This window comes from Actinosynnema sp. NPDC049800 (assembly GCF_040656635.1).
Lineage (GTDB): Bacteria > Actinomycetota > Actinomycetes > Mycobacteriales > Pseudonocardiaceae > Actinosynnema.
Window position 1 is genome coordinate 1 of the sequence record NZ_JBFAMT010000046.1, and the last position, 56196, is coordinate 56196.

Below are 56196 nucleotides of genomic sequence, written 5' to 3' on the forward strand. Positions count from 1 at the left end.
CCACCACGGCCGCCGCCACCACGGCCGCCGCCACCACGGCCGCCGCCACCACGGCCGCCGCCACCACGGCCGCCGCCACCACGGCCACCGCCACCACGGCCACCGCCCCACCACCACGGCGACGACACCACGGCGACGACACCGGGCCAACGACCCGACGAGCGCTTCCGGCGGCAGACGCGCCGCACTCGCCGCACTCGCCAGCGCCCGAACCGCCGACGCCGGAGCAGGCGGGGTGAGGAGTCCGGCCGTCCGGGGCGCGGGGGTGTGGGTTGGCGGCGCGGGGGGTTAGCGGCGTGGTGGGTCGGTGGGGATGGTGATTTGTGGCGGGCCCGTGGGGCGGCCGGGGTCGCCTGGGCGGCCCGGTTGGCCTTGGCCCGGGTCGGGGGATTCGCTGGTCGGCGGTGGGTCGCTCGCCTGCGGCGGGGGGACGTAGCCCGTGGACACCAGAAGGGTGATCACGGTGCCCTTCAGGGCGCTGCCGCGCGGTGTTTGGCTGACCACTTGGCCCTTCGGCTGGTCGGAGTTGCGGTTCTGCGCGGAGACCTTGTAGCCGGCCTGTTCGAGGATCCTGGTGGCGTCGTTGACGTTCCGGCCGACGACGTCGGGCACGCGGATCTCGCTGCCGCCCTTCAGGTAGCGCTCCTCGACGGCCGGCATGCCGCGCACCGGCAGTCCTTCGTGGACCTTCGTCATCGTGTCGAACCACGTCCGCGCGGGCACGGTGCCGCCGTAGATGTCACCCTTGCCGCACAAGCGAGGCGGGCCGCCGTTGACGCAGATCCCGCGCGGTTCCACGCCGTCGTTGAACGTCTGCACGGCACCGGCGAAGTCCGGCGTCGCGCCGATGAACGCGGCCGACTTGTAGTCCTCCGTCGTCCCCGTCTTGCCCAGCATCGGCCGGGTCCACTTGAACTGCCGCGCCGCGGCGGCGGCGGTTCCGCTGCCCTGGTCGTCCTTCGACATCCCCACGGCCAAGCCGTTCGCCAACGGCTCGGCCACGACCTGCTCGCACGGCGCCTCGTTGACCGGCACGGGCTGGCCGGAGCGGTCCACGATCTGGGCGATCGGGGACGGCGGGCACCACACGCCGCCGCTCATGATCGTCGCCGCCACGTTCGCCAGCTCCAACGTGCTCACCGGCGCCGGGCTCAACGTGAACGAAGCGTTGCCGCCGTTGGACTTGTAGAACTCGGTCTGCGAGACCCGCAGCTCCTTGCTCTTCGCCTTCGGGTCCGGCCGCACGCCCGCGATGTTCGTCGCCATCGTCTCGCGCATCCCCAACCGCGACGCCATGTCCACCACCGGGTCCATGCCCAGCTGCTCTTCCAGGATCACGAACCCCGTGTTCGGCGAGGTCTGCAACGCCGTCTGCAACGACATCTGCGGCGGGTACGTCGACGACGCGTTGCCCAGGCAGTACCACCGCGTGGCAGGCTCCGGGGCCGGCGGGCACTTGTCCCCACCACCCTTGAACACCCGCGACACGTACGAGTTCGGCGTGGCCATCGTGCTCTCGATGCCCATGCCCTTCTCCAACGCCGCCGCGGCCGTGAACACCTTGTAGACCGACCCGGCCCCGAACTTGTTCTCCACCCCGGACGGCAGGTCGAACTGCGTCTGGAACTGGTCGGCCTTCAACCCGTAATCACGGTTCGCCACCAGCGCCACGACCTCGTGCCGCTCCTTGCCCGGCCGCACGACCGCCACCGTGTTCGCGATGCCGTCGGTCGACTTCGCGACCTGGCCCTCCGCCGCGCGCTTCGCGTGATCGGTGATCGTGCGGTCCAAAGTGGTCCGGATCGTGTAGCCGCCGGTCTTCAGCTGCTCCTCGCTGAAACCGTTGCGCGCCAAGTAGTTCAACGCGTACGAGCAGAAGAACCCGTGCTCCGGCCCGGCCCCGACGCACCCGTTGGGCGGCGTCCGCACCGGCGTCGCCAGGCCGAGCGGCTCGGCCTTCGCGGCCTCGGCGGCGTCACGCGACAGCTTGTCGTTCTCGACCATCTTGTCGATCACCTGGTTGCGCCGCTCCAGCGCCTTCTCCGGGAACACCTCCGGGTTCAGCGCGGACGGGCTGTTGACCATGCCCGCGAGCATCGCCGCCTGCGGCACGGTCAACTTGTCCGCCGTCGTGTTGAAGTACGCCTGCGACGCCGCGGCGATGCCGTAGATCGTCGAGCCGAACGGCACCACGTTCAGGTACCGGGCGAGGATCTCCTCCTTGCCGAGCTGGCTCTCCAGCTGCAACGAGATGCGCCACTCGCGGGCCTTGCGCGCGACCGTCTGCTCCTGCGCCTTCTGCTGCTCGACCTGGTTGTTGCGCGCGACGACGTGCACGAGGTAGTTCTTCACGTACTGCTGCGTGAGCGTGGACGCACCCTGCGTGACCGAGCCGCTGAACTGGTTCGTCAGCCCGGCCCGGATCGTGCCCCGCCAGTCCACGCCCTGGTGCTCGTAGAACCGCCGGTCCTCGACCGAGACCAGCGCGGCCTTCATCGTCGGCGAGATCATGTCGGGCTCGACGAGCACGCGGTACTGGTCGTACAGGTACGCGATCGGCGCGCCGTCCTTGTCGGTGATCGTGGAGATCAACGGCGGGTCGGTGGTGACCAGGTCGGCGGAGATGCTGTCGACGGTGTCGCTGGCTCTGTTCGACACCATCCCCAGCGAGCCGACGACAGGGAACAACATGCCTGCCAGCAGCACCCCGGCCAGCAGACACAGTCCGAGCAGTTTCAGCACGCCGTTCCTGGCTCGCATGCAGGTCAGCGTACGCGGCACCTGAAGAGGTGATCGGATTCGCGCACAGTTGATTACGCAGGATGAGTACTCGTACTCAAGACAGGTAACAGGTGGGCAACCCAGGGTTGGAGGTGGAACCGGAAGGCTCTACAGTCCGTCACTGTCCAAGACAGCAGCCAACGGCATGACCACTCGATGGTGAGCCTACGGCATCCGCGGCAGGGGTGTGGCGGATTTAGAACGTCTGGGCACTGTGTGAACTGAGGTGGGGGATATGCAGCAGGTGCAGGGGGATTGGCGGATCAAGGCCTCGTGCCGTGACGAAGAGCCGGACCAGCTCTTCGTGCGCGGCGCGGAGCAGCGCAAGGCGAAGGTGGTGTGCCTGGGATGCCCGGTGCGCACCGAGTGCCTCGCCGAGGCCCTGGACAACCGGATCGAATTCGGCGTCTGGGGCGGCATGACCGAGCGTGAACGGCGGGCGTTGCTGCGGCGTCGCCCGGACGTCACCTCATGGCACGAGCTCCTCGACACCGCACGTCAGGAGCACCACGAGGAGTCCGCGGTCGGCTGACCGGCCGGGCTCCACTACTCGCCCGCCAACCGCCGACCGATCTCGTGCAGACCGTCCAGGTCGTGCACGTCGGTAGGCAGCGCGGGTACCCCGATCAGCGGAACACCGGGGTGCGCACGGGTGAACCGCGCGAGCAGTCGCTTCTCCCGATCGGCGACGGCCACGCGATCCGCGTGCACCCGCAACACCGCGGCAGCCAGCGGAGCGTCCCCAGTGCGCTCGAGCCGGTCCGCCGCCGCCAACGCGCCTGGTGCCGGCAAGGGGGCCAGCACCGGGTGCGTCCGGTTCGCGACCAGGCCGGTCAACGGCATCCGTTCCGCGCTCAACCGCTCCACGAAGTAGCTGGCCTCGCGCAACGCGTCCGGTTCGGCCGCCGCGACCACCAAGAATCCGGTTCCGGGTGATCGCAGCAGCTCATAGGTGGCCTTGGCGCGTTGCCGGAAGCCACCGAACATGCTGTCGAACGCCTGCACGAACGTCGAGGCGTCCTGCAGGAGTTGGCCGCCGACGATGGTGGACACGGCTTTGGTGAACAGGCCGAAGCCCGCGCCCACGATCTTGCGGATGCCGCGCCCGCCCGCCCGGGCGGGCGCCGACAGCATCCGGATCAGCTTGCCGTCCAGCACCGTCGACAACCGCTGCGGCGCGTCCAGGAAGTCCAGCGCCGACCGGCTCGGCGGCGTGTCCACGACGACCAGGTCCCACTCGTCGCGCTCGACCAGCTGGCCCAGCTTCTCCATCGCCATGTACTCCTGCGTGCCGGAGAACGACGTGGAAATCGTCTGGTAGAACGGGTTCGCCAGGATCTGCTCGGCCCGCTCACGACCGGCGTGCTGCCACACCATGTCGTCGAACGTGCGACGCATGTCCAGCATCATCGCGTGCAGCTCGCCCTTGACGCCCTCCACCTCGACGCGTCGCGGCTGGTTGTCCAGCTCGCCGAGGCCGAGCGACTGCGCCAGCCTGCGCGCCGGGTCGATGGTCAGCACGACGGCCCGCCTGCCGCGTTCGGCGGCACGGATGGCCAGCGCCGCCGCCGTGGTCGTCTTGCCGACGCCACCGGACCCGCAGCACACCAGCACCCGGGTCGCCGGGTCGTCCAGCAACGCGTCCACGTCGAGCCGGTTCACCGCACACCCCGCCCGACCAGCACCTCGGCCAGCTCGTAGAGCGCGGCCACGTCCACCCCGTCGGTCACCTCCGGCAGTTCCAGCGTCGGCAGGTCCGCCTCGGCCAGCTTCTCCTTCGCCCGTTCCTCCATGCGGACCCGCAACGCGTGCTCCACGGCCTGCTCGACCAGCCCGTCCAGCACGTCGGCGTCCACGTCGAGACCCGCCGCCTCCAGCCCGGTGCGCACCCGCCCGGCGTCGACCCGCCCCTCGGACGCCGACGCGACCGACCGCGCGGGCAGCCGCGGCGCGCTGACCCGGTTCACGAACACCGCGCCCGGCCGCAGGTCCGCGGCGTCCAGCTCGGCCACCGCGTCCAACGTCTCCCGCACCGGCATCTCCTCGAGCAGCGCGACCAGGTGCACCGCCGTGTCACCGGAGTGCAGCAGGTTGACCACGCCGTCGCTCTGGCCCTTGATCGGCCCCACCTTGGCGAGGTCGGCCATGGCCCTGGTGACGTCCAGGAACCGGACTACCCGACCGGTCGGCGGCGCGTCGAGCACGACGGCGTCGTACTCGTGCCGTCCGGTCTTGCCCGCGCGGCGCACGCACTCCTTGACCTTGCCGGTGAGCAGCACGTCCCGCAGGCCCGGGGCGAGCGTGGTGGCGAACTCGATCGCGCCCATCTTCTTCAACGTCCGGCCGGCGAAGCCGAGGTTGTAGAACATGTCGAGGTACTCGAGCAGCGCCGCCTCGGGGTCCACCGCGAGCGCACGCACCTCCCCGCCACCGGGCGCCGACGCGATCCGCTCCTCGGAGTACGGCAGCGGCGGGCGGTCGAACAGCTGCGCGATGCCCTGCCGGTTCTCCACCTCCACCAGCAGCACGCGCCGTCCGCCGGTGGCCAGCGCCAGCGCGAGCGCGGCGGCGACCGTGGTCTTGCCGGTCCCGCCCTTGCCCGTCACCACGTGCAGTCGCGCACGGGCGAGTTCGTCGGTCCAGCCGTTCACCAGATCAGCCTATGCGCGCCGCCCTGAGAACCGCTGGCCACGCCGCCTGTCACGGTTAGTCCCACATGGTGACGAACACCACCGCGATGGCGGTCGCCGCCACGACGCCCCACGCCAGGACCGACGGCAGCACGTACGCGATCAGCACCGCCACGACCGCGACGACCACCGCCCCGATCAGCAACGCCCGCATCACGTCGGGCCGCTTGGCGCCCTTGCGATCGCGCGCCTGCGCCATCCCGACCAGGATCATCACCAGCCCGCCCAGCAGGAACGCGCTGGTGGCGACGATCCGCCACGTTTCCACGTGATCAACGCTAGCGCCGCGTGATGGCCCAGTCACGTCACGCTTTGGGGCTCCGGCACCACCTCCTCCCCTTCCACCCACACCAGGCGCGCCCGCGCCGTCCTGTCGATCGCGAAGTACCAGAGCGCCCGCTCCGCGCTCGTGGTCGAGATCCGCAGGCCCGGACCGCCCTCCGGACCCGTCACCTCCGCCGTGCCGTCCCCGAAGTCCAGGCCCCACGCCGCGACCCACCCGTCCTCGGCGTCCTCCTGGACGATCGCGAACAGCCTCGGCGCCTCCGCGACCACGTCTTCGTCATCCATGGTTTGAGAGTACAGTTTGATTTGTTCAAGTCGGTCGAATCGAACGAGTGAAGTTCGGGCGATACGTTGTCACCGAGAGTGGTTAGGGTGATCGAATGGCTATTGGCTCGACGCGGGGCAAGCGCAGGCTCGGACGCCACATCCGGCCGATCCTGGAGCGGTCCGGCCTCAAGGTGGACGAGGTGGTCAAGGCCTCAAGGGTGTCCCGGCCGACGATCGTCCGGATGCTCTCCGGCGACGCCCTGGCGCGCTGGCCCACGCTGGCGATGGTCCTCGACGTCATCGGGGCGACGCCGGAGGAGAAGACACGCGCGCTCCAGCTCTGGGAGGTAGCCGACGTCGACCCGTACGCGATCGAGCACGCCCGCGACCTGCCCAGCGGCTACAAGCGGTTCCGGATGGACGAGCTGGAGGCGGTGCGGGAACGCTCGCTCGACCCGGCGTTGATCACGGGCCTGCTCCAGACGGCCGGCTACGCCGAGGCGGTCGCGCGGGCCACCTCCAGGCGGATCATCGGCGACAGTTGGGACGCGCACGCCGCCGCCGAGAGGTCTGAGCGGCAGGAGCTGTTGTCCCGCGAGAAGCCGTTGGAGTTCCACGCGCTGGTCGACGAAGCGGCGCTCCGGCGGTTGGTGGGCGGGGCCGAGGTGATGCGCGGGCAGTTGGACCACCTCGTCGCCGTGGCCGACCTGCCGAACGTGACCATCCAAGTCCTGCCGTACAGCCGTGGGGCGTACGAGGCGCAGGCCGGCGGGCTGCACCTGCTGGACTTCGCCGAGTCGGACGAGCCCATCACGGCCTATGTGGAGGCACTGACCGGCCTCGCGGCGGTGGAAGATGAAGATGCCGAGGTGCTGTCGGCTGTGTGGGACGACGCGGCACGCCTCGCGCTCACGGCCGAGGACTCCGTGGGCCTCATCAAGGAAGTGCGGGACACACTAGGAGATTCGTGACCGACCGAAGATGGCGGAAGAGCAGCCGGAGCGCCTCCGCTGCGCAGTGCGTCGAGTTGGCGATCGGTGAGCAGGTCGCCGGGGTGCGGGACACCAAGAACCGGGACGGCGGGACGTTGGAGTTCGGCGTGCGGGCCTTCTCCGCGTTCCTGGCCGATGTGAAGCGGTCTCGGGTCTGAGCACGGCGTGACACGAATGGGGGTACTCGGACGGGTGCCCCCATTCGACACCCCGCTAGGCTGCCGCTCATGCAGAAGTGGGAGTACGCGACGGTCCCGCTGTTGATCCACGCCACCAAGGCGATCCTGGACCAGTGGGGTGCCGACGGTTGGGAGCTGGTCACCGTGCTGCCGAACCCGAGCGGCGAGCAGCACGTCGCCTACCTGAAGCGGCCCAAGGCATGAGCTGGACGGCACGTCTGGCCGAGTTGGGTGTCGAACTGCCCGAGGTCGCGGCTCCGGTCGCCTCCTACGTGCCCGCCGCCCGCACCGGGCAGCTGGTCTTCACGTCCGGGCAGCTGCCGTTCGTCAAGGGCTCGCTCGCCGCCACCGGCAAGGTCGGCGGCGACATCAGCCCCGAAGAGGCCAAGGCGCACGCCCGCACCTGCGCGCTGAACGCGCTGGCCGCCGTCGACGCGCTGGTCGGCCTCGACAAGGTCGTGCGCGTCGTCAAACTGGTCGGGTTCGTCGCCTCCGCCGACGGCTTCACCGGCCAGCCCGCCGTGATCAACGGCGCCTCCGACCTGCTCGCCGAGGTGTTCGGCGAAGCCGGGCGGCACGCGCGGGCCGCGGTCGGCGTCGCCGAGTTGCCGCTGGGCGCGCCGGTCGAGGTGGAACTGATCGTCGAGATCGGGGAGTGAGATGTCGGACACGTGCCACGAGCTGTTGCTGAGGCTGGCCGGTCGGCTGCCGGACGACCTCCTCTGGAGGTTCCGGGACTGGGCCGCCACGGACGCCGTCGCGGTGCTCGCGAGAGCCCTTCCGCGCACGTTGCTGCACGACAGGATCGGTCTGACCGACTACGAGCAGCGCCTGCTGGCCGACGCCCTCGTGCCGCACGGGGCCGACCGGTCCACGATCAGTTCTGTCAAAGGGCTGGACGAACTGCCCGAATCCGGCTACACCTTCTCCCCGGAATCACCCGATCGGGTGTCGATGGGTGATTCCGCGACCGTGGTGCTCGGAGCGACCTTGCGGGGACGCCTCGGGGTCGGCGAAGTCCGGTCCTCGTGGCGGCTGGGCGAGGGCGGACCCAGGAGGGTGATCCTGGTCACCGCCTCGACCGGCGAAGCCCGGCTGACCGGTGAGCTCCAGCGGGTGCTGCGGGCGCTCGGCGAGCACGACCCCTGTGTTGAGGTCCTGCCCGCCGGACTGGACCTGCCGCCCTACCACAGGGCGGCGTTGGCGGCATCGGAGCTGGTGTGCGCCGGCGCTGACGCCGACGGGCACTTGGTGCCCGTATAGAGCTCGGCGCTCCCGCGCGGGCCGGAAGGAGAACAGGCGTGACGAACGACGGAGTGGGACTCCCCGTCCGTTTACACGACCTCCTGTTGGCGTTGGCCGGACGCGTCGACGACGACGCGTTGACCCAGGCTCGGGAGCTGCTGGCGGTCGCCGAGCTGGACAGAGCCGTGGAGCTCGTCGTCGGCTGCCTGCTGGCCGGCCGCATCCCGGTGTCGCCGGAGGAACGCCACGAGATCGGCTTGCTGCTGGGCGAGGTCCGGTCGGACCGGACGCTGGCGGACAGGCTGTTCGCGGTGGAGCGCGTGCCGGTGGTCAAGCACCGGTTCAGCGTGGAGTCCGACCCGGCCGAGGGCCTGGGCGACGTGCTGGGCAAGACCGTGTCGGTGCTGCCGGACGTGCGCGGCGTGCGTGCCACGTGGCGGTCCAGCCCGGCCGGCGCGACGCCCGGACCGCTGCCCCAGCGGGTCGTCCTGGTGGACATCGGCCCGGCGGGTTTCGCGCCCGCCACCGCCTACCGGGTGGACACCGTGCTGCGCAAGGCGGGCATCCGCGCGGCGGTCGAGGTGCTGTCCGTGGGCACGCAACTCGGCGAGTACCACGCGGCGGCCGTCACCACGGCGCGCGAGGTGTTCTTCCCGTCGGGGTCCACGAGCCCACAGCCACCACCGGACTCGGCCGCGTGGTTCGACGGTGAAGTCCGGGGCCAGGCACCGGTCGTCGAGCCGGAACCGGTGCCTGTCGAACCCCAGAACGGCTCCAAGTCACGTCGGGCGCGCGTCGAGTCCTACGAGGGCGTGCAGCCGTTCCCACCCAAGCCGGTGAAGCGGTTGCCGGTGCGCGAGCCGGTCGAGGACGTCCGCGTCGAGGAAGCGCGCGTCGAGGACGCCCACGTCGAGGACGCCCACGTCGAGGACGTTCGCGTCGACGATGTCCGCGTTGACGACGTTCGCCTTGACGACGAGGTGCACGTGGTCGACGTTCACCCGGACGAGGTGCTGGACGTGCGCGTCGAGGAGGCGCCCGTCGAGCCGCCGCCCGTGGTCGACGAACGGCCGCCGATGCCGATGTTCGCGTTCCCGGACGACCACCCGCTGTCGCGGGCCGAGGTCACCACGGAGCTCGGGCCGGACGACCTGGCCGCGTTGCAGGCCGCGTTGGCGGAGGGGCAGGCGCCCGCCGCCGTGCAGCTGCCGCCGACCGTGGACGCCAAGCTCAGCGACCGGGAACGGGCGTTGTTGCAGCAGCTGCACGAGGAGCTGGCGCAGCGGGAGCAGCAGTCGTGGCCCGGTGGCCCCGAGTTCGTCAACGGGACGCCGAAGCCGACGAACGGCAAGTACCCCGGCTAGAGGTTCCACAGCTCGGCCCTGTCGTCCCCGGTGAGGGGGCGGCAGGGCCGAGCTGCTTCACGCCTCGGCCTTCCTCCGCGCCAGGTCGATGATCCGCTGCAGGTGCAGGCCGCGGCGGACGTCCAGCGGGTGCTCGGTCGTGCCGCTGTCGATCATGGCCACGAAGTCGTCCAGCAGGTTCGTGAAGGCCTGTTGCGCGGTCGTGCCGCGGTCGGCCAGCACGCGGTGCCCGTGCTCGCCGTAGACGATCACCTCGGCGATGCTCGGGTTGAGCGGCAACGTCATGGTCATCGTGGCCACGCTGGTCGCGCCGCCCTCGTGCTGGAAGACGATCTGCCACAGGCCGTGCTCGGACCGGTTGGCCGCGATGACGTCGGTGATCGTGCCCAGGGTGGCGTCGAGCAGGTCGAACGCGTGCGGGCCGATGTCGTCCAGCGGGCCGCGCTCGTGCCGCCACGGCGAGTGCGAGAACGGGCCGCCGAGGAGCGCTCCGGTGAGCCAGCGCGCGCTGCCGCCCACCCAGCCGCCCTGCTGCTCGAGCTGGGCCAGCTGTTCCCGGGTCTCGGGGGCGTAGCGCTTGGTGAGGACGACCAGGGAGGCGACGCCGTTGGCCTTGACGGCGTCGGCGAGGCGTTCGGCGTCGGCGAGACTGGCCGCGATCGGCTTCTCCAGGACGAGGTGCTTGCCCTGCTCGGCCGCCTTGATCGCGATCTCGGCCTGGACGCCCGGCGGGACGGCGAACGCGACCGCGTCCACGTCGGCGATGAGCTCGTCGGGGGTCTTGGCGACGGCCGCGCCGTGCGCCAGGGCGAGTTCGGTGGCCGCCTCTTCACGGCGGGCCCAGATGGTGGTCAGGCGGGTGCCCGGGTGGTCGGCGATGCCCGGCGCGTGCACCATGGTCGCCCACGGGCCGGCACCGACGAGTCCTACGCGCAGCTGTTCGTCCACTTGGCCCATCCTGCCTTTCATCGGCCGCCGACGTAACTCGATTCCGGGACGAAGATCCGGCCGCCGTGGTCGAAGGTCAGCTCCACGCCGTCCGGGCGGCGTTCGACCTCGGGCGTGGTGTCCCAGCCGTTCGGGATCTCCACCACGTGGCCGTAGTCGGGTGTGCGGCCGAGCCACACCTCGTGGTGCGTGCCGCCGACCAGGCTGGAGCGCTCTTTGACGTAGACGTTCGGCGAGCCCTCGTTCGTGCTGGTCGTGGTGCTGCCGGGGAGGAAGAGGAGCACGGCGGCGGTCGCCGTCAGGGCCGTGCCGAGGATCGCGCCCGTGACGAACAGCAGGACGTTGAGGAGGCAGCCTTTGCGCGTGGTGTCCACACGCGGATGATCCTCGTAGGCTCGGGTCGTGCGCGAACTCCCCGATGAACTCGTGTTGCCGGCCTCCGCGGTGCCCCCGGACTTCAGCGGGCCCCCGGTGGAGCCCCGTGACGCGGCGACCGTGGTGCTGGTGCGTGACGGCGCGGCGGGGCTGGAGGCGTTCCTGCTGCGGCGGGTGGCCGGGATGGCGTTCGCGGGCGGGATGACCGTGTTCCCCGGTGGCGGGGTCGACCGGCGTGACGCGGACACCTCGGTGGGGTGGAGCGGGCCGCCGCCGTCGTGGTGGGCGTCGCGGTTCGGGTGTTCCGTCGAACTGGCCACGGCTTTGGTGTGCGCGGCGGTGCGGGAGACGTTCGAGGAGTCCGGGGTGTTGTTGGCCGGGCCTTCGTCGTCGTCGGTGGTGGCCGACACGGCTGCTTACGCCGCGGCGCGTGCGGCGTTGGTGGGGCGGGAGTTGTCGTTGGCGCAGTTCCTGGCCGCGGAGGGGTTGGTGCTGCGGGCGGATCTGCTGCGGCCGTGGGCGAACTGGTTGACGCCGGTGGAGGAGCCTCGGCGGTACGACACGTACTTCTTCGTGGCCGTGCTGCCGGAGGGGCAGAGTGCCGACGGGGTGACGACGGAGGCTTCGGACGCGGCTTGGCAGCGGCCCGCGGAGGCCCTGGCGGACTGGAAGGGCGGGCGGCGGGCGTTGATGCCGCCCACTTGGGTGACGTTGACGGAGTTGGACGAGTTGGGGTCGGTGGCGGCGGTGCTGGACGCGCCCCGGACGGTGTCGAAGGTGATTCCGAAGTTGGTGCGGGAGGGGTCGGTGTTCCGGGTGGTCGTGCCGTGAGCGGGTTGGCTTATGGGGTGTTGCGGCAGGTCACGCCCACGGCGGCGGTGTTGCTGGCGGAGAACCCCGGTGTGATGACGTTGGAGGGGACGAACACCTGGGTGTTGCGCGCGCCCGGGTCGGCGTCGTGCGTGGTGGTCGATCCCGGGCCGGCGGATGACGTGCATTTGGGGCGGATCGCGTTGGAAGCGCCGGTGGAGGTGGTGCTGCTGACGCACGGTCATCCCGATCATTCGGATGGGGCACGTTCGTTCGGGCGACTGGTGGATGCGCCGGTGAGGTCGGTGGACCCGGCGTTCCGGTTGGGTGGGGAGGGGTTGGCGGAGGGTGACGTGATCTCGGCGGCCGGGTTGTCGATCCGGGTGTTGCCCACGCCGGGGCACACGGCTGACTCGGTGTGCTTCCTGCTGGACGATGCCGTGTTGACCGGGGACACGGTGCTGGGTCGGGGGACGACCGTGGTCGCCCATCCGGATGGGCGACTTGGTGACTACCTGGAGTCGTTGCGGCTGCTGACCACTCTTCCGGTGGGCACGATCGGGTTGCCGGGCCACGGGCCGGAGTTGCCGGACGTGGTGGCTGCCGCCGGTGGGTACTTGGTGCACCGGGAGCAGCGGTTGGCGCAGGTTCGGGCGGCGGTGGCGGCGTTGGGCGGTGCTCCGACGGCGCGTGAGGTGGTGGAGGTGGTGTACGCGGAGGTGGATCGTTCGCTGTGGCCGGCGGCGGAGTGGTCGGTGCGGGCGCAGTTGGAGTACCTACGCGATGCCTGACGGGTTGTCGATCGCGTAGCGCCAGGCGCCGTCGGGGCCTCGGCGGGCGACGTCGGTCGCCGTGCCGGTGATGTCGCCGATGCGCCAGTCGACGATGAGCAGGGCCAGGTCGTTCCTCGTGATTACCTTTCGGGTGACGACGGTCATCTTTTCGGTGAGTGCGAGGTGTCCGTCGAGCTCGGCGGGCTGCGCCCCGGGCTCGTAAAGCCCGCTGGGGTCGCCGGCGTTGAAGGCTTGGGCGAACAGCGGGGGCAACTCTTCTGGGGTACGAGCGATCATGCGGGTGACGCTAGGAGGACGTCGCGTGACCAACCAAACGGTGAGCACCGGGCCTCGCTCCAACGCCACCACAACCACCACCCACCGTGCCGCCGCCGACCGTGCGCCCGCCACGTCTGCCGCCGCCGCTCCCGGCCTCGCCGACCCTGCCGCCGCCGACCGCGCGCCCGCCACGTCTGCCGCCGCCGCTCCCGGCCTCGCCGCCCCAGCGGCCGCCGCCACTCCCGGCCTCGCCGACCCGGCGGTCGCCGCCGCTCACCCGATCGCGGCCGTTGACGCCATCGCGAAACCCGCCGCCGCCGACCCCGCCGCCGCCGACCCCGCCGCCGCCGACCGTGCCATCGCCGCCAACCTCGCAGCGATCGCCCCTGCCGCCGACCGTGCCATCGCTGCCGCTTCGGCTGCAGAGGCCACCGCAACCGCGCCCGCAATCGCACCCGCGGCCGCTGACGCCATTGCCGACCGCGCCGCCATCGCCGAGGCCGCGGCCCGGACCAGGGCCAGCGCCTGGGAGGGCGAGCCGCACGGCGAGGTCGATCACCCGGTGCCCGACTGCCCGGTGGAGGTGACGTTGCGGGCGTTGCGCGGTCGGTGGACGACGTTGGTGGTGCGGGAGTTGTTCGCGGGTGAGCGGACGTTCGGTGACTTGGCCGCTGCCCTGCCGGCGTTGTCGGACAAGGTGCTCAGCGATCGGCTCGGGCAGCTCGTCGAGTGCGGCGTCGTGGTGCGGGTGCGGGAGCCGGGGTGGCCCAGCCGGGTGCGGTACTCGCTGACGTCTCGTGGGCACGCGTTGCGTGAGGTGCTGGACGCCATGTGGGCCTGGGGTGCTGCCGTGCGGTAGGCGGCTCGGCTGCGGGCTGCGGGCTGCGGGCTGCGGGGCTGTGGGGCTGTGGGGCTGTGGGGCTACTGGGTGGTCAGTGGGGCGGGGGTGGTTCGGCTGTGGGGCTGCCGGGTGGTGGGTGGGTTGGGGTGGTGGTGAGTCGGGGGTGGTCGAGGCGTTCCGCTGGTTTTCAACCGAGGTGCGGTAACGGTGTTTCCGTACATTTTTGGGCGATGTTCACTCGATGGAGTCCAGGGGTGGCTTAGGAGACGGTTCGGAGGGGGACGACCAGGTAGGTCAGTTCTACTCCGTCCGGTCCCGCTTGGCTCGTCAGGACGGTGGAGCGGAGGCCGTCCTGGATTCGGAGTTCGACTCGGCGGCCGCTGAAGGCGCGCAGGGCGTCTGCCAGGTACTTGGCCTGGAAGGTCTTGGTCACGCGGTTGCCGTCGATGGTGGCTTTGATCGACTCCTCGGACTCGCCGCTCTGCGGGTCGCTGCCGCGCACGCGCAGCTCCCCGTCGTCCACCTGGATGGTGACCGAACCGTGCGGCCCGGCGTACGGGACGGCGCGGCGCACCGCACCGGCCAGCACATCGGCCTCCACCAACACCGTGCTGTCGATGACCGCCTCCAACAGCTTCCGCACTCGATCGTCGGGGAACGGGGCCGCCAGCAGCGCCGTGCTCACGCTCCCGCCCGCCCACGACAAGGCGATGCGGTCCGCGTCGGCGTGCACCGCCACCTCCGCCTCGCGGTCCGGCTGCCGGGACGCCTCGGCCAGCACCACCGCCGGCGCCAGCACGTCCAGCTCACCCGTCGGCGCCCACGGTAGCGAAGCGAACGCCATGCGATAGCGGTCCGTCGCGATCAGCTCCAGCCGCCCTCCCGGCGCGCTGTGCATCCGCACCCCGGTGAACATCGGCAGGGCGTCGTCCTTCGACGCGGCCGACGACACCGGGGTCAGGGCGGCGGTCAGGGTGAGGGCCGGGATGACGCCCACGGCGGGCGGCAGCGGGGGGATGCCCGGGTGGGACGCGAGGTCCAGCAGTGGCAGGGCGAAGCGGGCCGTCGAGGTGCGCACGGCCAGGCGCGATCCCTCGACGACGAGTCTGACCTGCGGGTCTTCCAGGCTGCGGAGGGTCTCGGCGAGCGGACGGGCCGGGACGACCACGGCGGCGCCATCGGTGTGCACGGTCGCGGCACGGGTCAGGCGGACGGCGTGTTCGCGGTCGCTGCCCGCCAGCTCGACGCCGCCGCCGGACGCGCGCAGCACCAAACCGGCCAGCACCGGGTCGTAGACCCTGGTCGGCAGGAGGCGGGCGACATCGGCGGCGGCGGAGGCCAGGTCGGCGGTGGTGGCGGTCAGGTCCATGCGGTGAAGCTAGACCCGACCACCGACAATTCCGGCCCCGGTGATGGGGAGACGGGGAGACGAAGGCCTGGGGAGGCCGGCGGACGGTTGGGGGTGCGTCGGCGGGGGGCCCGGGCGATCGGCGGGAGGCTGTGGCCGGTGCGTCGGCGGGGGACGCGGGCGGTCAGCGCGAGACCAGGGCCAGTTCGTCCTGGCGCAGCGGCACGCCGGCGGCCACCGTGCCGCGGAAGATCCACACCAAAGCCGCGATCACCAGACCGGCGCCCGCCGCCGCGACGAACGCCACGCCGGTGCCGTAGACCTCGACCAGCTGACCGCTCGCCGACTGGCCGATCGCCAACCCGACCGTCACCGCCGTCACCACCCAGCCGAACGCCTCGGTGGCCGTCCCGGCGGGCGCGACCTGCTCGATCGCCGCCGAGTGGGTGGTGGCCTGCGGCGTGATCAGGGTGCCGACCACGAACAGCGCCGCACCCAGGCCGATCAACGTCGTCGGCACGGCGAGCAGCAGCGACAGCAGCGCGAACCCGCCGAGCAGCACCGGCAGCCGCAGGTGCATCGCCCGCGGGAACGGCTTCATCGAGTACAGGATGCCGAACAGCACCGAGCTCACCGACCACAGGCTGAGCAGCAGCCCGCCCATGCCGACGTGACCGGCCTGCGCCGCGGCCGCAGGCACGGCCACCTCGATGAACCCGATCGTCACGCCGAAGCCCAACGCCGCCAACGCGACCGTGCGCATGCCGGGTGAGGCCAGCGCGCCGAGCAGGTTCCGGCTCATCGGCGCCGGACGGACACCGCGCACCGTCGGGTTCAACGCGAACCACAGCGCGCCGACCGCCATCGACGCCGCGCCGATCACCACGCCGGTCCCCGCCCACGGCGCCGTGACCAGCAGCCCGGCGAGACCGGGACCCAGGATGAAGAAGACCTCCATGCTGATCGCCTCGTAGGCGTACCCGGCCAGCCGCGTGGGCCCGGCCGGCAGCACGTGCGACCACAGGGCGCGGGACGCGGAGCCGACCATCGGCTCGGTGATCCCCACCAGGAACGCCACCGGCACCAGCACGGCCAACGTGGCGCCGGCCTCGACCGCGCCGATCGCCAACGCCACGAACACCGCGAACAGCGACACGGCGCCGAGCAGCGGGCGGGTCGGCCCGTGCCGGTCCATCAACCTGCCCTGCACGATCGACCCGACCGCGACACCCACCAACGACGACGCCGACACCAGACCGGCCGCGGCGAACGAGCCGGTCTCGCGCTGCACGTAGAGCAGCAGCGACAGACCGACCATCGCGATCGGCAGGCGGGCGAGCAGGGACGCGACCACGGGGCCGCGCATTCCCGGGGTGGTGAGGGCAGCTCGGTAGTCGGAGAGGCGGGCAGAGTGGGACATGTGTACCAGTATGCCCCGCACTGGTACGCCCGTACCAGTCATCGCGCGGTGTGATCCATCACCTGGTCATCGCGGGTGCGCCGGATGGTCTTGAACCGTCCATCGGCTGGGAGTGGGTTGCAGTTCGGTTACAACAATGGGATGACCGGGTGAAACCACCCGGAGAAACCGCTGAACAGAGGGTCCTTGAGGGTGAACGGGCTTGAGTTGCGGGGGAGGTGGCATGCGATCGTGGAAGCAGCCACCACCAAATCACCGCCAAGCTGCCGTCGTGCCGTTTCGACTGCGGTAGCAGCGGGTAACCAAGCCTCCTTCCGGCGCCACGAGGGTCGGGGCCTGCGGGTGCCGGAGGTGTGGAAGGCGCGGTCTGTCGGGGGATGGGCCGTGCGGCAACAAGACCGGTGCGCCGCGTCGGGGGCGGCGCCCGGTCTTGTTGTTCTCTCCGGTGCTGTTCAGCGGGCGCGGCGGGCCAGGCGCTCCGGGTCCAGGATCAGCACGCTCTTGCCTTCCAGTCGCAGCCAACCGCGGTGGGCGAAGTCGGCCAGCGCCTTGTTCACCGTCTCGCGCGAGGCGCCCACGAACTGGGCGATCTCCTCCTGCGTCAGGTCGTGGGTGACCCGCAGCAGTCCGGCCTCCTGGCTGCCGAAGCGCTGCGCGAGCTGCAGCAACGCCTTGGCGACCCGGCCGGGCACGTCGGTGAAGATCAGGTCGGCCAGCATGGAGTTCGTCCGGCGCAGCCTGCGGGCCAGGGCCCTCAGCAACTGCTCGGCGATCTCCGGCCGGTTGGTGATCCACTGCCGCAGCGCTGGGCGGTCCATGCTGACCGCGCGCACTTCGGTCACCGTGGTCGCGGTGGACGTGCGCGGACCCGGGTCGAAGATCGACAGCTCGCCGAACATGTCGGACGGTCCGAAGATCCCCAAGAGGTTCTCCCGGCCGTCCGGCGACTTGCGGCCGATCTTCACCTTGCCGGACTGGATGATGTAGAGCCGGTCTCCCGGCTCGCCTTCCGCGAAGATCACGTGGCCACGCGGGAATTCAACAGACTCCAGGGTCTGCGCCAGCGCCTCCGCTGCGGCCTGTTCAACCCCCTGGAAAATGCCCGCGCGGGCCAGGGTCTCGTCCACCTCGTCCCTCCTGTCGAGACGCGGCGGCATGGTTGAGCGCGTTCCGCCTTCTGGCGGATCAGCGCCTGCCGCCGATCACTGAGTGCAGTCTAAGGGCTGTGGTCGGGATCGCCTTTCGGCGCGCCGCCCATCGCAGCCCGGACAGCCCGATAAGGCCCGCGGGGGGTTGACCCCGTGGGCCTCGCCGGTCCTTCCCGCTTAGCGGCGGGTGCGCCGCTGACGCAGGTTCCTGGCACGACCGCCCAGCCTGCGCAGCCGGAACAGCTCCAGCGCGCGGCCGATGCCGTGCCCGTAGAGCGCCCTGACCTCGTCGGGGCGCGCCGACTCCAGGAACTCCTCGACCTCGTCCTCCTGCACGGCGACGTGCCGCAGACGAGCTTCGACGCGCTCCATGAAGAGCGCGAAGAACATGATCACGATCGGAACGGCGATGACGAACCAGGCAGTCATGATGGCTCCGATCCTTGCGCATCCGGTTCGGCGCGCGGTCAAGGGGGGTCATTCCGGCGTGTCGGTTCGAGGTCCTTCAGACGTTCAAAGGACGTGTGCGGTCGGCCGATGGTTGCCTGCCCACGATCGTCGCGCGTCAAACCGGACGCCGCCCGCCGGCCCGTATCCCCCGCGAGGGTGGGTCTTCCCGGAGACCACGCGGGAACCCCGGGAGACCCGGCGGGGCTCCGCCGACGACCGAGCCGCCGTGCGCACGGCGCCGGCCAGTAATCTCGTCCGCATGGCGAAGAGCGCGGTGAAGCAGCCGGAGACGCGGCTGGGGCTGGTCCGCCGGGCGCGTCGCATGGTGCGGGTCCTCGGTGAGGGTTACCCCGACGCGCACTGCGAGTTGGACTTCACCGAACCGCTGGAACTGCTGGTGGCCGTGGTGCTCTCGGCGCAGACGACGGACGTGCGCGTGAACCTGGTCACGCCCGCGCTGTTCAAGCGGTACCGGACGGCGGCCGACTACGCCTCCGCCGACCGCGCCGAGCTCGAGGAGCTGATCAAGCCGACCGGGTTCTACCGCAACAAGGCGACGTCGCTGATCGGCCTCGGTTCGGCGCTCGTGGAGCGGTTCGGCGGCGAGGTGCCCGGCCGGCTCCAGGACCTGGTGACGTTGCCCGGCGTCGGCCGCAAGACCGCGAACGTGGTGCTGGGCGACGCGTTCGGTGTGCCCGGGATCACGGTCGACACGCACTTCGGCCGGCTCGTCCGCCGCTGGGGCTGGACCCGGGAGGAGGACCCGGTCAAGGTCGAGCACGCGATCGGCGCGCTGGTCGAGCGCAAGGAGTGGACCTTGCTCTCGCACCGCACGATCTTCCACGGCCGCCGCGTCTGCCACGCCCGAACCCCCGCGTGCGGTGCGTGCCTGCTCGCGCCGCAGTGCCCGTCCTACGGCATCGGCCAGGTCGACCCGGTCAAGGCGCAGAAGCTGGTCAAGGGCGAGGAAGCGCCGCACCTGATCGAACTCGCCGAACGCGTGCGTGCGGGGGAGAAGCTGGCGTGAGCTCGGCAGCGCGGTGGGCCGCCGTCGTCCTGGTGCTGGCGGTGGCGGGCGTGGTCGCGCTGTGGCCCCGCTCACCGGACCCGGTCGACCAGGCCGCGATCCCGACCCGGACCGAGCGGACGACGGACCTGGACGCGGCGCGCGCCCAGGCCGCGCTCCGGCCGTGCCCGCAAGGCCCGGCGGACGCTCAAGGGCCCGGGGTCCTGCGAGGTGTGACGGTCACGTGCCTGGGCGACGGACGGCCGGTCGACGTGGCGTCCACCGTGACGGGCCGGACTGTGGTGAACTTCTGGGCCACCTGGTGCGTTCCCTGTCAGGAGGAGCTCAAGGTCCTCGACGCCTACGCGCGGGAGCCCGGCGCGGCGGCGGTGGTCGCGGTCCTGGTGGAGAGCAAGGAGGCTGACGGTCTGGAGCTGTTGGCGAAACTCGGCGTGCACCTGCCGTCGGTGGTCGACCCGCCCGACGCGGTGCGCAAGGCCGCCCGCGTGCCGCGGACGTTGCCGATGAACTACGTCGTCGGCGCGGACGGCTCGCTGACCCAGGTCACCGATCCCGTCACCTTCACGTCGGTCGAGCAGGTGCGCGAGGTGGTCGGATGACGGCCCTGGTCGACCCGGACGACGTGCCCGAGTGGATGGGCGGGCTGGTCAAGGCGACCGCCGAGATCGACGCCCGCGCGTTCACCCGGATCAAGCCGCCGCCCGACGGCACCGGACGTCCCGCCGCCGTGCTCATGCTGTTCGGCGAGGGTCCGGGCGGTCCCGACGTGCTGCTGCTGCGGCGTGCCGACACGCTCGGCTCGCACCCCGGGCAGGTCGCGTTCCCCGGCGGCGCGGCCGACCCGACCGACGACGGCCCGGTGGACACGGCGCTGCGCGAGGCGTTCGAGGAGACCGGCGTGCTGCGCGAGGGCGTGCGGCCGGTGGCGACGTTGCCGCAGTTGTACGTGCCGGTGTCCGGGTTCGTCGTCACGCCGGTGCTGGCGCACTGGGACGAGCCGTCGCCGGTCGCGCCCGTCGACCCGGCCGAGACCGCGGCCGTGGCGCGGGTGCCGATCGCGCACCTGGCGGACCCGGCGAACCGGTTCCGGGTGAGCCACCCGTCCGGGTACATCGGTCCGGCGTTCGCCGCGCCCGGCATGCTGGTGTGGGGCTTCACCGCCGGCCTGCTCGACGGCCTGCTCGCACTGGGCGGGTGGGAACGGCCGTGGGACCGCGCGGACGTGCGCGATCTCGACCTGGCCCTGCGCGCGGTGGAGGTCTCGTGAACTGGGTCGACCTGCTCGTGCTGGCGCTGGCCGCCTTCGCCGCGGTCTCCGGCGCGCGGCAGGGCATGGTCGTGGCGCTGCCCGCGTTCGTCGGGGTGCTGATCGGCCTGGTGCTGGGCACGCAGCTCGCGCCGCTGGTCGTCTCCCGGGTCGACAGCGTGGTGACCAAGGTCGTGTTCGCGGTCGGCATCGTGGTGCTGCTGGTGGCGTTGGGCGAGACGCTGGGCGTCTACATCGGCCGCAGCATCAAGTCGAAGGTCAACTCCACCCCGTTGCGCGGCGTGGACAACGCGCTGGGCGCGATCGTGCAGGGCGCGGTGGTGTTCGTGGTGGCGTGGATGATCGCGCTGCCGCTGACCATGGTCGCGGGCCTGCCGTCGTTGGTGAAGTCGCTCAACCAGTCGGTGATCCTGTCCACGGTCGACGACACCATGCCGCAGGCCGCGCGCACGTTGGCCGACGACCTGCAGAACCTGTTCGACGTGTCCGGTTTCCCGGCCGCGATGGACCCGTTCGACCGGACGCCGTTGCGGGAGGTGGGTCCGCCGGACCCGGCGCTGGGCGCGAACCCGATCGTGCGGAAGCTGGAGCCCAGCGTGCTGAAGGTGCGCGGGCGCGCGCCGTCGTGCTCGCGGGCGTTGGAGGGGACGGGTTTCGTCATCTCGCCGGAGCGGGTCATGACGAACGCGCACGTGGTCGCGGGCACGACGGACGTGACCGTCGAGGTCGGCATCGGCGAGTTCGACGCCACCGTCGTGCACTACGACGCGCAGACCGACATCGCGATCCTGGCGGTGCCGGACTTGGAGGCGACGCCGCTGCCGTTCCGCACCGACGAGATCGCGCCGGGCGAGGACGGGATCGTGCTCGGCTACCCGCTGGACGGGCCGTACACGGCGTCCGAGGCGCGGGTGCGCGAGCGGATCAGGATGCTGCGCGGGCCGGACATCTACGACGCGCAGACCGTGACGCGGGACGTGTACACGGTGCGGGCGACGGTGCGCAGCGGCAACTCCGGCGGGCCGTTGGTCGACCCGCAGGGCCGGGTGATGGGCGTGGTGTTCGGCGCGGCCGTGGACGACCAGGAGACCGGGTTCGTGCTGACGGCGGACGAGGTCGCGGAGGAAGTGGCGAAGGCGCCGACGATGGTGCGCCGGGTGTCCACGCAGACCTGCGCGTCGTGACTAGACCTTCGCGAGGAAGTCGGTGATGTGCCGGCTGGTGGTGTCCGGCGCCTCCTGGTGCGGGAAGTGGCCCACGTCCGGCAGCACGGCGTACGCGGAGCGGCCGCCCGTCCACAGCCCCGAGTCGGCCGCGGTCTGCTCCAGCACCACCGGGTCGAGCGCGCCGTGCAGCTGGAGGACGGGCACGTCCAGCCTGCGGTCCACCGCCTCGGCGAAGCGGCGGCCGTCGCTGCGCAGCTGGGACCGCACGGCCCAGCGGTGGTACTCCATGGAGCTGTGCGCGACGCCGGGCACCAGGACCGCCTCGCGGTTGCGGCGCGCCACCTCGTCGAACTCGGGCGACACCCTCCACTTCGGACCGCCCCACGCGCCGAGCATCCCGGCGACGGCCGCACCGCGGTCCCTGGTCAGCCACCGCTCCGGGTAGACCGGGAGCTGGAAGCGGAACAGGTGCGCGCTCGCCCGGCCCTGGCGGCGCGGGTGGCGGCGGATCGCGCGGCGCAGCGCCAGCGGGTGCGGCGCGGACACGGCCGTCACCGAGTAGACCAGCCGGGAGTGCATGGCGGCGACCGTCCACGCCAGCATGCCGCCCCACGCGTGGCCGACGAGGTGCGCCCGCGGTTCGCCGAGCGCCTTCACCAGGCCCGCGACGTCACCGGCGAGCGTGAACCCGTCGTAGCCGCGCGGTGGTTTGTCGGAGTCGCCGTAGCCGCGCAGGTCGACGGCCACGGCGCGGTAGCCCGCCTCGGCGATCGAGACGAGCTGGTGCCGCCACGTCCACCAGAACTCCGGGAAACCGTGCAGCAGCAGCACGAGCGGGCCCTCGCCCAGCTCGGCGACGTGCAGGCGGATGCCGTTCGCGGACACGTCGCGGTGCGTCCACGGGCCGGGCACCCGAGCGGTCGACGGGTCCGGCGGCAGCCGCACGGCGCGGCTCAGCGGCCCTCGCCGCGGTGCCGGAGTGCCGCGACGGTGTCCTTGGCCGAGTCGATGGTCCGCTGCGGCGCCCGCAGCTTCTTCACCTTCCGGTACCCCAGCAGCGCGAACAGCACCGCGGTGACGAGCATCAGCCCGAACACGATGAGGAACGCCGACCAGCGCGGCAGCCACACGTCCAGCAGCTCGGCGCCGAAGAAGAAGAGGAAGAACGAGCTGAACAGCAGCACCGTCAGCGCGATGATGAAGTAGACGCTGCCCTTGAGGCCCTTCTTGACCTCGCCCGCGACCTCGGACTTGGCGAGCTCGACCTCCGCCCTGACCAACGTGGACAGGTGGGCCGTGGCGTCGCGCACCAGGCCGCCGATGGACGTTTCCTCCGCGATCTTCACCGCGCTCTCCGCGGTCAACGGGATCGACGGAACAGGTGGCAGGCCGCTGCCGTTGGTGTTCTCCCGAGCGCTGGTCACCGGCTCATCGTGCCATGCACGCGGGACCGAGGCCGCCCGACCGGCTGAACGACTGCGGTTTACTCGTCGTCGTACTCGTCCTCGTCGGCGCGCTGGTGCACCCGGCTGCGCCGGACCAACAGGACCGCCGCGAGCAACGACGCCGTCAACGACGCCAGCAGCACCGCCGCCTTGGCCTGCTCGGCCGCCGGGCCCTCCAGCGCCAGGTCCGCGATCAACAGGCTCACGGTGAACCCGACCCCGCCGAGCATGGCCACCGCGACGATGTCCCGCGGTCCCGCGCCGCTCGGCCACCGGGCGGCCTTGAACAGCACCGCCAACGCCGACGCGCCCACGATGCCGACCACCTTGCCCACCACCAGGCCGAGCATGACGCCCCACGCCAGCGGGCTGGCGAACAACGAGCCCAACGCCTCGCCGTTCACCGGCACGCCGGCCGCGAACAGCGCGAACAGCGGCACCGCCACGGCCGCCGACCACGGCTGCAACCGGTGCTCCAGCCGCAGCGCCGGCGCCTCGTGCTCGTAGCGGTCCTTGCGCACGCGGGTCAGCAGGGCCAGCGCGACGCCCGCGATGGTGGCGTGCACGCCCGCCGCGTGCACGGCGACCCACGTGCCCACCGCGATCGGGACGTACAGCCACGGCGTCGTCACCCGCTTGTGCTGCAGGAACGCGTACAGCGCCAGCAGCGCGACCGCGGTCGCCGCCGCGACCAGGTTGAACGACGCGGTGAACAGCACCGCGATGAGGATGATCGCGCCGAGGTCGTCCACCACGGCCAGGCTGAGCAGGAACAGCCGCAGGCCGTTCGGCAGGCCGGACGCGGTGATCGCCAGCACGCCGAGCGCGAACGCGATGTCCGTGGCCACCGGGATCGCCCACGCCCGTTCGACGCCGGGCTCACCCCAGCCGACGCCCAGCGCGATCAACGCGGGCACGACCATGCCGCCGATGGCGGCCACCACGGGCAGGATCGCCGACTTGAAGTCGTTCAACTCGCCGATCACGAGCTCGCGCTTGAGCTCGAGCCCGGCGACGAAGAAGAAGATCGCGAGCAGGCCGTCCTTGGCCCAGTCGCCGACGCTCAGGCTCAGGTGCAGCGACTCGGGTCCGAGGTGGAAGTCCCGCAACGCCGTGTAGGAACCGGAGATCGGCGTGTTCGCCCAGATCAGCGCCACGGCGGTGGCGGCGAGGAGGATCATGCCGCCGACGGTCTCCGTGCGCAGGTAGCGCGCGAACTCGACGGCGGTGGGGCGAATGCGGTTCAAGATCGACTCCGGTGGTTCGGCAACGACTCATCCTCGTGCCGACCAGGCTTCCCGGCTCACCGGGACCGACCCTAACCCACGGAGGGGCCCGCCGACGAACCGGCGGACCCCTCCTGTGCTCGACCTCAGTGCTCGGTCCTGCCCTGCTCAGTCCTCCTGGGCGCCCGACTTCAGACCGCTGGAGATCAGGTCCATCACCGACGAGTCCGCGAGCGTGGTCACGTCGCCGACCTGCCGGTTCTCCGCCACGTCGCGCAGCAGGCGGCGCATGATCTTGCCCGAGCGGGTCTTCGGCAGCTCCGGCACGACCATGATCTGCCGCGGCTTCGCGATCGGGCCGATCTCCTTGGCCACGTGGTCGCGCAGCGCCTTGATCGCCTCGGCGCCGTCGGAGCCCTCGGCCACGCCGCCGCGCAGGATCACGAACGCCACGATGCCCTGGCCCGTGGTCGGGTCGGTCGCGCCGACCACCGCCGCCTCGGCCACCGTCGGGTGCGAGACCAGCGCGGACTCGACCTCGGTGGTGGAGATGCGGTGCCCGGACACGTTCATCACGTCGTCCACCCGGCCCAGCAGCCAGATGTCGCCGTCGTCGTCGTACTTCGCGCCGTCGCCGGCGAAGTAGAAGCCCTGCTCGGCGAACCGCGACCAGTACGTGTCGCGGTAGCGCTCCTCGTCGCCCCAGATGCCGCGCAGCATGCCCGGCCACGGCTGGTCGAGCACCAGGTAGCCGCCGCCACCGTGCGGCACCTCGTTGCCCTGGTCGTCGACGACCTTCGCGCCGATGCCGGGCAGCGGGCGCTGCGCCGAACCGGGCTTGGCGGACGTCGCGCCGGGCAGCGGCGAGATCATGATCGCGCCGGTCTCGGTCTGCCACCAGGTGTCCACGACGGGCGTCTTCCCCGCGCCGATGGTCTCCCGGTACCAGATCCACGCCTCGGGGTTGATCGGCTCGCCGACGCTGCCCAGCACGCGGAGGCTGGACAGGTCGTACTCGGCGGGGATGTCGGCGCCCCACTTCATGAACGTGCGGATCAGCGTCGGCGCGGTGTAGTAGATCGACACGCCGTACTTCTGCACGATCTCCCAGTGGCGGCCCTCGTGCGGGGTGTTGGGCGTGCCCTCGTAGACGACCTGCGTGACGCGGTTGGACAGCGGGCCGTACACGATGTAGCTGTGCCCGGTGACCCAGCCGATGTCGGCGGTGCACCAGTAGACGTCGGTGTCCGGCTTGAGGTCGAACACGTTGTAGTGCGTGTACGACGCCTGGGTCAGGTAGCCGCCGGAGGTGTGCAGGATGCCCTTGGGGCGGCCCGTGGTGCCCGACGTGTAGAGGATGAACAGCGGGTGCTCGGAGTCGAACGCCTCCGGCGTGTGCTGGTCGGACTGGCGGTCGACGACGTCGTGCCACCAGACGTCGCGGCCCTCGGTCCACTCGACGTCGGAGTTCGTGCGCTTGACCACCAGGACGTGCTCGACGCTCGCGGCCTTGGCCACGGCCTCGTCCACGGCGGGCTTGAGCGCCGCCGGGTTGCCGCGCCGGTACTGGCCGTCGGTGGTGATCACCAGCTTGGCCTGCGAGTCCTCGATGCGGGTGCGCAGCGCCTCGGCGGAGAAGCCGCCGAACACCACGCTGTGCATCGCGCCGAGCCGTGCGCAGGCGAGCATGGCGAAGATCGCCTCGGGGACCATCGGCATGTAGATGGCGACCCGGTCCTCCGCGCCCACGCCCAGCTCGACCAGCGCGTTGGCGGCCTTGGAGACCTCGCGCTGCAGGTCGGCGTAGGTGATGGCGCGGCTGTCGCCGGGCTCGCCCTCCCAGTGGATGGCGACCTGGTCGCCGTGGCCGGACTCGACGTGCCGGTCGACGCAGTTGTAGGCGACGTTGAGCTTGCCGCCGACGAACCACTTCGCGAACGGCGCGTTCGACCAGTCGAGGACGCGGTCCCACTTCGTGTCCCAGGACAGCCGCTCGGCCTGCTTCGCCCAGAACGCCTCGCGGTCGGCGTCCGCCTCCTCGTACAGCGCGGAGGTGGCGTTGGCCTGCGCGGCGAAGTCCTCGCTCGGCGGGAACGTCCTGGTCTCCGTCGACAGGTTGTCCAGGGCGACTTGCGGCTCTGTCATGGCGGGCGGACCTCCTGAATCCGTGGGGTGCGCACTGACCGTAGTGCGATTCAGCTCACTGCGCACCCAAAAGGTTCAGACCAATTGTGGCCGATTCGAAACGCGTGGGTAACTGTGTAACCCGTGGCAGGCCCGGTGACCACCGCGATTCCGCCGAACGACACCTGGGTTGCGACCAGCGGCACGTCTCGTGACCCACGTCACGTCGTGAGCCTGGCCTTCAGGGCCGGCCACTCGTCCGAGGTCATCGAGTACACGACCGTGTCGCGCAGGGTGCCGTCCGGCCTGATGCGGTGCACGCGGAGGACGCCCTCGCGGGTCGCGCCGAGGCGTTCGATGGCCCTCTGCGAGCGCTCGTTGCGCAGGTCGGTGTGCCAGCCGACGCGGAGCGCGCCCAGGTCCTCGAAGGCGCGGCGCAGGAGCAGGAACTTGGCGTTCGTGTTGAGGGCGGTGCGCTGCCAGCGCGTGCCGATCCACGTGTGGCCGATGTAGAGGCCGCGGTTCTTCGGGTCGATCTCGTAGTACGACGTGGTGCCGGCGACATCGTTCGTCCGCGGGTCGATCTGCGCCCAGACCAGTCGGGTGGGGTCGGCGAGGCTGCGCTCGACGTAGGCGCGGGTGTCCTCGACCGTCGTCGGCTGGGGCGTGCTGAGCCACGTCCAGACGTCGGGGTCCTTGCCCGCCTCGTGCAGGCCCTCGGCGTGGTCGGGGCTGAGCGGTTCGAGGCGGACGTGGCGGCCGGTGAGGACGGGGCGGTCGTACCAGTTCATGGCGTGGACGCTAGGTCGGCTAGTGGCTACTTGGAATATCCATTTCCGGCTTGTTGTGAAGGGCCACTTACCGGCGGGTAGTGTGCTCCGGCGTGACCGATCCGCTTGCTCCGCTGCTGGACCTGCCCGGTGTGGCCGACGCCGTCGCCGGTGCTCGTGACGCCGTGTTCCAGGTGCACCGGCACCGGGTGAACCTGCGCGGGTGGGCGACCACCGCGGCCGAGGCGTCCGTGCGCGCCGCCCGTGCGTCGGCGGCGTTGGACGGCGGGCCGACCGCCATCCCGTCGGACGGGTCGGTGTCGGACCCCGTGCTGGCGGGTGCGCTGCGGGTGGCCGAGTCGCTGGGCGTGGTGCTGCCGACGTGGCAGCGGGCGCCGTTGCAGGCGTTGGCGCGGTTGCACGTGCTGGCGGGGGCGGACCTGGGCGGTGAGCTGGGACGTCCCCGTGCGGCGGCGGGCGTCTCGGAACGCCTCGGGCTGCTGTCGCAGCTCGTCACCGGCGGCACGTCCGCGCCCGGTCCGCTGCTGGTGGCCGTGGTGCACGGTGAGCTGATGTCGCTGGCGCCGTTCGACACGGCGAACGGCGTGGTGGCGCGTGCGGCGTCCCGGCTGGCGTCGATCGCCACGGGCCTGGACCCGAAGTCGCTGGGCGTGCCGGAGGTCTTCTGCCTGCGCCGGCAGAACGACTACGCCTCCGCCCTGCACGGCTACTCGACCGGCGATCCGGACGGCATCACCCGCTGGCTGCTGTTCTGGTGCGAGGCCCTGACCGCCGGCGCCCGCGAAGCGCGGAGCATCGCGGACGCCGCCTCCGCTTAGGCCGGTGCGTCCGGGCAAGGAAAAACCCGGCCCACGAGGGACCGGGCGGGTATGGATCCAGGCTATCCGGTCCCCGTCGGCTTATCAAACGCCGCTGCCGCCGAAAGCGGACGTCACCAGCCCGGTGGCCGGGTGTAGCGGCCGGCCGGGTCCGGGAGCTGGTGGCCGGTGTAATCGCCGCTGTTCAGGGTTCGCCACCAGTGGTTCCCACTGCCCAACCCAGTGCCCGCGTTCATGGACAGGGCACCCGCGGTGTAGCCGCCGCCGGGGTTGACCAGACCTACGGGCACGCGGTTCCACGCCTCGTGGACGGGCATCCGGAGATCGCTGTCGTTGCTGATCACGATGACCGCGTCCACCACGGACGTGAGACGTCGACCAGGAGGTGTGCGGCGACGTTGACGTCCGAGCCCTTCTCCTCGAACGTCGCCACCGAGGCCATGAACACCGCGTCGGTCACCGGTGCGCCCCCGTCCTGGACCATGATCGGCCAGGTTGGTGCAACCAGGACGGGGTGGTGCCTGCTCTTCCCGCCACCGCCCTTCTCCACGGCCAACGGCCTCTTGACGACCTTGCTGATGTAGTTGCCGTACTCGATGTGGTCCACGCTACCTGCGGCGAGCAGAGCCTTGAGGTAGACGTCCTGGTCCTGGGATCCCGACGCGTTGTGCGCGGCGCTGATGCGAGCGGTGCGGTACACGATCCGTTCGAGCGAGGCTGACGGCCAGTCGACCGCCTTCTCCGCCAACAAGGTCTCGACCAGCGCCCGGACGTCCAACCAACGCCAACCGGCTGTACCCCGACCACAGTGCTTACGCCCGCCGTAATACAGGTTGTAACCGTCCACGTACACACCGACACGCATCCGCCGATGCTAGGGGAGGACTGCGTGCTCGATATCGGCACGTGTCCGGCTGCCGAACCCGCGGGTCAGAGCAGTTCTTTCAGGGTGGCCGCGGCGCGGTCGGCGTCGGTGAAGGTGTTGTAGAGCGGGGCGAAGCCGAAGCGCAGCAGGTCTGGCGGGCGGTGGTCGCCGATGACCTGGCGCTCGACCAGCTCGCCCATGATCCGCTCGGCCTCGGGGTGGCGCAGGCTGATCTGGTGGCCGCGCCAGTCGTCGGCCGGCGTGATCACCTCGATGCCCGGCAGGTCTTCGACCAGCGACCGGAAGTGCGCGGTCAGGGCCAGGCCCTTGGCGCGGACGTCACGCAGGTCCACGTGGTCCCACACGTCCAGCGCGGCGTCCAGGGCGAGCATCGAGATGATGTCCGGCGTGCCGACGCGCGCCCGCGAGACGCCCGGGTCCGGCGTGTACTCCGGCGACATCGCGAACGGCACCTCGTGGCCCGTCCACCCCGTCAACGGCTGCTCGAACGTCGCCTGCGCGTGCTTCGGCACGTAGAGGAACGCGGGCGAGCCCGGCCCGCCGTTGAGGAACTTGTACGTGCACCCCACGGCCAGGTCGACGTCCAACGCGTCCAGCTCGATCGGCAGCACGCCCGCGCTGTGGCACAGGTCCCACACGACCTTCGCGCCCACCGCGTGCGCCTGCTCGGTCAGCTTCGCCATGTCCAGCAGCCGACCCGTGCGGTAGTCGACGTGGTTGAGCAGCACGACCGCCGTCGTGTCCCGCAGGTCCAGCTCCTCCGGCGGCGCCGGCCGCAACGCCAGGCCGGTCAGCTCCGCCACCGACCGGGCGATGTACCCGTCGGTCGGGAACGTCCCCGCGTCCACCACGATCTCCATGCGGTCGGTGTTGCGCACCGCCGCCATCAGCGCCTTGAACAGGTTCACGCTGGTCGAGTCGGCCACGACGACCTGCCCGGGCTTGGCCCCGACCAGCCGGCCGACGCGGTTGCCGACCCGCTCCGGCGCCTCCCACCAGCCCTCGGACCAACTGCGGATCAGCCGCCGACCCCACTGCTCGCGCACGACCTCCTGCACGCGTTCGGCGACGGCCTTCGGCGGTGCGCCCAGGGAGTTCCCGTCCAGGTACACCACGTCGTCGTCGAGGTCGAACAAGTCGCGGATGTGCGCCAACCGGTCGTTCATACGTAGCTCCTGGCCGTCCACAGTTCGGGGAACACGGAGCGTTGCGTGCGCTTCTCCAACCACGCAACCCCCGCGGAGCCGCCGGTCCCGGTTTTCGCGCCCATCGAACGTCGGGTGGCCAGCAGGTGGTCGTAGCGCCAGCGGGCGAACTCCTCGGCGATGTCGGTCAACGCCTCGCCGAGTTCGAGCAGGTCACGCGACCCGCCGCGGTAGATGTCCGCCCACACGGCCTCCACCTGGGCGTTCGGCTCGTACGGCCCGCTGACGTCACGCTCCAGCACTTCCGCCGGGATCGGCAGCCCCTGGCGGCTCAGGGCGGCGAGCACGTCGTCGTACAGGCTCGGCTCGTGCAGCAGCCGTTCGAGCGCGTCGTGCTGCTGCGGCACGGCCCGGTGCGGCACGAGCATCGACCGCGACTTCTCGCCGAGCAGGAACTCCACCTCGCGGTACCGGCCCGACTGGAAGCCGGAGCCCTCGCCGAGGGCGTCGCGGAAGGAGTTGAACTCGGCGGGCGTCATCCGGGCGATCGGCCGCCACGCCGCGTTGAGCGCCTGCATGTGCAGGTCGCTGCGGCGCAGCGTGCGGACCGCCGCACGCAGGTCGTCGGCGCGCAGTTCGGACTTGGCCTGCCGCCACTCGAAGCACAGCAGGCCGAAGTACAGCTCCATGACCTGCGTGATCACCAGGAACGACATCTCACGCGGGTCCTTGGACCACTGCTGCTGCAGCGAGTGCAGCACGGAGGCGTGCACGTAGTCCTCGTAGGGCGTCGTGCCGCCGAAGTCGAGTTTGGGTGAGACGGGGCAAGTCATGCCTTCCATCATGACCGCGCGTTCGGGGTAGTTGAATGGGTGACGAACAGTGTTGCAGCGGAAAGTTCTTACGAACGGAAGGCGTTCGCCGGAGTAGCTTTGCGGTTGTGAGCATCGAGCTGGACGGCGTGGACTGGGCCCTGCTGGAGGCCCTGCAGGAGGACGCGCGGCTGTCGTACAACGAGCTGGCACGGCGCGTGCACGTGTCGCCCCCGACGGTCGCGCAACGCGTGCGGCGGCTGGAGAACGCGGGCGTCATCACGGGGTACCGCGCGACCGTCGACCCGACGGCGGTGGGACGGTCGGTGGTCGCCCTGGTGCGGATGAAGTGCTACGGACCCCGGTGCATCACGGTGCACCCGGAGCTGCTCGACGACTGCCCCGAGGTGGTGGAGGTGGTGCGGCTGACCGGCGACATCTGCTCGGTGGTCAAGGTGGTGACCACGTCGATCAGCGAGTTGGAGCGGTTGCTGGTGCGGCTGGGCGGCTACGGCGAGACGTCCAGCGCGATGGTGCTGTCGACGCCTATCCCGTGGCGCCCGGTGCTAGCTGGCTGAGCGCCATCCGGACGTGCCCCTGGGTGCGTTCCAACGCCTCCGCAGCGCGCGCGGCGGGCACACCGGACAACAGGTGCACCAACGCGACCTTCAGGTCGCCGCCCGAGTCGGCCAACGCCGTCGTGCACTCCTGCTCGCCCAGGCCCGTCGCCTCGCGCAGGATGCGCACCGTGCGGCCGCGCAGCTTGGCGTTGGTCGCGCGCATCGACACCATCAGGTTCGAGTACGTGCGGCCGAGCCGGACCATCACCGCGGTCGAGAACGACGTCAGCACCAGCTTCTGCGACGTGCCCGCCTTCATCCGGGTGGACCCCGCGATCGCCTCCGGGCCGGTGTCGACCGCGATCAGCACGTCCACGTCGACCGGGGCGGGCGCGGTCGGGTTGTTGGACACCAGCACGGTGTGCGCGCCGAGCGAGCGCGCCTCCTCCAGCGCGGCCATCACGAACGGCGTGCGGCCGGACGCCGTGACGCCGACGACCAGGTCGCCCGCCGCCGCGTGCTTGCGGATCTCGGCGGCGCCGTCGGACCCCTGGTCCTCGACGTCCTCCACGGCGTTGACCAGGGCGTCCCGGCCGCCCGCGTGGTGGGCGACGAACCAGTCCGGCGGCGCGTTGAACGTCGGCACCAGCTCGGCGGCGTCGAGCGTGGCCAGCCGGCCCGAGGTGCCCGCGCCGACGTAGTGCACGCGGCCACCGCCGCGCAGGGCGCCCACGGCGAGGTCCGCCGCCCGCGCCAGCTCGGGCAGCACGGCTGCCACGGCGTCGGGGACCAGGTGGTCCTCGCTGTTGATCAGGCGGAGCACGTCCAGCGTGGAGAGCCGGTCGATGTCCTGCGTCCGCGGGTTCCTGGCCTCGGTGGGTGAGTCCACGCGGACCGCGACACCGTCCGGGGGCGGGGTCATTTACCGGACTCCCGACGTCGCCTGCCGTCCGGTCGGGCGCCGAGGCGGTGCCCCGACACCGCGTCGTACGTCGCCTCGAGCGCCGACTTGGCGCTGTCCACGTGCCGTTGCGCGACACCGATGAACAGGCAGTCGATCACGGTGAGCTGGGCGATCCGGCTGGCCATCGCGCCCGAGCGGAACGTGGTCTCGCGCGCCGCCGTGGTCAGCACGTGGTCGGAGACCTCGCTGATCGGCGAGCGCGGGAAGTTCGTCAGCGCCACCGTGGTCGCGCCGTGCTCCTTGGCCACCCGCAGCGCCTCGACGGTCTCGGACGTGGAGCCGGTGTGCGAGATCCCGACCGCCACGTCGGCCTCGGTGAGCACAGCCGCCGACGTGAGCGCGATGTGCGTGTCGTTCCAGGCGAAGCAGGTACGCCCTATGCGGTGCAGCTTCTGCTGGAGGTCGAACGCGACGAACGCGCTCGCCCCGAACCCGTAGACGTCGACCCGGCCCGCGCCCGCGACCGCCGCGACCACCGCTTCGAGCGTCTCCACGTTCAGCTGCTCGGCCGTCTCCTCGACCGCGCGCGCGTCCGCGAACGCCACCTTGCCCACGACCTGGCGCATGTCGTCGCCGGGGCCGATGTCGCCGCCGAGGTCGCGGTCGGGGCGCATGGACGTGCGGGCCGTGTCGGCGGCCAGCGCTATGCGCAGCTCCGGGTACCCGCCGACGCCGATGGCCTTGCAGAACCGGGTCACCGTTGTCTCGCTGGTGCCCGCGGCCTCGGCGACCTCGGTGATGCTGCGGTGTGCGACGGTCGCCGGGTTGTCCAGCACGACCTTGGCGACCCGCTGCTCCGCCCGGGCCAGGCCGGGCAGGAGTGAACGGATCTTGACCAGAGGACTGGAGTCGGCGGTACTTTCGGTGGACACGTGGGAAACTTACTAACCGCTCAACGTACGGTCAACGCGGGGTGGGGGTAACTCACCCCAACCGTGACCCAATCTCACCGCTTGGCGGGATCGGGCGGACCGAATGTCACTAACGGTCCGCGGTCCGCCACCCTTCGAGGCTCATCGCCGCTGGTTCGCGCTCCGCGTCCAGCGCCACTCCCCGTTCGTCGGTGACGCGGACGGCGTCCACGTACACGCCGCGCCCGCCGTAGCCCGTGCCGCGCACGTACCGCCAGCGGAACTTCGTCGCCGACTCCGTGTCGACCTCGACCTTCTGCCAGCGCCGCTGCCCGTAGCCGGCCAGCACCCGGACCTCACGCCAGGCCGACCCGTCGTCGGTCGCCTCCACCACGACCTGGTCGCCCGGGTCGAGGTCGACGAACGCCCAGAACGACAGCTTCTGCCGATCGGAGCGCCGCGGGAGGTCACGCGTGGTCAACGTGCCGCCGGCCGTCTCCGGCGTCCACGCCGTGCCGTGCCGCGGGCGCACCGCCAGGGCCTGCGCCAGGCCGTTGGCCGCCACGCGCCGGGCCGGGTTGATCGAGCCCCAGTTGCGGCTCGGGTGCACGCGGTTGGTCAGCAGGATCGCGATCGACCGCGACAACGGGTCCAGCACCAGCGTGGTGCCCGTGTAGCCGGTGTGCCCGGCGGCCCTCGGCGACGTCAGCGCGCCCATGTACCAGCGCTGGTCCAGTTCGAAGCCGAGGCCGTGCGAGTTGCCGGGGAAGGCCTGGTTGAAGTCGGTGAGCATCAGCTCGACGGTGTCCTCGCGCAGGATCCGGCCGCCCGCGTGCGCGCCGCCGTTGAGGATCGCCTGGCCGAGCACGGCCAGTTCGCGCGCCGTGGAGAACATGCCCGCGTGGCCCGCGACGCCGCCCAGCGACCAGGCGTTCTCGTCGTGCACGGTGCCGCGGATGATGCCCCGGCCCGCCTGGTACTCGGTGGCCGCGATCCGGTCCAGCTTGGCCGCCGGCGGGTTGTAGCCGGTGTCCACCAGGCCCAGCGGGCGCGTGATGTCGTCGTGGACGAGCTGGTCGAGCTTCTTGCCCGACCACTTCTCGACCAGCACGCCGAGCGTGATCAGGTTCAGGTCCGAGTACAGGTAGGTGGTGCCGGGGGTGCTGCGGGGCGTCGTGTCCATCACGGCCTTGAGCCGGGACGGGATGTCCGGGTACTGCGACCACAGCGGCAGCCACGCCACCAGGCCCGAGGTGTGGGTCAGCAGCTGCCGGACCGTGATCTTGTCCTTGCCGTTGACGCCGAACTCCGGCAGGTGGCTCGCGACCGGGTCGTCCAGGCCGAAGCGGCCCAGCTCGTGCTGGCGCATCACCACGATCGAGGTGAACAGCTTGGAGATCGAGGCCAGGTCGAAGATCGTGTCCTGGGCCATCGGCACCCGTTGCGACTCGGGCAGCTCGGTGCCGGCGGCGTCGCTGTAGCGGACCGCCCAGCCCGTCGGCTCGTGCGTGACGACCACGCCGTCGTGCGCGAACAGCGTGACGGCGCCCGCGAACAGCGGGTGGCCGGTCGCGTCCGGGACGGTGTAGCGCTCGATCTGCGCCAGGGCGGCGTCCAGCGGGGCCTGGTCGAGTCCCACGCGGTCCGGGGTACCCGTTCTCAGCACGGCGCTCGACCAGCCTTCGTGCGGCTGGTCGAAGCGGGCCTCACGGCCCTCGGCGTGCGCCGGCAGCGTGACGGACACGGCCATCGTGGTCGCGATCAGCAGGGCGGGGATGCGCATCGCTGTCTCCCTCTACCGGTAGCGCAGGTACGGCTGGCGGGTGCGGTCGAACGCGGCCAGTTCGTCGGCCCAGGCCCCGACCACCTCGTCGGTGCCCGCGCCCGCGTCGACCATGCGGCGCAGCCGGTCCGAGCCGCTGAGCTTGTCGATGTAGAGGTCCGGCCGCCACGCGAAGACCTGGGGGTAGCGGGCCTTCGCGGTGACGATCATGGCGACGGCGGTGCGCGGCGCGTCGAACCGGTGCGGGTCGGTGAGGTGCAGGACGACACCGCCGCAGAGCTTGTTGGCGAACTTGTTGAACGTGGGCGTGAAGTAGGTCTCGCGGAACCGGACGCCGGGCAGCCCCAGCGCGTTCAGGTCCTCGGCCCACCGCCAGTCCAGGCCCGGCGCGCCGATCGTCTCGAACGGGCGGGTGGTGCCGCGGCCCTCGGAGAACACGAGCCCCTCGAACAGGCACGTGCCGGGGTAGACCAGCGCGGTGTCGTGCGTGGGGACGTTCGGGCTCGGCGGGACCCACGGGATGCCGGAGTGCAGGTCGTCCCGCTTCCAGCCCTTGACGTCGACCACTTCGAGGCTGCTCACCCGGCCGCCGTCGGTCGGCAGGAACTCGCCGTCGAACAGCCGCGCCAGCTCGCCGATCGTCATGCCGTGCTGCTGGGCGATCGGCTTGCGGCCGACGAACGTGGCGTAGGCCGGGTCGAGCTGCGGGCCGCGGGCCGTGCCGCCGACCGGGTTGGGGCGGTCGAGCACGACGAACGCCACCCCGGTGGCGGCGGCGGCCTGCATGACGGCGTACATCGTCCAGATGTAGGTGTAGAAGCGCGCGCCGATGTCGGCGATGTCGAACACGAGCGTGTCGACGCCCGCCTTGGTGATCATCTCGGCGATCTTGGCGGTGCTCGCGCCGTAGGTGTCGTAGACCGGGATGCCGGTGCGCGGGTCGAGGTAGTTCCCCTCCGAGCCGCCTGCCTGCGCCGTGCCGCGGAAGCCGTGCTCGGGGCCGAACGCGGCGTGCGGCCTGAGCCCGGCGGCCACCATCGAGTCGACGATGTGGGTGTGGTCGCGCAGCACGCCGGTCGGGTTGGTGACCACGCCGACCTTGCGGCCCGCGAACCGCCGCCAGCCGTCCTCGGCCAGCTGCTCGGCGCCGGTCTTGATCAGCCGCGGCCGGTCGGGGTGCTCGGGGGCGCTGTCGAAGGCGCTGAGCGCCGGGACGGCGAGGGCGCCGGCGCCCGCGGCGAGGAAGTGCCTGCGGTCCATGTCACCACTCCATGCCGTGGCCGAAGGGGTACGGGGTCGGTCCGGGCACCGCGACCGGCAGCTTGCCGACCGGGCCCACCTCACCGGTGATCACCCTGGCCAGCGCCTCCATCGACACCGCGCCGTAGGAGTAGGTCGCCAGCCAGGTCGGCGCGGCCGTGTGCGCCACGTCGTACGGGTTCTGCACGGCGACCGCGATCACGGGTTTGCCGGTGGCCAGGAGCCGCGTCAGCAGGGTCTGCTGCGCCGGTTGGCGCGACAGCGCGTTGGTGAGCACGACGACCGCGTCGGCGTCGGCCGCGGCTTGGACGGCGGCCGTGATCTGGGCCTGGGTCGGCGCGCTGCCGGTGGGGAGCGCCGTGCCGCCGAGCACGCCCGCCAGGGTGCGGGTCGTCGTCTCGCCCCAGCCCGTGACCAGGGCGGCGGTGGGCTTCGCGCGCAGGGGCAGGACGCCCGCGTCGTTGCGCACGGCGGTGACGGTCCGGTCGGTGATCGCCCTGGCGGCGGCGAGGTGCTCGGCCGGGCCGACCGCCGAGTCGACCTTGTCCACGTCGACGAGCGGGCCGGTGAGCATGCCGCGCAGGAACTTCATCCGCAGGATCCGCAGCACGCTCCGGTCCACGCGCTGCTCGGTGATCTCGCCGCTGCGCACGGCCGCCAGCACGCTGTTCACCGCGAGCTCGAGGTCGACGGGCATGAGGAGCTGGTCGACGCCGGCCTTCAGGGCCAGCACGGGGATCTCGGCGTCGTCGTGCAGCTGCCGCACCCCCGCCATGGCCAGCGAGTCGGTGATGACCACGCCGTCGTAGCCGAGGTTCTCGCGCAGCAGGTCCAGCGAGGGCTTGGACAACGTCGCCGGCTCGCCCGACGGGTCGATCTTCGGCATCTGGATGTGCGCGGTCATGACCGAGTCGACGCCCGCGGCGATGGCGGCCCGGAACGGCGGCGCGTCCACCTCGGTCCACTCGGCCTCCGTGCGGTCGACCTTCGGCAGCGTCGTGTGGCTGTCGGTGTCGGTGTCGCCGTGGCCGGGGAAGTGCTTGGCAGTCGCGCTGACGGTGTGCTTGGCCAGGAAGCGGCCCTGGTAGCCGCGCACCTGGGCGGCGGTCAGCTCGGCCGCCAGCGCCGGGTCGCTCGAGTAGGAGCGCACCCCGATGACCGGGTTCGCCGGGTTGGAGTTGACGTCCGCGTCCGGCGCGAAGTTCTGGGTGATGCCCATGGCGCGCAGCTCGCGTGCGGTGATGCGGGCGGCGTGCTCGGCGTTCTCGGCGCTGCGGCCCGCGCCGAGGGCCATGTTGCCTGGGAACTGGGTGGCGGGCGCGCCGATGCGGGTGACGATGCCCATCTCCTGGTCCGTGGCGATGGCCAGCGGGACCCGGCTCGCCCGTTGCAGGCCGTTGGAGAGGGTGGCGATCTGGCGCGGGGTGTCGATGTTGTCGTAGCTGGAGTTGTTGAAGTAGACGACACCGCCCGGCTGGAACTTGGCCACCACCTCGGCCGGGGTGGCGACGCCGAGGTCGCGCAGGTTGCCGGGGTGCGCCTCGTCCGGCGACTGGCCGTGCAGGTAGGTGACGAACAACTGGCCGACCTTCTGCTCCAGCGACATGCCGCGGACCATCGCGGTGATGTGCTGCGCCTGGTCCGGCGAGGCGTGCGCCGGCGGCGCCGCCGGTGAGGTCACTGCGGAAGCCGCGGCCACGGCGACGGCGACGAGCGGACGGAGCACTGCGGCCTCCCCTCTGGGAACTTTCCACCACTCAGTGGTGCGTTTGGCAAGTTACCCACGTCACAGTGGTGGGTCAACGGGTTGCGCTGCGTGGCCATTGTGCGGAGGGGGACCGACAGAACCAGGGGGTTCGCGCTTCACTCGTTCGGGCACTGTTTCGGTGTCCGGGCGCGAAAAGACGGTGGGGCCCCTCAGCAGAGGGGCCCCACCGTCGTCAGCGCGGGCTTCTGAGTTACCAAGCGTGCAACTCGTGTCGTACCAACCTGGCCTCGGCGTCCGGCGTCCCGGTACGCAGGCCCTAGACGACAAGCCTCCCGCGGCGTGCTGCGCGTGGGTGTCTCGAAGTCCGCGCACGGAGCTCTGCCGGGGTGGACGCCGCTTCTCTTCCGCTTCGTCCCTGGCCGACCCGAGGTCCGCACTTCCTTTGTAGTGCGTGTCCGGCGTCACAGCAAGGGCTCGATGGGGTGCACCGTTCAAGCGACGTTCAGTAGCGGAAAGGCTTTTGTGACAGTGATTCCGACGCGCTCGGGACCACTGGTACCGCTGACCGGGGCACGGCGGGGTGAACTAGCTCCGGCGCCGCCTGCGCAGGCCGTACCAGGCCACGCCCGCGGCCGTCGCCGCGCCCAACCCGATCGCGGTCACGGCGACCGCGGTGCCGGACGGGCGGGGGATGCGGGCGCGCAGCGACACGGGGTCGGAGAACGTCAGCACCGGCCAGCCCCGCTGGGTCGCGATCCGCCGCAGCGCGCGGTCCGGGTTGACCACCGTGGGGTGGCCGACGGCCTCCAGCAGCGGCAGGTCGGTGATGGAGTCGGAGTAGGCGTAGCAGCTGCTCAGGTCGTAGTCGTGCTGCTCGGCGAGCTGCTTGACGGCGATCGCCTTGTTCTCGCCCGCGCAGTAGAAGTCGACCTCGCCGGAGTAGCGGCCCTCCGCGACGACCATCCGCGTGCCGACGCTGTGCGTCGCGCCGACCATGGTGGAGATGGGCGCGACCAGCTCCTCGCCCGAAGCGGAGACGACGACCACGTCGTGCCCTTCGCCCTTGTGGTCGGTGATGAGCTGCGTGGCCTCCTTGTAGACGAGGGGGTCGACGATGTCGTGCAGCGTCTCCTCGACGATCGAGCGCACCTGCTCGACGTCCCAGCCCTCGCAGAGCGCGGTGATGTGCGAGCGCATCCGGTCCATCTGGTCGGCGTCCGCGCCGGCCAGCATGAAGACGAACTGCGCGTAGGCGCTCTTGAGCACCGCACGCCGGTTGATCAGGCCCTCTTGGAAGAAGGGCCGGCTGAACGCCAGCGTGCTCGACTTGGCGATGACGGTCTTGTCCAGGTCGAAGAACGCGGCGACTCGACTGCCTTCGGTGGCGTGCTCGGTCACCGGTCAAGCTTAAGCGGGGAGGGGGTGGCGGGCCGCCGCCAGTGCTTCGTCACTTTACGAAGTAGGTGTGCGGTCCATCGAAATTTGGTCTCCCTCTGACGGAAGACACGCAAGACCCTGTCCTGTGGGGATACAGTAGACGGGTCCGGCTCGACCGGACGGGTTCAGTCCGACCCCCCGGGACTGAACCAATGACGACCCCCGTCCCTCCCCCCTGGCGGGGGTCGTCCCATGTCCGGGGTCGGTTTCGCCGGTGCTCCGCGCTGGACCTCCGCGCGCTCGTGCCGCTTCTTGCATCAGCCTCCGATCTTTCGTCCGGGTGCCGTGACGGCTGTCGTTCGGCCGGGCGCGGCCGTTCGCGGCGCTCCGAGTTGTCCACAGGCAGTCCGGTTGTCCACATGTTGATCATGTGACGTTGTGTCCTTCCTCACCGCTCGACACCGTGGAACCCGTAGATCCACCACGGAGAACGGGGAGAGCGGGATGAAGCGACCGGTGGCACTGGTGACCGATGCGGGCCTGGTGGACGAGGTGCTCAACGCGGCGGCGGTCGTCGGCTGCGAGGTGGAGCGCGTGGTCGACGTGACGGCGTTGCGCGGGCGTTGGCACGGCGCGGCGGCGGTGGTGCTCGACTTCGAGGCCGTCGTCGCGTGCGGCGGGTTCCCGCGCAGATCGGGGGTCCACGTCGTCGGCGCCGGTCCGCCGGGCGCCGAGGTGTGGCGGCGTGCCCTGGCCCTGGGCGCGGAGCAGGTGTTGGAGCTGCCCGCCGACCAGGAGCGGCTGCGGGCGGTGCTGGCCGATGCCGCCGAGGGTGCGCCGGTCGGTGAGGGGAAGGTGCTGGCGATCCTGGGCGCCCGCGGTGGCGCCGGGGCGTCGGTGCTGGCGGTGGCGGTGGGTCAGGCCGTGCTGGCGGCCGGCGGCCACGGCCTGCTCGTCGACTGCGACCCGTTGGGTGGCGGCCTGGACCTGACGTTGGGCGCGGAGCGGCAGGAAGGGCTGCGGTGGCCCACGTTGCGGCTGACGGGTGGCCGCGTGCCGGCGGCGGCGCTGCGCACGGCGCTGCCGGGCCGTTCGGGCAGGCACGGGAGCCTGACCGTGCTGTCGTGCGGCCGGACGGGGCCGGGACCGGAGCCGGACGCCGTGGTGGCGGTGGTCGAGGCGGGCAGGCGTGCCGGTGGCACGGTGGTGTGCGACGTGCCGCGCCAACTGACCGAGGCCGCCTGCGCCGCCCTCGACCGGGCCGACTTGGCGGTGCTGGTGGTGCCGGCGGACGTCAAGGCGTGCATGGCGGCCAAGACCGTGGTCGACCGGGCCGGTGCGCGGGGCGTGCGGCTGAAGGCGGTGGTCCGCGGCCCGGCCCCGGGCGGTCTCACCACGGCGCAGGTGGTGGCGGCGATAGGCGTTCCGCTGCTGACCACCATGCGTCCGGAGCCGCGGCTGGCCAGGGCCCTGGACAACGGCCACTTCCCCGAAACCACGCGCGGCCCACTGGCCAAGGCCGCCCGAACAGTCCTGGCAGCCCTCCATGCGCACTAACCAGAACCCACTCGCCCACAACCACAACCGCGATCTTGACCGCGACCACGACAGCTACCGCGGCCGCGACCATGACCGCGGTCCAATCGCCGGCGAACGACGACCGCATGCTCGCGGCCCGGCGCATCGGTTGTCGCGCCACGCAACCGGGGCTGTTCCGCTCCGGATGCCTGGAGCGCGATGCCAAACCCTGTTGGCCGCAGTCGGGCCGAGCGTTCCGGCCGGCGGCGGCGATCTGCACCTCGCCGTCCCTCCGCGAACGCCGACCGCCGGCGGAAACGACCCGTTCCGCGACCTCGCCCACCCACCTCATCGGCACGATCCGGCCGTTCCTCGCCCGCCTTGGGGAAGAGGTCGCGGGATGGGCGCGGACAGCGGTCGTCGTGCGGATGTCGGTCGTGGCGCGGTTGGCCCCGGGTGGATCGGCGATGGATTGGCGGTGGGCGGTGACCTGTGACCGCGGGCCCACTGTGCGGCGGCATCCCGCGTACCGGCCGCCCGTGGGATTTCGGAGTTGTCGGCCCGTGTCGCTGTCGGAGCTGGTGCTCGCCGAGCTGTCCGCGTCGTTCCTGGGCGAGCCGGGCGACGGCCGGCCGGGGTTGGTCGAGGCGGCTCGGGAGGTTCTGGGAGGTCGTCGTGGAGCTTTGAGGGAGGGTGGTTGTGAACGATCTGGTTGAGCGGGTTCGCCTGCGGCTGGCCAGCGGGCGCGGTGACCTCACGTCGGCGGCCGTCGCGGCGGCCGTGCGTGGTGAGGCCGGCGGGGTGCTCGGTGACGAGGACGTCCAGCGGGCGCTTTCGGTGCTGCGGCAGGAGTTCGTCGGTGCCGGGCCGCTGGAGCCGCTGTTGCGGGACCCGGACACGACCGACGTCCTCGTCACCCGGCCGGATGAGGTGTGGGTCGACGGGGTCGGCGGGTTGCGGCGCACCGACGTCGCCTTTCCCGACGAGGCGGCCGTTCGTCGGCTCGCGCAGCGGCTCGCGGTGGCGGCCGGGCGGCGGTTGGACGACGCCGCGCCCTGTGTCGACGGGTGGTTGCCCGGCTCGGTGCGGTTGCACGCGGTCCTGCCGCCGATCTCACCGTTCACCTGCCTGTCGTTGCGGGTCCTCCGCCCGGCGGTGCACGACCTGGAGACCTTGGAGGCTTGCGGCACGTTCGACCGGATGGCGGCCGACCTGCTGCGGGCGATCGTGGTTGCCCGGCAGGCCTTCCTGGTCGTCGGCGGCACGGGTTCGGGGAAGACGACGCTCCTCGCCGCCTTGTTGGGGTGCGTGCCGCACGACGAACGGGTCGTGTGCGTCGAAGACGCAGGAGAACTCCAGCCCCACCACCCGCAGGTCGTCCGCCTGCTGGCACGCGGCCCGAACGTCGAGGGCGCGGGCGAGGTGACGATGCGCGACCTCGTCCGGCAGGCGTTGCGGATGCGGCCCGACCGGATCGTGGTCGGGGAGGTGCGGGGCGCGGAGGTGTGCGAGCTGCTGTCGTCGCTGAACACCGGGCACGACGGCGGCGCGGGGACGTTGCACGCCAACTCGCCGGCCGAAGTCCCCGCGCGGCTGGAGGCCTTGGCCGCGCTCGGTGGGCTCGACCGGCACGCCTTGCACAGCCAACTGGCCGCCGCGGTGAAGGTCGTGCTGCACATGCGCCGGGCGGGCGACGGCACGCGGTACCTGGCCGAGATCGGTGTGCTGGAACGGCGGTCCGGTCACCTCGTCGTCCGACCCGCGTGGCGGCGTGACGGGGGTTGGCAGGAAGCCGGCGCGGTGCTCAAGGGCCTGGTGAGGGCGTCATGAGCCTGCTGTTGCTGGCCGCCGCGTTGGTGGTGCTGCCGTCGGCCCGGGCGCGACGGCGGCTCGCCGGGCCTCGGCCCGCGGGGCGGTGGAAGTCGTGGAGGCCCAATCGGGTGCTGGTGGTCCTGGTGGGGATCGCGCTGGGGATGCCGGTGGGAGCAGGTGGCGCGATCGCGGGCGCGTTGCTGGCCGCGACCGTGTGGCGGACGTACCGGGAGGCGATCCGGCAGCGCGACCGGATGGCGGCGTCCGTCGCGCTCGCCGACGGGCTGAAGGCGTTCGTCGCGGAACTGCGGTCGGGCGCTCACCCGGCCAAGGCGGCGATCGGCGCGGCGGAGGACGCACAGCCGCCGGCGACCGACGTCCTGCGGGCCATCGCGGCGACGTCGGCACGTGGTGGCGAGGTCGAGGCGGCGCTGGCCGACTTCCCCGACGCCACCCACCTGGCCAGGGCGTGGCGGCTGTCGGCGGTGCACGGCGTGCCGTTGGCCGACGTGCTGGACGCGGTCCGGCGGGACCTCGACCGGCGCACCGCGTTCGCGGGGCAGGTCCACGCCCGTATGGCCGGTCCGCGGGCCGGCGCGGCGGTGCTGGCCGGGCTGCCGCTCCTCGGCGTGGTGCTGGGCGAACTCGGCGGCGCGGGACCGTTGGCCGTCCTGTCCGGCACTGCGCCGGGACAGGTGCTGCTGGTGGCCGGGGTTGCCCTGATCTGCGCCGGGCTGCGGTGGAGCGGTCGGTTGACCAGGCAGGTGATCGCATGAGCCTGCTGCTGCTCGCCCTGGCGGTGATCGCCTTCCCCGCGCCGACGAGAGCCGCGGCGCGGCTGCGACCGAGGACCAGGCGAAAACCCGTGCCGAAGGCCAGGCCGCCGGACCCGTTCGCCGCGGCGGCGACGTGGGACCTGCTGGCCGCCGCCTTGCGGGCGGGCCTGCCGGTGGCCGGCGCGGTGCGGGCCGTGCTGCCGGCCGTCCCTCCGGGGCCGGCCGAACGCCTCCGCGAGGTGGTCGACCTGCTGACGTTGGGCGCGGACCCGGTGCACGCGTGGGCCAAGGCGCTCGCCCACCCGGACACCGCGCCGCTGGCGCGAGCGGCACGCCGGACGGCCCGGTCGGGCGCGGCGCTGGCCGGGGCGGCGGCGGACCTGGCCGCGGAGGCGCGGGCGAGGGTGTCCGACCAGGCCGAGGCCCGTGCGCAACGCGCCGCGGTGCTCGTGGCGGGACCGCTGGCGCTGTGCTTCCTGCCCGCGTTCCTGTGCCTGGGCGTCGTGCCGGTGGTGATCGGCGTCGTCGCCGGCGTGAGCGACGACTGGTAACTGTCCACAGTGGAGCTGAAGGAGAGTGGGAGATGGTGGCCGGCAGGCGGAACGTGTTGGGCGACAGCGGGATGTCGACGGTGGAGTACGCGATCGGCACGCTTGCCGCCACGGCGATCGCCCTGCTCCTGTACTCGCTGATGAGCGGGGACTGGGTGGAAGGGCTGCTCCGGGCCTTGGTGCAGCGGGCGTTCACGGTGGACGCGTGAGGCGGGAGGTGCTGGGCGATGACCGGGGCGGGGTGACCGTCGAAGCGGCGGTGGCGGTGTGCGGGTTGGTCGCCGTGCTGGTGCTGGGAGTCGGCGCGGTGATGGCGGTCGTGGCTCAGCTCCGGTGCACGGATGCGGCACGGGAGGCGGCTCGGCTGGTCGCCCGGGGCGATTCCGCGCGGGTCGACGCAGTGGTCGGGGCGATCGCGCCGGAAGGGGCGCGGTGGGAGGTGAGGAGGGAGGGGGACACGGCAACGGTGGAGGTCGCGGTCTCGCGGCTGGGTGTCGAACTGCGGGCACGTGCGTACGCGGTGGTCGAGCCGGGGGTGGTCCAGCCTGGGTAGCCGAGCTGGGTAGTCGAGCCGGAGTAGTCGAAGGACGGCTCGGGTCGCGGGAGTCGGCGGACGGCTCGGGCGGCGGTGGTCGCGGCGGCCGGTGAGCCGCTGAGGCCCGCGTCGGTCGCGGCGATCGGGGAGATGCCGGGTAGGAAGGGGGCGGGCTGGCAGGAAGGGCCGGCGGGACAGGAAAGGGCGGGGAGGGCAGGGGCCGGAGCGCAGGGGTCGGAGCAGGGCGAAGGGCCGGAAGTAGGGACAGACAAGGAGGGGAGGGGTGGGTGGTTGGTGATGACCGTGGGGCGGCGTCCGTCATGGCGGTCGCGGTGGGGGCGGTGTGGTTTGGGCTCGTGGTGGTCGGCGTGCACGTCGGTGAGGCCGTGGTGGGCAGGCACCGGTTGGGTGCGGCGGCCGACCTCGGGGCGTTGGCGGCGGCCGGGCAGTTGGCCGGTGGGGTGGCGCACGCCTGCGGCCGGGCCGAGTGGGTCGTCGAACGGATGGGTGGGCGGTTGGCCTCGTGCCTGGTGGAGGGGTGGGAGGTGAGTGTCCGCGTCACCGGCGAGCCCACGGTGTTCGGCGCGCCCAGTGCCCGGGCCCGTGCAGGTCCGGCCGAACCGTAACCCGTACCCGACACGACGAACGGTCGTCCGTCGGCGGTGAGCGGACTCACACGACCGCAGATTCGCGGCTTCGCGGCGGGCGGACGGCTCGCAGGCCGTTCTGCTCCACGCCCCCGGCCGCCGCGTTCGCCGTGCCACAACGACCAGTTGTCGACAGGCGGTTACCAAAACCCCCGGTCATGGCGTTAGTTCAAGTGGTGGCACCGACACGGTGTCGAACGACGCGCGACACGGTGTCGTGGACGCAGGACGCAGGAGGCGAACGAAAGATGGAGTGGTCGGATAGCTGGCGCGGGGCCTTCCGCATCGAGCTGCGCGCAGAGGCGGTCAACCTCGCGTGGCACGGGTGGCCTGTGCTGCCGGGCACCTATCCGGCGGGTGAGCGGTGGGCCGGGCGCGACGGCGTCGAGGACCTCGGGCCGGTCCCGGTGCACCGCGACTGGCAGGAGCGCATCGGCACCAAGGCGGAGCAGGTCGCCACCTGGTGGGCGGGCCACTCCTACAGCATCCTGCTGGCCACCGGCCACGGCGTGGACGCCGTCGAGGTGAGCGCCGACCTCGGCCGCCGCGCCGCGGTCGAGCTGCGGGCCGCCGGCGTCCCGGTGCCGATCGTGGCGACCCCGGAAGGCCGTTGGATGTTCCTGGTCGCCTCCGGCGGCACGCCGGTCACGGACCCGGACGTCAAGCACTACGGCCAGGGCGAGTACGTCCCGCTGCCGCCGAGCACGGGCCACGTCGGCGTCGTGCACTGGCGCGTCAAGCCGCAGATCTGCGCGTGGCACCTGCCGCACGTGGACGTGGTCCGCGACGCCCTGCTCCAGGCCGCCGACCGCACCAGCGCCTACGGCCTGGTCGCCGCCGACCGGTCCTGATCGACTCGGCCGTGCCGGACGTCGTGGCGGCTCTCCCCGACGACCCCGAGCACGACGTCCAGCACGGCCACCCCGCCCGCCTTGTCCAGCGGATCGTTGCCATTCCCGCACTTCGGCGACTGCACGCAGGACGGGCACCCGGCCGGGCACGCGCAAGCCGCGATGGCCTCCCTAGTAGCGACCAACCACGGGACTACCGCGTTGAACCCGCGGTCGGCGAACCCGGCTCCCCCGGGATGACCGTCGTGCACGAACACCGTCGCCTCCCCGGTGTCCTGGTGCAGCGCGGTCGAGACTCCGCCGATGTCCCAGCGGTCACAGGTCGCGAAGAGCGGTAGCAGGCCGATCGCCGCGTGTTCGGCGGCGTGCAGTGCGCCGGGGACGCGCGCCGGAGCCAGACCGGCGCCCCCCGGCGCACTGCCCAACAACTCCGCGGACACCGTGTACCAGACCGCCCGTGTCACCAAGGTCTGCGCGGGCAGCGACAGCGGCACCGAGTCGACCACCTGCCCGGACGGCAGTTTCCGCAGGTAACCGACGACCTGCGAGGTCACCTCGACCTCGCCGAGGCACACCGTCACCCCGTCGAACGAGCGCTTCTCCAGCACCCGGACCACCGAGATGTCCTTGGTGTCGCGCGCGGTCGTCGTCCAGTCCGGCTTCTCCGCGTGCACCATCGCCAGACCGCTGTCCAGGTCCAGCTCGTCCACCACGTACGACTCGCCCTGGTGCAGGTAGACGGCGCCGGAGTGCACCTGCCAGCACGCCGAACCGGGGTCGACCGTGCCGAGCATCCGCCCCGAGTCGGCCTCCACCACCACGACCTGCTCGCCGCCGGACCCGCGGATGTCCACGGACGAGTGCGGCCGGTCGTGCGAGGTCCAGTACCAGCCGTTCGGCCGCCGCCGCAGCACCCGCCGCGCCACCATGTCCTCCACCACGGCCAGTGCCGCGTCACCGCCGAAGGACTCCAGCGACTCCGGCGTCAGCGGCAGCTCCGCCGCCGCGCACGCCAGCTGCGGCTCCAGCACGTACGGGTTCGCGGGGTCCAGCACCGTCGCCTCGACCGGCTTGTCCAGCACCGCCGACGGGTTGTGCACCAGGTAGGTGTCCAACGGGTCGTCCCGCGCCACGAACACCACCAGCGCGTCGGCGTCCTCGGTCCGCCCCGCCCGCCCGGCCTGCTGCCAGAACGACGCCAGCGTGCCCGGGAAACCGGCCACCACCACGGCGTCCAACCCGACGATGTCGACGCCGAGCTCCAACGCGTTCGTCGTCGCCACGCCGAGCAGCTCGCCCGACGACACGGCACGCTCCAGCGCCCGCCGCTCCTCCGGCAGGTACCCGCCCCGGTAGGCGGCCACCCGCTCGGCCAACGACGGGTCGACCTCCGACAACACCCGCCGCGCGCCCAACGCGGTCAGCTCCGCGCCCACCCGCGACCGCACGAACGCCAACGACCGCGCGCCCTCCACGACCAGGTCGGCCAGGATCCGCGCCGTCTCCGCGCCCGCCGAACGCCGCACCGGCGCCCCGTTCTCGCCCTCCAGGTCGTCCAGCAGCGGCGGCTCCCACAACGCCACCGTCCGCCCCGCGCGCGGCGACCCGTCCTCGGTCACCGCCTCGCACGGCGCGCCGAGCAGCGCCGCCGCCGACGCCGCCGGATCGGCCACCGTCGCCGACGCCAGCACGAACACGGGATCCGCGCCGTACCGCTGCGCGACCCGCCGCAACCGCCGCAGCAGCAACGCCACGTGGGAACCGAAAACTCCCCTGTACGTGTGACATTCGTCGACCACCACGTACGACAGCCGGCGCAGGAACCTGATCCACCGGGCGTGGTTGGGCAGCACGCCGCGGTGCAGCATGTCCGGGTTGCTGAACACCCAGTTGGCGTGCGCCCGCACCCAATCGCGTTCCGCCATCGGCGTGTCGCCGTCGAACGACGCCGCGCGCACGCCCGGCACGCCCAAACCGCTCACCGATCTCAACTGGTCCGCGCCCAACGCCTTCGTGGGCGAGAGGTACAGAGCTGTTGCCTTCGGATCAACTGTCAACGCGCTCAGGACCGGCAATTGGTACGCCAGCGATTTGCCCGACGCGGTGCCCGTCGCCACCACGACGTGCGATCCGGACCACGCGTGCTCCGCCGCTTGCGCCTGGTGCCGCCACGGCTGGGCCACACCCCGTTCCACCAGCGCCGACACCACCGGTTCGGCTGCCCACGACGGCCACTCGACGGGTTGCGCGGGACGCGGGGGCTGCTCTTCGGTGTGCGTCAACGGCGATTCGCCCGCGGGTACCCCGGCGAGGACACGGTCCAGCAAACGACGTCCCTGGTTCGCCACGGGGCGCAGCTTCGCACACCCGGGGGACATCCGAACCCCACCTCTGCGGATAACGGTGTGTGTACGGATCGGGACGCGTTGTTGCCTGGTTGCGCACTATGAATAGACTCCGCCGCTATCGCATCCAATGAGGGGTGCATCACGTTGTGTCGGGGCTGACAGTCGCGTGAGTGACCCGCCTCACACCAGCGGGGTGGCCCTGACATTGGGCTTGGAAAACTCACCAGGAGGACGGATGTCCCGGCAATTCCTCGCGGAGGGCCTCGAGCTCTCCGGAGGTGATCGCGGCCTCGTCGCCGTGGTCGCCGTGGTCGCCCTGGCTGCCCTGGCCGTGGGCTACGTGCTGCTCCGGGAGGTGCTGGCCGCGGGCCAGGGCACCTCCAAGATGCAGGACATCGCCAAGGCGGTCCAAGAGGGCGCAGCGGCCTACCTCAACCGGCAGTTCCGAACGCTCGGCATCTTCGTCGTGATCGTGTTCGTGCTGCTGTTCGCGCTTCCTGCCGAGGACATCGGCGAACGGATCGGCAGGTCGCTGTTCTTCCTCGTCGGCGCCGGCTTCTCCGCCGTCATCGGCTACCTCGGCATGTGGCTGTCGACCCGCGCGAACGTGCGCGTCGCCGCCGCGGCCAAGGAGACCGGCGGCCGGGAGAAGGCCATGCGGATCGCGTTCCGCACCGGCGGCGTGGTCGGCATGTTCACCGTCGGCCTGGGCCTGTTCGGCGCGGCCCTGGTCGTGTTCGTCTACGTCGGCCAGGCGCCCAGGGTGCTGGAGGGCTTCGGCTTCGGCGCCGCCCTGCTCGCCATGTTCATGCGGGTCGGCGGCGGCATCTTCACCAAGGCCGCCGACGTCGGCGCGGACCTGGTCGGCAAGGTCGAGCAGGGCATCCCCGAGGACGACCCGCGCAACGCCGCGACCATCGCCGACAACGTGGGCGACAACGTCGGCGACTGCGCCGGCATGGCGGCGGACCTGTTCGAGTCCTACGCCGTCACCCTGGTCGCGTCGCTGATCCTCGGCACGGCCGCGTTCGGCGCGAAGGGCCTGCTGTTCCCGCTGATCGTGCCCGCGATCGGCGTGCTCACGGCGGTCATCGGCGTCTACATCACCAGTGCCCGCACCGGCGAGAACGGCCTCACCGCGATCAACCGCTCGTTCTACATCTCGGCGGTCGTCTCGGCGGTGCTGTGCACGGTGGCGGCGTTCGTGTTCCTGCCCAGCTCGTTCGCGGGCCTCGCGGGCGTGTCGGAGGAGATCGCGGGCACGCCGGGCAACCCGGCCCTGATCGCCGCCGTCGCGGTGATCATCGGCATCGTGCTGGCGGGCGTCATCCTGTGGCTGACCGGCTACTTCACCGGCACCGAGCACAAGCCCGTCAAGGAGGTGGGCCGCACCTCGCTCACCGGCGCGGCGACCGTCATCCTGTCCGGCATCTCGGTCGGCTTCGAGTCGGCGGTCTACACCGCGCTGGTCATCGGCGGCGCGGTCTACGGCGCGTTCCTGCTGTCCGGCTCGGTGGTCGTGTCGCTGTTCGCGGTCGCGCTGGCCGGCTGCGGCCTGCTGACCACGGTCGGCGTCATCGTGGCCATGGACACCTTCGGCCCGGTCTCCGACAACGCGCAGGGCATCGCGGAGATGTCCGGCGACGTGGACGGCGAGGGCGCGCAGATCCTCACCGAGCTCGACGCGGTGGGCAACACCACCAAGGCCATCACCAAGGGCATCGCGATCGCCACCGCCGTGCTGGCGGCGACCGCGCTGTTCGGCTCCTACAAGGACGCGATCGAGCAGGCGCTGCGGGACGTGCAGGTGGGCCTCGGCGAGGTGCCGGTGTCGTTCACCAACGTGGTGTTCAGCCCGAACGTGCTGGTCGGCCTCATCATCGGCGCGGCCGTGGTGTTCATGTTCTCCGGTCTCGCGGTCAACGCGGTGACCCGCGCGGCCGGCGCGATCGTGTTCGAGGTGCGCCGCCAGTTCCGCGACAACCCCGGGATCATGGACGGCACGGTCAAGCCGGAGTACGGCAAGGTCGTCGACATCTGCACGAAGGACTCGCTGCGCGAGCTGGCCACCCCCGGCCTGCTCGCGGTGCTGGCGCCGATCGCGGTCGGCTTCGGCCTCGGCGTCGGCCCGCTGGCCGGCTACCTGGCCGGCGCGATCGCCACCGGCACGCTGATGGCGGTGTTCCTGGCCAACTCCGGTGGCGCCTGGGACAACGCGAAGAAGCTGGTCGAGGACGGCAACCACGGCGGCAAGGGCTCCGACGCCCACGCCGCGACCGTCATCGGTGACACCGTCGGCGACCCGTTCAAGGACACCGCCGGTCCGGCCATCAACCCGCTGATCAAGGTGATGAACCTGGTCTCGGTGCTGATCGCGCCCGCGATCGTCGGGTTCTCCGTCGGCTCCGGCGAGTCGGCCGGCATCCGGTACGCGATCGCGATCGTGGCGGTCGTGGTCATCGTGGGCGCCGTGGTCGTGTCCAAGCGGCGCGGCACGGCGATCTCGGACACCCCGGCGGAGGTCACCACCTCCGCGTGACGTGCGAGTGGGAGGGCGGGGTGCCGCAGTCGGGGGCACCCCGCCCTCCCACGTCCGGGTAGGCCGGGTGGGCGCGCCCGGATGGGGGCACACTGTTCGGTGTCGCCCGGGATCGGAGTTGCACGCAACGATGGGGAGCACCCTGATGAGACTTCTGCCGCTGGTCGCCGCGACCACCCTGGTCGTGGCGGTTGCCGGGTGCGGGTCCGGGGGTGACTCCACCGCGCCCACGTCGTCGTCCGCGGCTCCGTCCGACGCGGCGGCGGTGGCGTACATGGACAAGGTGTGCACGGCGGCGGCGTCGTTCGCCACGGTGCCGAAGACACCGCCGCAGCTGGACGCGAACGACCCGGCGAAGCTGAAGGCCGACATGGGCGCGTACATGGGCCAGATGGCCGACGCGTTCACCCAGACCGCGACCAAGCTGCGCGACGTGGGCCCCTCGCCGGTGGCGGGCGGTGACCAGCAGGTCGAGCAGATGGCGGCGACGTTCACCGACATCGCGAAGAACTTCAGCGACGCGAAGGCGGCCATCGAGGCGGCGGACGCCAACGACCCGGTCGGCGGGTTGCAGGCCGCCGGGGAGGCCATCACCCGGCTGGATGATTTCGTCGCGCCGCTGAAGCAGCTGGAGGCGTCGCCGGAGCTGTCCTCGGCGGCCGAGAAGGCGCCGGCCTGCCAGGACCTGCGGACGCTGAGGCCGTCGGAAGCCGTCACGCCGACCTCGTAGTAGGTTGCCCCCTCACCTTTTTCACCCGATTTGGGGGGCATTTCCGTGAAGCACCGTGTCGCGCTCGCCGGCGTGTTCGCCGCAGTCCTCGTCACGTCCGCGTGCGGGGGTGGCGGCTCGTCCTCGTCGTCCGGTTCGACCGCGACCACCACGACCACCACGACCGCGGCGGCCACCGCTGACCCGATCGTGTGGACCGGCACGTTCTGCGAGGGCATCGCGCCCACCATCGAGGGCGTGCTGACCCTGCTGAAGACGATGTTCGAGGGCGGCGCCGAGGACCCGGCCGTGCAGAAGACCGCGCTGCTCGACTACAGCTCCAAGGCGGGCAAGTCGCTGACCGAGGCGGGCGCGAAGCTCGAGGACCTCGGCGCGCCGTCGCCCGAGAGCCAGGAGCTGCACGACGAGCTGGTCAAGTTCTTCACCGATTCGGGCAAGACGCTGACCGAGGTCAACACCGAGCTGGCGGCGCTGGACCCGGCCGACCCGGAGTTCGCCACCAAGCTGGAGCAGCTGGGCGGCGACCAGGCGGACCCGTCCAAGCTGCAGGAACAGATCAAGAAGCTGCAGGAGGACCCGAAGCTCGGCCAGGCGTTCAAGGAGGCGCCGGAGTGCGTGGCGATGGCCGAGACGCTGAAGAGCCTCGGCAGCTGACACCGCTGGGACGCGTGAGGCCATTGGGGTACGTGGTTCAGCCCTTCGGAGACTGGCCGTGGTCGAACGTGTGTTCTACGCTGCGTCTTCGTGGGGCAATTGTCCTTCTACTCGGCCGAGGCGAGACAGCCTTGCGTCGGTGACCTGGCGGGCCTGCTGTGCGGGCCCGGCCGGGCGCTGGGCTTCGCCCGCGGACGTGCGGCCCGGGTGTCGGTGGGTCTCGACACCCGGGACCGGGCCGCCGCGGTGGTGGCGGCGCTGGCCGAGCGGGGCGTGCAGGCCCGGGTGGAACTCGTGCGGACGGTGCAGGTCGCGGCCGGGGCCACCGAGGACGAGCCCGAAGCGGCCGGACCAGGGGTGGACGAGTCAGGGGTGGACGAGCCGGCCGGGACCGAGGCCGCCGCGGCCGAGCCCGATCCGGACGAGGTAGCCCCGGACGAGGTAGCCCCGGACGAGCCCGTTCCTGACGAACCAGTCCCCGACGACCCGTTCGACGAGCTGGTCGAACCTCTCGACGACCTGGGCGAGCCCCTGGACGAGCTGGTCGACGACGAGCCGGACGGGTTCGCGCCCGTCGTGATCGGGTCGGGCCGGCGCGGACCGGCAGCCGCCGAGCCGGAACCCGAGCCCGCGCCGGAGCCGGAAGCGGAAGCTGCCGAGGGCGAGACCGAGACCGTGACAGCCGAACCCGTGGTCATCGAGGCGTGGCAGGTCACGACGGCTTTCCGCACCGACCTGGCCGGGTTGGCGGCGCAGTGGTTCGACGGCGACCGCAAGGTCGTCCCGCCCGATTTCACGCTCGACGGCGCGGCCCTGCGGCTGTGGGCGCTCACGTCCGGCCGGTGGGTCGAGTCCGGCTCCGGGTACCTCCTCGGCCTCGACCCCGAGGCGCCCGACACGCACGAAGCGTTGCGAAAAGCATTGGCCACGTCGGGCCTGCCCTCGACACTCTTGACCGGGAAAGCCGGGGGACCGGCGTTGCGCGTCGTCGGCAGACGGCGGCTCGAACGGCTCGCCGAGCTGGTCGGACGCGCGCCCAGGGGCGTCGCGGAACGCACCTGGCCGGCCGCGTAGCGCGTCCTCCTGGCGGAGGATCCGGCACAGTTGTGTCACCCTGTCCCGACCAGGGCTGCCCAGCGGCGACGAAGGACAGTGCACACTGGCGGGTCGGGACACAGTGTTCGAAGAGAGCGGGACGGCGTGGCTGGATCGACACGGGCGAGGAAGACAAACGGGGGATCAGCGAGCGGCAACCGGCGGTTGGTGATCGTCGAGTCGCCCGCGAAGGCGCGGAAGATCGCGTCGTACCTCGGCAGCGACTTCGTCGTGGAGTCATCCAAGGGGCACATCCGCGACCTGCCCCGCGGCGCGGCCGACGTGCCCGCGAAGTACAAGGGCATGCCGTGGGCCCGCCTCGGGGTCGACGTCGACCACGGCTTCGAGCCGCTCTACGTCGTCACGCCGGACAAGAAGTCGACCGTCTCCGAGCTGAAAGAGCTGCTCAAGGACGTCGACGAGCTCTACCTCGCGACAGACGGCGACCGCGAGGGCGAGGCCATCGCCTGGCACCTGCTCGACACGCTGAAGCCGAAGGTCCCGGTCCGGCGGATGGTGTTCCACGAGATCACCGAGCCCGCGATCCTCGCCGCCGCCGCGAACCCGCGCGACCTGGACCAGGACCTGGTCGACGCCCAGGAGACCCGCCGCATCCTCGACCGCCTCTACGGCTACGAGGTCAGCCCGGTGCTCTGGAAGAAGGTCATGCCGAAGCTCTCGGCGGGCCGCGTCCAGTCCGTGGCGACCCGGATCGTGGTCGAGCGCGAGCGCGAGCGGATGAAGTTCGTCACCGCCTCGTACTGGGACGTCTCGGCGACCATGGACGCGGGCGAGGACGCCGCGCCCCGCACGTTCGGCGCCCGGCTGATCGCGGTCGACGGCACGCGCCTGGCCGCGGGCCGCGACTTCGGCCCGGACGGCAGGCTCAAGGCGGGTGCCGACGTCCGCGTGCTGGACGAGGCGCACGCGAGGGCCATCGCGGACGGCCTGGTCAACGCCTCGATGACGGTCTCCTCGGTCGAGGAGAAGCCGTACACGCGCAAGCCGTACGCGCCGTTCATGACCTCCACGTTGCAGCAGGAGGCGGGCCGCAAGCTGCGCTTCTCCGCGGACCGCACCATGCGCACCGCGCAGAAGCTGTACGAGAACGGCTACATCACCTACATGCGCACCGACAGCACGACGCTGTCGGAGACCGCGATCGCGGCGGCCCGCGCGCAGGCCACCGAGCTGTACGGCTCGCAGTTCGTGTCCAAGGAGCCGCGCCAGTACACGCGCAAGGTCAAGAACGCGCAGGAGGCCCACGAGGCGATCCGCCCGGCCGGCGAGGTGTTCCGCACCCCCGGCCAGGTGGCCCGGGAGCTGGAGTCCGACGAGTTCAAGCTCTACGAGCTGATCTGGCAGCGCACGATCGCCTCCCAGATGGCCGACGCGCGGGGCAACACCACGTCGGTCCGCATCTCCGGGACCACGGCGGGCGGCGAGGACGTCACCTTCGCCGCGTCCGGCCGCACGATCACCTTCGCGGGCTTCCTGAAGGCCTACGTGGAGACGGTCGACTCGGAGGCGGGCGGCGAGTCCGACGACGCCGAGTCGCGGCTCCCGCAGCTGGTCAAGGACCAGGCGCTGCTGGCCGCCGAGCTGTCCGCGGACGGCCACTCGACCTCGCCGCCGCCGCGCTTCACCGAGGCGAGCCTGATCAAGACGATGGAGGAGCTCGGCATCGGCCGGCCCTCCACCTACGCCTCGATCATCAGCACCGTCCAGGACCGCGGCTACGTGTGGAAGAAGGGCTCCGCCCTGGTCCCGTCGTGGGTGGCGTTCGCCGTGGTCGGGCTGCTGGAGCAGCACTTCGGCCGGCTCGTCGACTACGACTTCACCGCCGCGCTGGAGGACGAGCTCGACGGCATCGCCGCGGGCCGGCAGGAGCGGACCACGTGGCTGTCCGGGTTCTACTTCGGCGGCAACGTCGGCCCCGAGTCGTCGGTCGGCCGCTCCGGCGGGCTGAAGAAGCTGGTCGGGTCGAGCGTCGAGGCGATCGACGCCCGCGAGGTCAACTCGATCCCGCTGTTCCCCGACGTGGAGGGCCGCACGGTCTACGTCCGGGTCGGCCGCTACGGGCCGTACCTGGAGCGCGAGGTCGAGGGCGAGGACGGCACGACCAGCGCGCAGCGGGCGAACCTGCCCGACGACCTGCCGCCGGACGAGCTGAACCGCGAGATCGCGGACAAGCTGTTCGCCACGCCGCAGGAAGGCCGCTCGCTGGGCAACGACCCGGTCACCGGGCACGAGATCGTGGCCAAGGAGGGCCGGTTCGGCCCGTACGTGACCGAGGTGCTGCCCGAGGCGCCCGAGGGCACCAAGAAGGCGCCGAAGCCGCGCACCGGCTCGCTGTTCAAGTCGATGTCGCTGGACACGGTCACGCTGGACGACGCGCTGAGGCTGCTCTCGCTGCCGCGCGTGGTCGGCAAGGACCCGGAGACCGGCGCGGAGATCACCGCGCAGAACGGCCGGTACGGGCCCTACCTGAAGAAGGGCACCGACTCGCGGTCGCTGACCAGCGAGGACCAGCTGTTCACGGTCACCCTCGACGAGGCGCTCAAGATCTACGCCGAGCCGAAGAAGCGGGGCCGGGCCGCCGCCGCGCCGCCGTTGAAGGAGCTGGGCGCGGACCCGGTCTCCGGCAAGCCGATGGTGGTCAAGGAGGGCCGGTTCGGCCCGTACGTGACCGACGGCGAGGTCAACGCGTCGCTGCGCAAGTCCGACAGCGTCGA

General features: G+C 71.7%; 57 protein-coding genes (1 of these 57 only partly in view). 29 read left to right on the forward strand and 28 right to left on the reverse strand.

Annotation, left to right across the window (positions count from 1 at the left end; translation table 11 throughout):
* Positions 1-288: 288 nt before the first annotated feature.
* Positions 289-2760, reverse strand: a complete 2472-nt coding sequence (locus AB0I91_RS33985) for a penicillin-binding protein (RefSeq protein WP_498779204.1) — start codon at positions 2758-2760, stop codon at positions 289-291.
* A gap of 256 nt (positions 2761-3016) precedes the next feature.
* Between AB0I91_RS33985 and AB0I91_RS33990 the strand changes: the two genes are divergently transcribed.
* Positions 3017-3313: a WhiB family transcriptional regulator gene (locus AB0I91_RS33990; RefSeq protein ID WP_123744590.1), complete on the forward strand. Its 297-nt coding sequence runs from the start codon at positions 3017-3019 to the stop codon at positions 3311-3313.
* Positions 3314-3327: 14 nt separating this feature from the next.
* On the opposite strand, the gene bagB is transcribed toward AB0I91_RS33990, so the two are convergent.
* From bagB to AB0I91_RS34010, 4 genes are read right to left on the reverse strand one after another with little or no spacing between them, the layout of a single operon-like run.
* Positions 3328-4443 (reverse strand): ATPase BagB, encoded by a 1116-nt coding sequence (bagB, locus tag AB0I91_RS33995; protein ID WP_499640606.1) that lies wholly within the window; start codon positions 4441-4443, stop codon positions 3328-3330.
* The gene (gene bagA, locus AB0I91_RS34000; protein WP_498779208.1) at positions 4440-5432 is read right to left on the reverse strand and encodes an ATPase BagA; all 993 of its coding nucleotides are present in this window, start codon (positions 5430-5432) and stop codon (positions 4440-4442) included. The genes bagB and bagA overlap by 4 nt, the downstream gene beginning before the upstream one ends.
* 55 nt (positions 5433-5487) lie before the next feature.
* Complete coding sequence (locus tag AB0I91_RS34005) at positions 5488-5739, reverse strand: hypothetical protein (protein ID WP_498779210.1); 252 nt, start codon at positions 5737-5739, stop codon at positions 5488-5490.
* 32 nt (positions 5740-5771) lie between these two features.
* The gene (locus AB0I91_RS34010; protein ID WP_498779212.1) at positions 5772-6041 is read right to left on the reverse strand and encodes a hypothetical protein; all 270 of its coding nucleotides are present in this window, start codon (positions 6039-6041) and stop codon (positions 5772-5774) included.
* A gap of 95 nt (positions 6042-6136) precedes the next feature.
* Here AB0I91_RS34010 and AB0I91_RS34015 point away from each other — a divergent pair, with 95 nt between their 5' ends.
* From AB0I91_RS34015 to AB0I91_RS34040, 6 genes are all read left to right on the forward strand, one after another.
* Positions 6137-6994 carry a helix-turn-helix domain-containing protein gene (locus AB0I91_RS34015; protein ID WP_499618440.1) on the forward strand — a complete coding sequence of 286 codons (858 nt, stop codon included), beginning with the start codon at positions 6137-6139 and terminating at the stop codon, positions 6992-6994.
* A complete protein-coding gene (locus AB0I91_RS34020; RefSeq protein ID WP_498779216.1) occupies positions 6991-7173 on the forward strand; it encodes a DUF397 domain-containing protein in 183 nt (60 codons plus the stop codon). Before AB0I91_RS34015 ends, AB0I91_RS34020 begins: the two co-directional genes overlap by 4 nt.
* Before the next feature lie 69 nt (positions 7174-7242).
* Positions 7243-7398, forward strand: a complete 156-nt coding sequence (sp36, locus tag AB0I91_RS34025) for a Sp36 family protein (protein ID WP_141979599.1) — start codon at positions 7243-7245, stop codon at positions 7396-7398.
* Positions 7395-7853 carry a RidA family protein gene (locus AB0I91_RS34030; RefSeq protein ID WP_230570029.1) on the forward strand — a complete coding sequence of 153 codons (459 nt, stop codon included), beginning with the start codon at positions 7395-7397 and terminating at the stop codon, positions 7851-7853. The genes sp36 and AB0I91_RS34030 overlap by 4 nt, the downstream gene beginning before the upstream one ends.
* Position 7854: 1 nt before the next feature.
* On the forward strand, positions 7855-8457 hold the full coding sequence (locus tag AB0I91_RS34035) for a hypothetical protein (protein ID WP_498779218.1): 603 nt from the start codon (positions 7855-7857) through the stop codon (positions 8455-8457).
* Between the two features lie 38 nt (positions 8458-8495).
* Positions 8496-9803, forward strand: coding sequence for a hypothetical protein (locus AB0I91_RS34040; RefSeq protein ID WP_499640608.1), 1308 nt, complete (start codon positions 8496-8498; stop codon positions 9801-9803).
* A 57-nt stretch (positions 9804-9860) separates the two neighbouring features.
* Here AB0I91_RS34040 and AB0I91_RS34045 read toward each other — a convergent pair whose 3' ends face one another.
* Both AB0I91_RS34045 and AB0I91_RS34050 read right to left on the reverse strand, forming a co-directional pair.
* On the reverse strand, positions 9861-10760 hold the full coding sequence (locus AB0I91_RS34045; RefSeq protein ID WP_498779364.1) for a Gfo/Idh/MocA family protein: 900 nt from the start codon (positions 10758-10760) through the stop codon (positions 9861-9863).
* 8 nt (positions 10761-10768) lie between these two features.
* Complete coding sequence (locus AB0I91_RS34050; protein WP_499618435.1) at positions 10769-11125, reverse strand: hypothetical protein; 357 nt, start codon at positions 11123-11125, stop codon at positions 10769-10771.
* A 28-nt stretch (positions 11126-11153) separates the two neighbouring features.
* On the opposite strand from AB0I91_RS34050, the gene AB0I91_RS34055 reads away from it, so the two are divergent.
* Both AB0I91_RS34055 and AB0I91_RS34060 read left to right on the forward strand, forming a co-directional pair.
* Entirely contained in the window at positions 11154-11957 is an 804-nt protein-coding gene (locus AB0I91_RS34055; RefSeq protein WP_499640610.1) for an NUDIX hydrolase, read from the forward strand.
* On the forward strand, positions 11954-12727 hold the full coding sequence (locus AB0I91_RS34060) for an MBL fold metallo-hydrolase (RefSeq protein WP_498779224.1): 774 nt from the start codon (positions 11954-11956) through the stop codon (positions 12725-12727). Before AB0I91_RS34055 ends, AB0I91_RS34060 begins: the two co-directional genes overlap by 4 nt.
* Here the strand turns inward: AB0I91_RS34060 and AB0I91_RS34065 are convergent.
* A complete protein-coding gene (locus AB0I91_RS34065; protein WP_498779225.1) occupies positions 12713-13006 on the reverse strand; it encodes a YybH family protein in 294 nt (97 codons plus the stop codon). The genes AB0I91_RS34060 and AB0I91_RS34065 overlap by 15 nt on opposite strands.
* A 25-nt stretch (positions 13007-13031) precedes the next feature.
* Between AB0I91_RS34065 and AB0I91_RS34070 the strand changes: the two genes are divergently transcribed.
* Positions 13032-13847, forward strand: a complete 816-nt coding sequence (locus AB0I91_RS34070) for a winged helix-turn-helix transcriptional regulator (protein WP_499640612.1) — start codon at positions 13032-13034, stop codon at positions 13845-13847.
* Between the two features lie 241 nt (positions 13848-14088).
* Here the strand turns inward: AB0I91_RS34070 and dnaN are convergent, their stop codons facing one another.
* The 4 genes from dnaN to AB0I91_RS34090 all read right to left on the reverse strand — a co-directional run bounded on the left by dnaN (position 14089) and on the right by AB0I91_RS34090 (position 18174).
* Positions 14089-15198, reverse strand: a complete 1110-nt coding sequence (gene dnaN / locus AB0I91_RS34075) for a DNA polymerase III subunit beta (protein WP_499640615.1) — start codon at positions 15196-15198, stop codon at positions 14089-14091.
* Between the two features lie 163 nt (positions 15199-15361).
* Positions 15362-16597, reverse strand: a complete 1236-nt coding sequence (locus AB0I91_RS34080) for an MFS transporter (RefSeq protein ID WP_498779231.1) — start codon at positions 16595-16597, stop codon at positions 15362-15364.
* Positions 16598-17049: 452 nt separating this feature from the next.
* Entirely contained in the window at positions 17050-17724 is a 675-nt protein-coding gene (locus tag AB0I91_RS34085; protein WP_033441932.1) for a Crp/Fnr family transcriptional regulator, read from the reverse strand.
* Positions 17725-17922: 198 nt separating this feature from the next.
* Positions 17923-18174: a hypothetical protein gene (locus tag AB0I91_RS34090; RefSeq protein ID WP_015097743.1), complete on the reverse strand. Its 252-nt coding sequence runs from the start codon at positions 18172-18174 to the stop codon at positions 17923-17925.
* Positions 18175-18454: 280 nt separating this feature from the next.
* On the opposite strand from AB0I91_RS34090, the gene nth reads away from it, so the two are divergent.
* From nth to AB0I91_RS34110, 4 genes are read left to right on the forward strand one after another with little or no spacing between them, the layout of a single operon-like run.
* On the forward strand, positions 18455-19222 hold the full coding sequence (nth, locus tag AB0I91_RS34095) for an endonuclease III (protein ID WP_498779232.1): 768 nt from the start codon (positions 18455-18457) through the stop codon (positions 19220-19222).
* On the forward strand, positions 19219-19821 hold the full coding sequence (locus AB0I91_RS34100; protein WP_499615713.1) for a TlpA disulfide reductase family protein: 603 nt from the start codon (positions 19219-19221) through the stop codon (positions 19819-19821). The genes nth and AB0I91_RS34100 overlap by 4 nt, the downstream gene beginning before the upstream one ends.
* Positions 19818-20489 carry an NUDIX hydrolase gene (locus AB0I91_RS34105; protein WP_498779234.1) on the forward strand — a complete coding sequence of 224 codons (672 nt, stop codon included), beginning with the start codon at positions 19818-19820 and terminating at the stop codon, positions 20487-20489. Before AB0I91_RS34100 ends, AB0I91_RS34105 begins: the two co-directional genes overlap by 4 nt.
* Positions 20486-21673 (forward strand): MarP family serine protease, encoded by a 1188-nt coding sequence (locus AB0I91_RS34110; RefSeq protein ID WP_498779235.1) that lies wholly within the window; start codon positions 20486-20488, stop codon positions 21671-21673. The genes AB0I91_RS34105 and AB0I91_RS34110 overlap by 4 nt, the downstream gene beginning before the upstream one ends.
* Here AB0I91_RS34110 and AB0I91_RS34115 read toward each other — a convergent pair whose 3' ends face one another.
* From AB0I91_RS34115 to AB0I91_RS34135, 5 genes are all read right to left on the reverse strand, one after another.
* On the reverse strand, positions 21674-22600 hold the full coding sequence (locus tag AB0I91_RS34115) for an alpha/beta fold hydrolase (protein ID WP_498779237.1): 927 nt from the start codon (positions 22598-22600) through the stop codon (positions 21674-21676).
* An 8-nt stretch (positions 22601-22608) separates the two neighbouring features.
* Positions 22609-23079, reverse strand: coding sequence for a phage holin family protein (locus AB0I91_RS34120; RefSeq protein WP_498779239.1), 471 nt, complete (start codon positions 23077-23079; stop codon positions 22609-22611).
* A gap of 59 nt (positions 23080-23138) precedes the next feature.
* Positions 23139-24347: a Na+/H+ antiporter NhaA gene (gene nhaA / locus AB0I91_RS34125; protein ID WP_499615709.1), complete on the reverse strand. Its 1209-nt coding sequence runs from the start codon at positions 24345-24347 to the stop codon at positions 23139-23141.
* Positions 24348-24494: 147 nt separating this feature from the next.
* Complete coding sequence (gene acs, locus AB0I91_RS34130) at positions 24495-26471, reverse strand: acetate--CoA ligase (protein ID WP_498779243.1); 1977 nt, start codon at positions 26469-26471, stop codon at positions 24495-24497.
* 200 nt (positions 26472-26671) lie between these two features.
* Entirely contained in the window at positions 26672-27241 is a 570-nt protein-coding gene (locus AB0I91_RS34135; protein ID WP_499640617.1) for a GNAT family N-acetyltransferase, read from the reverse strand.
* A gap of 92 nt (positions 27242-27333) precedes the next feature.
* On the opposite strand from AB0I91_RS34135, the gene AB0I91_RS34140 reads away from it, so the two are divergent.
* Positions 27334-28059, forward strand: a complete 726-nt coding sequence (locus tag AB0I91_RS34140; protein WP_499615705.1) for a Fic family protein — start codon at positions 27334-27336, stop codon at positions 28057-28059.
* Between the two features lie 113 nt (positions 28060-28172).
* Here AB0I91_RS34140 and AB0I91_RS34145 read toward each other — a convergent pair whose 3' ends face one another.
* The 4 genes from AB0I91_RS34145 to AB0I91_RS34160 all read right to left on the reverse strand — a co-directional run bounded on the left by AB0I91_RS34145 (position 28173) and on the right by AB0I91_RS34160 (position 30923).
* Positions 28173-28403 (reverse strand): hypothetical protein, encoded by a 231-nt coding sequence (locus tag AB0I91_RS34145; protein ID WP_499640619.1) that lies wholly within the window; start codon positions 28401-28403, stop codon positions 28173-28175.
* A complete protein-coding gene (locus AB0I91_RS34150) occupies positions 28400-28924 on the reverse strand; it encodes a PIN domain-containing protein (RefSeq protein WP_499640621.1) in 525 nt (174 codons plus the stop codon). The genes AB0I91_RS34145 and AB0I91_RS34150 overlap by 4 nt, the downstream gene beginning before the upstream one ends.
* Before the next feature lie 65 nt (positions 28925-28989).
* Positions 28990-30111 carry a kynureninase gene (kynU, locus tag AB0I91_RS34155; protein ID WP_498779251.1) on the reverse strand — a complete coding sequence of 374 codons (1122 nt, stop codon included), beginning with the start codon at positions 30109-30111 and terminating at the stop codon, positions 28990-28992.
* Positions 30108-30923, reverse strand: coding sequence for a tryptophan 2,3-dioxygenase (locus AB0I91_RS34160; RefSeq protein ID WP_498779253.1), 816 nt, complete (start codon positions 30921-30923; stop codon positions 30108-30110). The genes kynU and AB0I91_RS34160 overlap by 4 nt, the downstream gene beginning before the upstream one ends.
* Before the next feature lie 107 nt (positions 30924-31030).
* Here AB0I91_RS34160 and AB0I91_RS34165 point away from each other — a divergent pair, with 107 nt between their 5' ends.
* Positions 31031-31480 carry an Lrp/AsnC family transcriptional regulator gene (locus AB0I91_RS34165; protein WP_201438208.1) on the forward strand — a complete coding sequence of 150 codons (450 nt, stop codon included), beginning with the start codon at positions 31031-31033 and terminating at the stop codon, positions 31478-31480.
* Here AB0I91_RS34165 and murQ read toward each other — a convergent pair.
* From murQ to AB0I91_RS34195, 6 genes are all read right to left on the reverse strand, one after another.
* Positions 31449-32384, reverse strand: a complete 936-nt coding sequence (gene murQ, locus AB0I91_RS34170) for an N-acetylmuramic acid 6-phosphate etherase (RefSeq protein WP_498779254.1) — start codon at positions 32382-32384, stop codon at positions 31449-31451. The two genes, AB0I91_RS34165 and murQ, sit on opposite strands and share 32 nt — an antisense overlap.
* Positions 32381-33298, reverse strand: a complete 918-nt coding sequence (locus tag AB0I91_RS34175) for a MurR/RpiR family transcriptional regulator (RefSeq protein WP_498779255.1) — start codon at positions 33296-33298, stop codon at positions 32381-32383. The genes murQ and AB0I91_RS34175 overlap by 4 nt, the downstream gene beginning before the upstream one ends.
* A 109-nt stretch (positions 33299-33407) precedes the next feature.
* On the reverse strand, positions 33408-35060 hold the full coding sequence (locus AB0I91_RS34180; RefSeq protein WP_499640624.1) for a serine hydrolase domain-containing protein: 1653 nt from the start codon (positions 35058-35060) through the stop codon (positions 33408-33410).
* Positions 35061-35072: 12 nt separating this feature from the next.
* Positions 35073-36320 (reverse strand): exo-beta-N-acetylmuramidase NamZ family protein, encoded by a 1248-nt coding sequence (locus tag AB0I91_RS34185; RefSeq protein WP_498779258.1) that lies wholly within the window; start codon positions 36318-36320, stop codon positions 35073-35075.
* A gap of 1 nt (position 36321) precedes the next feature.
* Positions 36322-38046: a glycoside hydrolase family 3 protein gene (locus AB0I91_RS34190; RefSeq protein ID WP_499640626.1), complete on the reverse strand. Its 1725-nt coding sequence runs from the start codon at positions 38044-38046 to the stop codon at positions 36322-36324.
* Between the two features lie 567 nt (positions 38047-38613).
* On the reverse strand, positions 38614-39426 hold the full coding sequence (locus tag AB0I91_RS34195) for an HAD-IB family hydrolase (RefSeq protein ID WP_498779262.1): 813 nt from the start codon (positions 39424-39426) through the stop codon (positions 38614-38616).
* Between the two features lie 483 nt (positions 39427-39909).
* On the opposite strand from AB0I91_RS34195, the gene ssd reads away from it, so the two are divergent.
* The 8 genes from ssd to AB0I91_RS34235 all read left to right on the forward strand — a co-directional run bounded on the left by ssd (position 39910) and on the right by AB0I91_RS34235 (position 46095).
* Complete coding sequence (ssd, locus tag AB0I91_RS34200) at positions 39910-40962, forward strand: septum site-determining protein Ssd (protein WP_498779264.1); 1053 nt, start codon at positions 39910-39912, stop codon at positions 40960-40962.
* Positions 40963-41622: 660 nt separating this feature from the next.
* A complete protein-coding gene (locus AB0I91_RS34205) occupies positions 41623-42753 on the forward strand; it encodes a TadA family conjugal transfer-associated ATPase (RefSeq protein WP_498779266.1) in 1131 nt (376 codons plus the stop codon).
* Positions 42750-43511 carry a type II secretion system F family protein gene (locus tag AB0I91_RS34210; protein WP_498779267.1) on the forward strand — a complete coding sequence of 254 codons (762 nt, stop codon included), beginning with the start codon at positions 42750-42752 and terminating at the stop codon, positions 43509-43511. The genes AB0I91_RS34205 and AB0I91_RS34210 overlap by 4 nt, the downstream gene beginning before the upstream one ends.
* Entirely contained in the window at positions 43508-44062 is a 555-nt protein-coding gene (locus tag AB0I91_RS34215) for a type II secretion system F family protein (RefSeq protein ID WP_498779269.1), read from the forward strand. Before AB0I91_RS34210 ends, AB0I91_RS34215 begins: the two co-directional genes overlap by 4 nt.
* Positions 44063-44094: 32 nt before the next feature.
* Positions 44095-44271, forward strand: coding sequence for a DUF4244 domain-containing protein (locus AB0I91_RS34220; protein WP_498779270.1), 177 nt, complete (start codon positions 44095-44097; stop codon positions 44269-44271).
* Positions 44268-44615: a TadE family type IV pilus minor pilin gene (locus tag AB0I91_RS34225; protein WP_499615684.1), complete on the forward strand. Its 348-nt coding sequence runs from the start codon at positions 44268-44270 to the stop codon at positions 44613-44615. Before AB0I91_RS34220 ends, AB0I91_RS34225 begins: the two co-directional genes overlap by 4 nt.
* Before the next feature lie 269 nt (positions 44616-44884).
* Positions 44885-45223, forward strand: a complete 339-nt coding sequence (locus AB0I91_RS34230) for an Rv3654c family TadE-like protein (protein WP_499640629.1) — start codon at positions 44885-44887, stop codon at positions 45221-45223.
* A gap of 269 nt (positions 45224-45492) precedes the next feature.
* On the forward strand, positions 45493-46095 hold the full coding sequence (locus AB0I91_RS34235; RefSeq protein WP_498779275.1) for a bifunctional DNA primase/polymerase: 603 nt from the start codon (positions 45493-45495) through the stop codon (positions 46093-46095).
* Here the strand turns inward: AB0I91_RS34235 and AB0I91_RS34240 are convergent.
* A complete protein-coding gene (locus AB0I91_RS34240) occupies positions 46065-48473 on the reverse strand; it encodes a DEAD/DEAH box helicase (RefSeq protein ID WP_499640631.1) in 2409 nt (802 codons plus the stop codon). The two genes, AB0I91_RS34235 and AB0I91_RS34240, sit on opposite strands and share 31 nt — an antisense overlap.
* A 205-nt stretch (positions 48474-48678) precedes the next feature.
* Here AB0I91_RS34240 and AB0I91_RS34245 point away from each other — a divergent pair, with 205 nt between their 5' ends.
* From AB0I91_RS34245 to topA, 5 genes are all read left to right on the forward strand, one after another.
* Positions 48679-50982, forward strand: coding sequence for a sodium-translocating pyrophosphatase (locus tag AB0I91_RS34245; RefSeq protein ID WP_498779277.1), 2304 nt, complete (start codon positions 48679-48681; stop codon positions 50980-50982).
* Between the two features lie 145 nt (positions 50983-51127).
* Positions 51128-51712, forward strand: a complete 585-nt coding sequence (locus tag AB0I91_RS34250) for a hypothetical protein (protein ID WP_499615673.1) — start codon at positions 51128-51130, stop codon at positions 51710-51712.
* 45 nt (positions 51713-51757) lie between these two features.
* Positions 51758-52366, forward strand: a complete 609-nt coding sequence (locus tag AB0I91_RS34255; RefSeq protein WP_498779280.1) for a hypothetical protein — start codon at positions 51758-51760, stop codon at positions 52364-52366.
* 90 nt (positions 52367-52456) lie between these two features.
* Positions 52457-53440, forward strand: coding sequence for a hypothetical protein (locus AB0I91_RS34260; RefSeq protein WP_499640633.1), 984 nt, complete (start codon positions 52457-52459; stop codon positions 53438-53440).
* 126 nt (positions 53441-53566) lie between these two features.
* Positions 53567-56196, forward strand: partial view of a type I DNA topoisomerase gene (gene topA, locus AB0I91_RS34265; protein ID WP_498779283.1) — the 5' portion only. The gene runs 133 nt beyond the window's last position; 2630 of the gene's 2763 nt are visible here — the first part of the coding sequence; it begins with the start codon at positions 53567-53569; the stop codon falls past the right edge of the window.

What these genes read in the sequence shown, in the direction of transcription:
- AB0I91_RS33985 (WP_498779204.1), bottom strand. Translation starts at nt 2,760, where the DNA reads ATGCGAGCCAGGAACGGCGTGCTGAAACTGCTCGGACTGTGTCTGCTG.
- AB0I91_RS33990 (WP_123744590.1), top strand. Translation starts at nt 3,017, where the DNA reads ATGCAGCAGGTGCAGGGGGATTGGCGGATCAAGGCCTCGTGCCGTGAC.
- AB0I91_RS34010 (WP_498779212.1), bottom strand. Translation starts at nt 6,041, where the DNA reads ATGGATGACGAAGACGTGGTCGCGGAGGCGCCGAGGCTGTTCGCGATC.
- AB0I91_RS34015 (WP_499618440.1), top strand. Translation starts at nt 6,137, where the DNA reads ATGGCTATTGGCTCGACGCGGGGCAAGCGCAGGCTCGGACGCCACATC.
- sp36 (WP_141979599.1), top strand. Translation starts at nt 7,243, where the DNA reads ATGCAGAAGTGGGAGTACGCGACGGTCCCGCTGTTGATCCACGCCACC.
- AB0I91_RS34030 (WP_230570029.1), top strand. Translation starts at nt 7,395, where the DNA reads ATGAGCTGGACGGCACGTCTGGCCGAGTTGGGTGTCGAACTGCCCGAG.
- AB0I91_RS34035 (WP_498779218.1), top strand. Translation starts at nt 7,855, where the DNA reads ATGTCGGACACGTGCCACGAGCTGTTGCTGAGGCTGGCCGGTCGGCTG.
- AB0I91_RS34045 (WP_498779364.1), bottom strand. Translation starts at nt 10,760, where the DNA reads ATGGGCCAAGTGGACGAACAGCTGCGCGTAGGACTCGTCGGTGCCGGC.
- AB0I91_RS34065 (WP_498779225.1), bottom strand. Translation starts at nt 13,006, where the DNA reads ATGATCGCTCGTACCCCAGAAGAGTTGCCCCCGCTGTTCGCCCAAGCC.
- dnaN (WP_499640615.1), bottom strand. Translation starts at nt 15,198, where the DNA reads ATGGACCTGACCGCCACCACCGCCGACCTGGCCTCCGCCGCCGCCGAT.
- AB0I91_RS34080 (WP_498779231.1), bottom strand. Translation starts at nt 16,597, where the DNA reads ATGTCCCACTCTGCCCGCCTCTCCGACTACCGAGCTGCCCTCACCACC.
- AB0I91_RS34090 (WP_015097743.1), bottom strand. Translation starts at nt 18,174, where the DNA reads ATGACTGCCTGGTTCGTCATCGCCGTTCCGATCGTGATCATGTTCTTC.
- nth (WP_498779232.1), top strand. Translation starts at nt 18,455, where the DNA reads ATGGCGAAGAGCGCGGTGAAGCAGCCGGAGACGCGGCTGGGGCTGGTC.
- AB0I91_RS34105 (WP_498779234.1), top strand. Translation starts at nt 19,818, where the DNA reads ATGACGGCCCTGGTCGACCCGGACGACGTGCCCGAGTGGATGGGCGGG.
- acs (WP_498779243.1), bottom strand. Translation starts at nt 26,471, where the DNA reads ATGACAGAGCCGCAAGTCGCCCTGGACAACCTGTCGACGGAGACCAGG.
- AB0I91_RS34135 (WP_499640617.1), bottom strand. Translation starts at nt 27,241, where the DNA reads ATGAACTGGTACGACCGCCCCGTCCTCACCGGCCGCCACGTCCGCCTC.
- AB0I91_RS34150 (WP_499640621.1), bottom strand. Translation starts at nt 28,924, where the DNA reads ATGCGTGTCGGTGTGTACGTGGACGGTTACAACCTGTATTACGGCGGG.
- kynU (WP_498779251.1), bottom strand. Translation starts at nt 30,111, where the DNA reads ATGAACGACCGGTTGGCGCACATCCGCGACTTGTTCGACCTCGACGAC.
- AB0I91_RS34160 (WP_498779253.1), bottom strand. Translation starts at nt 30,923, where the DNA reads ATGACTTGCCCCGTCTCACCCAAACTCGACTTCGGCGGCACGACGCCC.
- murQ (WP_498779254.1), bottom strand. Translation starts at nt 32,384, where the DNA reads ATGACCCCGCCCCCGGACGGTGTCGCGGTCCGCGTGGACTCACCCACC.
- AB0I91_RS34180 (WP_499640624.1), bottom strand. Translation starts at nt 35,060, where the DNA reads ATGCGCATCCCCGCCCTGCTGATCGCGACCACGATGGCCGTGTCCGTC.
- AB0I91_RS34185 (WP_498779258.1), bottom strand. Translation starts at nt 36,320, where the DNA reads ATGGACCGCAGGCACTTCCTCGCCGCGGGCGCCGGCGCCCTCGCCGTC.
- ssd (WP_498779264.1), top strand. Translation starts at nt 39,910, where the DNA reads ATGAAGCGACCGGTGGCACTGGTGACCGATGCGGGCCTGGTGGACGAG.
- AB0I91_RS34210 (WP_498779267.1), top strand. Translation starts at nt 42,750, where the DNA reads ATGAGCCTGCTGTTGCTGGCCGCCGCGTTGGTGGTGCTGCCGTCGGCC.
- AB0I91_RS34215 (WP_498779269.1), top strand. Translation starts at nt 43,508, where the DNA reads ATGAGCCTGCTGCTGCTCGCCCTGGCGGTGATCGCCTTCCCCGCGCCG.
- AB0I91_RS34220 (WP_498779270.1), top strand. Translation starts at nt 44,095, where the DNA reads ATGGTGGCCGGCAGGCGGAACGTGTTGGGCGACAGCGGGATGTCGACG.
- AB0I91_RS34235 (WP_498779275.1), top strand. Translation starts at nt 45,493, where the DNA reads ATGGAGTGGTCGGATAGCTGGCGCGGGGCCTTCCGCATCGAGCTGCGC.
- AB0I91_RS34240 (WP_499640631.1), bottom strand. Translation starts at nt 48,473, where the DNA reads ATGTCCCCCGGGTGTGCGAAGCTGCGCCCCGTGGCGAACCAGGGACGT.
- AB0I91_RS34245 (WP_498779277.1), top strand. Translation starts at nt 48,679, where the DNA reads ATGTCCCGGCAATTCCTCGCGGAGGGCCTCGAGCTCTCCGGAGGTGAT.
- AB0I91_RS34250 (WP_499615673.1), top strand. Translation starts at nt 51,128, where the DNA reads ATGAGACTTCTGCCGCTGGTCGCCGCGACCACCCTGGTCGTGGCGGTT.